The following is a 45922-nucleotide window of genomic DNA, read 5'->3' as shown; positions in this document are numbered from 1 at the left end:
AGAACTGTACTAAAACTTTGCCAGATGACAAATGCGGTCTTTTCCAACAAAAACACTATGGCTCCAATGGGCTCGTTTGGGTCATCCGAGTCTTTTCATCAGATGACCGGAAAGCTGCCGTCAGTGGCCACTCATGACTGGCTCGCGCCGCGGCAACGTCCGCTTTTGATTTGCACCGAGCGCTGCTACCAACACCAGCCATCCGCTGCGGCAGCATCCGATGTCTCACAAGCGGACGAAGCGGACTCAACCGAGTCTCTTGGGTTCTTGCCGAAAGACCTCATGTCGCTCAAGGTGCGGTAAGCATCAGGAGGCATCGCGATCAGAAAATTGACCACAATACTGGCTGCAGACCTCGCGGCCTACTCTCGACTTATGGCAGCCGATGAAGAGGGTGTGGTTTCCCGCCTTCGCGCGATCTGGTCCGAGGTCGTGAAGCCGATGGTGCGCCAATCAGGTGGGCGTGTGGTAAAAACCATGGGAGACGGGTTCCTTGCTGAGTTTCAGTCTCCAGTCGAAGCACTCCGTACGGCCTTGGCCATTCAGGAGGCAATGGAAAGCCGGGACACAGATCGGCCAGAGCAGGAAAGGCTGCGCTTTCGGATTGGGATGCATGTCGGTGACGTTGTCGCTCTGGACAACGATATCTTCGGTGATGCGGTGAATGTCTCGGCCCGGCTTGAGGCGATTGCACCTGTTGGTGGGATTTGCCTGTCACGGGCCGCGAGAGATCAGGTCAAGGGACGGATAGACGTTGTGCTGAGACCCATCGGCGAGGTTTCGGTGAAGAACATTCCGGACCCGATCGAGGCCTGGGTGATTGGGTCAGACCCATGCGATGTTTATGGTGCCGCAGCGACGCTGCCCGCTGTTGTTGTCATGCCTTTCGAAGAAATCGGCAGCGAGGACGAGTTCTTTGCTGACGGTGTCGTGGACGAGATTACCTCGGCGCTCTCCAGTGTCGGCGACATCTCGGTGATAGCAAGGCAGTCAGCGTTCAGCTTCAAGGGACGCATCGTGGAGGTTCGCAAGGTCGGGCGGGAGCTTGGCGCCCGATACGTCGTCACGGGGGCAATACGTCGGTCGGGTGCGCGGGTGCGCATTTCCGTGCAGCTCAACTCGGCGCTTACTGGCGCAAACCTGTGGTCGCAGCGCTATGATGATGAGCTGAAAGATCTTTTCGATCTGCAGGATCGGATAGCTTCACATGTTGCGGGCGCAATTTCCCCCTCGATCCGTGCATCGGAAATAGCTGCCGCACGAGCCGTGGCGCCGATGGAGCGAAGAGCCTACGAGCTCTACATGAGCGCATTTCCGCATTTCTGGGCCCACAGAAGTGAGGAAAACGAGAGGGCCATCGAACTTCTGACGTCGGCCAATAAGCGAGACCCGGATGACTTTCGCGCACTAGCGCTACGTGCCTGGGCCTATGCGCAGCAGGCAACCTATATGTGGAGCGAAACGCCCCTGAAGTCGCGCGAGAATGCACAGTCGGATGCGGAAGCTGCTGTTCTATCTGCCGGGGAGCATGCGCCATCGCTCGTCGCGATAGCTGCTGCATTGGGCATGACCGGGCTTGACCACGAGCGCGCCGGAGGGTTGCTAGAGCGTGCGCTGTTTCTCGATCCAAACTCAGCATGGGGCTGGATGCGGATGGGGTGGAACCATGTGTATCTTCGGGAAGTTCCCGAAGGTCTGGCCGCGTTCGACAGGGCCGAAGCCCTGAGCCCGCGCGATCCATTCCTCTTCAACATCCAATTCGGTCGAGGTTACGCCAAGGGCTTAGTCGGCGAATACGACGAAGCAATCAAGCTGGTGAAGCTTGGATTGACAGCTGGCCCCGGCGTGACGTGGGCCTATCGCGATCTCGCTAGTTTCTGTGCCAATGCCGGTCGGCGAGAAGAAGCAGACGAGGCGGTCGAAGCGCTGATGCAAAGCTATCCAGGCCTGACGATCCGGCGCGTTGTCGACAGCATGCCGCCCGCAACCCATTCTCGGCATCAGGGATTTCTGGAGGGTCTTCGGCGTGCCGGTGTCCCAGAGGGCTAGTTTGGAAGTCGTCCACCTCGGGCTCGTTTGGGTCATCCGAGTCTTTTCATCAGATGACCGGAAGGCTGCCGTCAGCGGCCACTCATGACTGGCTCGCGCTGTGGCCGCGTCCGCTTTTGCGCCTCAACGACTGCTCATACCACCACCGGCCCTCCGCTGCGGTTGCACTCGATGTCTCAGAAGCGGACAGGGCTGCCGTTCGCGAAGTCCGGCAAGCAATTCATTCACGTTATTGTTCGGAGAGGAAGGCTCTCGCTTGCGGGACTCCTGTCTTCGGTTCGACGGATGCGGCTCTCCACTTCGAAAAGCGTCACGCTCGTCCTCCGCCCGTCCTTTGGGCCTTGGAAGTCGGCGCATGATCTCTGCACCTCGCATCCCTGACCCTGTGCGCCGCGCGACTGAAGGCATTCGACCCTAGATCCGGTAAAGCCCCGGCACGAGCCCTTCAGCGAGTGCCTTCAGCGCGAGTGGGGCTGTCCCAGCAGGCACCATCGGGCCATAGTGTACGTCATAGGTTCCACCAAGCTTGGCGATCAGTTCAGAAACATACCTCAGCGACGCCACCCTGCGCCCGAATTCATCGTTTCCACCGCTCACGAGCGCGGCAAGCCTTCGCGTCCGGTAGTAGTGGTGCGAATTGCGCATGTCGGTCGATGCCGGAATGATCGGGGCACCTGTTTCGGCAGAGGTCCGCGTCACCCCCGTGCGCCAGGGCGGCTCGACCAGCAGCCCGTTCTCCATGCGGGGAACGCGTCCAGAGCCGAAAACCAAAAGCGCCCCCCCGTCTTTCAAATGAGCAAGCATGCCCGCGCGGGTCTGACGGGCGGTCATCACCCTGTCATTCCTGTCCAGATCGACCGCGATAATCAATTCGCGCCCCAGGAACCGCTCGGCCTCGCGCCCGGCGACGACCTTGAGATCCGGACGGTGCTCCAGAAGCGCCCCGGCATGGGCGACGAAATCGAATGTCCCGATCGGATGCGTTGAACCGATGACGACAGGGCCTTGCGCGGGCACGTTCTCAAGCCCATGCGACCGGATGCGCGTGCCGCCGTTCATCTCCAGCAAGGTACTCAAGAGCTCATGGCCCGTTCGCCCGCCAAGGTCGACCAGTATCTTTTCGGTTTCGCGCAGGGCAAAGAAAGGCTTGCCAAAGGCCGCCCGATTGACGAGGTCGACGCCTTCAAGGGTCCGACGCAGCAGTGCCAGGCGCATGTCGGCACCTTCGGGAATCCGCAAGCGCGCGCGCAGCAGCTCGTCGAGCGGATTGTGATCGTTGTTCCTGTACAAGGGCTGTCCGGGGTCTGTGTGTCGCTGCTTCATCGGTATCACAATTTGTCAAAGCTGCACCACAGGGCGAAAAAAGCCCGGTTTGTGTGGACCAGGTGCCCAAGCTGCGCCAATCTTGATCCGCAAGGGAACGCCATGTCGTCGCAGCAAAGCTGTCTTGGCGCTCATTTGGAACGGGGGGAGACAATGGATCCGACAAGCGCGGCCGAGATAGACGCGGTCATACTGAATTTCTCACCTGCCAGCCTTCAGGTGCTGAACCTTGTGCTGTCTGTCGTCATGTTCTCCATCGCGCTAGAGCTCAAGCCAGAGGATTTCAAGCGACTGTTGAAGACCCCAAAGGCCTTAATGACCGGTCTCTTTTCCCAGTTCATCCTCTTGCCGCTGTTGACGTTCCTGCTTGTTCTGGCGACGCGCCCGCAGCCCTCGATTGCCCTTGGCCTGATCCTGGTCGCCGCCTGTCCCGGCGGCAATATCTCAAACTTCATCACCCATCGGGCCAGGGGCAATGCGGCCTTGTCGGTATCGCTTACAGCATTCAGCACAGTGGCCGCTATCCTGCTGACACCTGCGAATATCGCCTTCTGGGGCAATCTCTACCCGCCAACCCGTGAAATTCTGCAAAGAACCGCCATTGATCCACTTTCGGTCGCCATCACCGTGGGCCTGCTGCTGGTTCTGCCCCTGTGTCTTGGCATGATGCTCAACGCTCGGCGTCCGGATCTGGCCGGACGTCTGCGGACCCCGATGCAATATCTTTCCATGGGGATCTTCATTGCCTTCGTCGTGTTGGCGCTCGCGGCGAACTGGTCGCTTTTTTTGCAATACGCGCATGTTGTTGCGGCGCTGGTCCTTATGCACAATGCGCTTGCCCTTGGCGGGGGCTATGCCGTCGCATCCCTGGCGCGACTGCCCACCGTGGACCGCAGGGCCATCACCATCGAGACCGGAATCCAGAACTCGGGCCTGGGATTGATCTTGATCTTCGGTTTCTTCAACGGCCTTGGCGGCATGGCCGTGGTCGCGGCCTTCTGGGGCATGTGGCACATCATTTCCGGCATCGGGTTGGCAAGCGTCATGGCCAGAAGACCTCTGCCGGCCCTAGGGTCGGGGCCCGTCTGAGCGGCTGCAGGTCTCGAGAGGTCCTGGTCCCGGCTATCGTCTGTTGACAGGGCTGCCGGGCATTTGCTTGCAAAGCCGGCGGTCTTGACGAATGTAGCAACCCGGCGCGACGGTAGTTGGCACTCTCTTGAAGTTATGGAGAGACAGAGCGGGTAGGGGCTGCGTTGCGGACGAAGATACCGTTGGTATTTGACCCGAAGAACCGTGGTTCACCACGGTCCCGGGTTCGGCATTTATGCAGTTTGGTTGGCGGTTTCCGGGCCAAAAATGTTCGTGATCTCCGAAACAAGATCTGCGGGAAATCCGCCGTCTTTAGCGTGACGGTAGATATCATCTGCACTATCGGCCTCATGCACGCAATAGAGCTTGTCGCCCGCGGCATAGGTGTGGTGCCAGACATAGGGCACTCCAAGACCGTCAACGACGGCATTTGACTTGGCCGCGATGTCGCACAGGTCCGCCGAAGTCAGTTTGTCGGCACCGGGAATATTTCTTTCGACGATAAATTTGGGCATTTTAACCTCCTTGAATACTGGGTGACCCATATTCACGCTCAGGCCCGGTCCGGCAAAGTTCAGATAGTGAAGCGCGCCCGCTTCACAAAGTGAACTGGCGACAAAAGTCCATCTTATGTAGGCTTCTTCAAGAGGAGGAACTCCCATGGGAACCAAACCGTACGGATTGATTTGCCCGATCATACATGCCTGCAATATTCTGGAACCACGCTGGACAATTCCAATCCTGTCCGAAATGTGGGGAGTTGCGACCCGCTTCAACGACATTCGTCGCGGTGTCGGGAATATCTCGACAGCACTTCTGTCGCGTCGTCTGAAAGACCTGACAGCTCAAGGGCTGATCGAAAGGATTGAAGACCCGTCGACCGGGCAAGTCGACTATACCAGAACACAGCGGGCCATAGAGCTTGAACCCGCACTTGAGGCACTGGGTAGTTGGGCACAGTGCAACATCGAGGCTCAGGTGGCCCTGGAAGACATGGATGTGTCCACGCTGATGTGGAAAATGCGCGGGTATATTTACCCCGATAAGCTTCCCAACCGGCAGGTGGTCATGCAGTTTCGGTTCAGTGATCCCGGATTGGAATACGATACGTATTGGGTCATTGCCCGTCCCGGCGATCCCGTCGAAATCTGTTCAGAAACGCACGGTTTTGAAATCGATCTGTTCGTCGAAACAAATTGCCTGTCTCTGTCTTCGATCATCATCAGCCGCACAACCATTGCGCGCGAAATCGAAGAAGGGCGGCTGTTCCTCAGCGGCGATGCCATGCTGTCGCGGACCATGGATCGCTGGCTTTACAATCGCAAAGTCGAAGAGCCAGGAAAAGTCTTGCAATGGGACGGGGGTTTCCCAGCAACGGTCGGGGCGTCGCAAGCTGCAGCGAAGTAACTTTCAGGTCAGCTTCCTGCCCTGGGAAAGGCAAGACCACGCAAGAAAAGTTTTCCTCCAGGCCTAACCAGGGCTCTTGGCCATGAAGCGCTGCGCGGCAACGGTCAAGAAGCGTTCGAACTTCTGCTTCGGGCTCGACTCGGTCATCTGACCATTTTTGTAGAATGTCCGCTTTTTGGTGGTGAGCTTACTTGGGCTGTTGGTGCGAATTCTTGCCGGTCAGGCAAATTTATTATAACATAACAAAAATGTTATGAGGCCCGCCATGCCACGTAAAAACGAGCAAACAACGTATACCGATGTGCGTGGCAAGTTTGCCAAAGGTAATCCCGGACGGCCGAAAGGGAGCCGTAACAAGACTACGCAAGTGGTCGAAGCACTGCTGGACGGTGAAGCCGAGGCTATCACCCGCTGCGCGGTGGATAAGGCCCTCGAAGGCGACACCACGGCCTTGCGCCTGTGCCTTGAGCGGATTGCCCCGCCGAGAAAGGAAGCGCCGGTCCAGTTCACTTTGCCGAAGATGGAAACTGCCCGGGACGCGGCCACGGCGGCCAGCGCCGTCCTGCAGGCGGTCTCGGAAGGCGAACTGACGCCCTCCGAAGGCGCGCATGTGATGCAGCTGGTGGAAACCTATAGGCGAACGCTGGAACTGTCGGACTTGGAAGAGCGCATCCTCGCGCTGGAGGAGGCGACATGAGTAGGCTGCGCCAGCGCTTGAAGAAGTTGGAAGCGCATACCGCGGATGCCGATGAGACTGTCTTCATCTGCACGGGCGTTCCGCGGCACGACAAGGTTGGCCATCTGGAGGTAGCCATCACGCCTTATGGCTGGATCGCCAAGAAGTCCCAAGAGGCGGATGCACAGTTCAAGGCACGGGTGCAGGGGAGTAAGTCATGCGGGCGTTGAAAAAGCGGCTGGCAAAGGTCGAAAAGCTAAGAAGGCCACGTGAGGCAGAACCCCTCGTAATCCTGCGCCCTATCGTTAAACCGGATGGAACGGTGAGCGAGGTTATTCGGAAGGTTGTATGGTTTTAGCACCCTTACCCTCACTCGCAGCAAGTTCGCCCTCACCGCCGATACCGTTGAAGCCATTCTAAAGCCCGGCAAGCATCGCCAAAAATTTCATGGCGGGGTCCTCGCTTCTTTCCATATGTGAAACAGACTGTTTCTTGGACACACGTAGATGAAACAGGGAAATTTTGAGACCATGGTGACCGTGGAGAGGCCGACCTCGCCAGCTGCCATTTTTTAGCACCAAGTTTTTTTCGGGGTCCTAGGCCCTCCACACCAAAACCAAACTGGCAACAGCAAGATCAGGTGTAGGCCAAGCGTGAGGCCTATGTTTCAGATGCCTGCGCGACCTAACTGAATTTGGGCAAGGGTGTTAGGCGCTCTGCGGGCCTCTCAGCGCTTCTGAAGTGGCATTTACAAATTTAGACAGGCTTACCTACCCCATCGCCCGTCGGTTCTGTTTGCCGCTCCCACTTTTCCCAAGGATCAATCTTCTTCAACTTCCAGTGTTCGACATATGATTTGAAACGGTCCCAAGTCCCCTCGACACGTAACTCAACTACCCAACCCCGGTCAGCGGACTTCTCCCAAAGAGCCTCAACCATCGCTTTAGAAGCTATTGCACTAGCCCTTGGGTCGAGCCGTCGGTCCTCATAAGAATCGGTTTTAAACTCAAGCGCATGCTCAACAAGGCCAGTCAAAAGGTCATGAACGTAGCCACCTGGGAGAAGGTTGATTGGGTACTTCAGCCGCACCCTAAGATCGGCCCATTCAAGGGGGGGGCCAAAATAATTGGGTACGACTGAAACCTCACCAACCATAGCGGAACCAAAAGATACTTCGAAAGTACGCCCATCGTCCGGTCCATCAATCGTTCCCAAGATTACATAGGGTGTATCGACTTCGTGAAAGCGAAATCCTTCACCACCCAATGTTGAATTAAAAACAGGCTGCATCCACTCAGTTTCGGCATAGAACCTCATGAGGTTTTCATCAGCTTTCGGAGGTGGCTGCACCGGTTCTATTGTTTTTTGGGGAAGCATCGGTCCCCAAAGTAGGTCGTCCCACTCCCAAGCGCTCAATACCCGGTCCGCGGGCGCTTTCCGCTTTCTTAACCAGCTAAACATGTCGAAGTCCTTCTTCGTTAGGTGCCTAAATGTTGGAACAAGTAAATGCCTTTTTTATAGACGGTAAAAAAACTTAACCGATAACCTTTTTGGGGTCCTAGGAAAGAGCGTTAGGCGCTCTTCGGGCTTCTCAGCGCTTCTGAGGCGGCGCCTTTCCTCTTTGACCTTCCTCAAAGGTAGACCGGTGGCGCAATGCCAGTATGGTTAAACGCGGGGAGGACAACTCATGAGCAGATTACTGTGCAGTTTGGCGATTGCTTTTGCTTCGGTCGCGGGGGCGGCTGGGGCTGTAAGCATAACGATTTTTCAGGAGAGCGACCCGGTTGTCGGAACTGTCGATTATGCGGCCTACTTTGACGCTCCTGATTTTGAAATGGTCAACTATCAAGAGGGTGGTCTGACCATCACTCCGATTGCTTCCGAGTTAGGCACGTTGGCTGGCAAGCAATCGGGCAGCTACACGTCGGGTTGTGAGTTTACGTGTACCGACCCGTGGCTGTCACGCATGGGCGAGGGCATATACTACTCCACCGATGATGGTGCGGTGATTACTGGAACATCCGACCAGACATTTGGCGGTCTGCAGTTAACGCTGGGAGACGGCAGGGGGGTCCTAATAGACGGGTCCTATTTGATGTGGGTTGTGTATGAGGTCTATAATGATGGCGCGCTGCTGGATAGCGGCACATTCACCGCAGCTTCTGGCGATACAATACTGTTCTCGTCGCTCCTTGGCTTTGACGAACTGTGGATTGGATCTGACCAGAATTATGGCGCAACTTCTATGCTGGAGTTGTTTAATGACGGAGGTACCGGTGCGACGGCGCTGGACAACATTTTCGCCCGCGACATCACTACGCCACCCCCTTCTGCTATACCCCTCCCAGCATCTTTTCCCCTTTTGCTCGCGGGTCTTGTTGGCCTTGGGTGGGTGGCTAGGCGCAGGAAACAGGCATGATGCGCTGGCGCCTAAATGCTGCAGCACGCAAATGCTTTTTTTTATAGTCGGAAAAAAACTTAACCGATAATCTTTGGGGTCCTAGGAAAGGGCGTTAACCAGCTAAACATGTCGAAGTCCTTCTTCGTTGACCGCTTAACATCGAGACCATGAGAAACGCTGTCGTCTCAGCACTATTACTCTTTCTGGCGCTGAACCTTTTGTGGTTTGTGGCCCACGCTTTGCAGCTTGGCTCGAATGGGTTGTTCGCCGATCGACCAGAAGATTTCTCTCGTGTGTTCATTGATGGTGCCTCGCTGGCAAATGCAGGCATTGCAGTTCACATGATGGCAGGTGCTTTGCTCACGTTGGGCGCACCTCTTCAGGCATTGCCTATTGTTCGGAACCGCTGGCCAAACCTGCACAGGAAGAATGGATACGTCCTGTTCGTGCTTGCGATGATGACCGGGATCGGAGGGTTGTCATACATCATCCTTCAGGGCACGATTGGCGGCTGGTGGATGTCGTTCTGGTTCGCAACATATGGGAGCCTCTTGATGTGGTCTGCCGTGAACACTGTGCGCTTTGCGATTGCTCGCGATCTTGACCGTCATTTTGCCTGGGCCACTCGCCTCATTGTGTTGGCGGTCGGCTCATGGATTTTCCGGATGCACTATGTCCTCTGGTTCATCTTGACCGATGGCTTGGGGTCGAATGAGGGGCTTACTGGCGTCTTCGACCGGGTCCAGGTCGTTGCATTCTTCCTGCCGTATCTGCTGATTGCAGAACTTCTCCTTCGACGGAGAGCCGCTGCATCAACTGAGGCTGAAGTGAAAGGCTAGTTGAACGCTGTCAGAACCTCTCAACAAGAGGCGTATACTGCCAAGCGACTGCTTTCTACTTTCGTAACATGGCCGATGCCGAAGCGTTTCTCGACGCCTTTCCCCAGCTTGAACTGGCGGACGGCGTTACGGCTCGGCGGTACGGTCATCTATAAGCTTGCTAGGGTAAGAAAAATTCATGGTGGATGGAATGGGGGATATTTCTCCAGAAGGAGCAAATTTACGTATAATAAACAGTAATTTACATAAATATAGTGGCGGAGAGACAGGGATTCGAACCCTGGGTGGGCTTGCACCCACAACGGTTTTCGAGACCGCCCCGTTCGACCACTCCGGCACCTCTCCGCGGGGGTCACGGGCGCTCAGTAGCCAAAGGCGGGGGCAGGGGCAAGAGGGTTTGCGCCGATGCAGGTTCAGGACCGGAAAATGATTGCCCCCCGGCTTGGATGGCTTACTCTTCGATCTTAAGTTGAGGCTCACCAACAAGGACAGCCCATGCAGACCCTCATCCGCACCCCGTTTCTGGCATTTGTCACGCTCTGCCTTCTCGCGCTGCAGCTTCAGTCGCAGCCGGCGCGGGCCGCGAACCTGGAGCGTCTGGAAGCCTTTCTGGAAGTGACCGGCTTTGACGTGGCGCTCGAAAGCATCAGGCTGTCGGCGGATACCGCGCCCCGGATGTTGGGCATGCGGGCCGACGACTTCGGCTCGGAATGGTCGCGGCTGGTGCAGGAGGTGTTCGATACAGAGGTCATGCATGACATGGCCATCGACATTCTGGGCCGCGCGCTTGAAGACCATCTGCTGACCCACGCGGCGGACTTCTATGCCTCCGATCTGGGCCAGCGGCTGGTCATGGCCGAGAACGAGTCGCACATGATGGTAGATGACGCGCTCAAGACCGAGAGCGGCGAGGCCATTGTGGCGGGGCTGGTGCGGATCGGGTCTCCGCGTGTCGGTCTGCTAAGAAAGCTCAACGATGCCAGCGGGTCCGAGGACAGCGCGATCCGGGCCATTCAGGAGGTGCAGGTGCGTTTTCTGATGGCGGCGGCGGCTGCGGGCGTGATCGAGTTGCAGATGGACGAGCCCGACCTGCGCGAGGCGCTGCGCAGTCAGGAACCTGATTTGCGCACCTCTATCAAGGCCAATGCGCTAGCCAATGCGGCCTATACCTATCAGGCCTTTTCGGACGATGAGGTGGCCGCCTATGCCGAGGCACTGGAACATCCGAAGATGCAAAAGGTCTACGAGTTGATGAACGCGGTGCAATACGAGATCATGGCAAACCGGTTCGAGCGCGTCGCGCAGCGGCTGTCGGACATGCAGCCGAGCCAGGACCTGTGATGCTGCGGGCGCTTCTTTTCTGGCCGATTGTGCTGACCTTTACCGCCATGGGGGCGCTCGCCGATGCGCGGATGAGCGTGCTTGTCGATGTGCTGCGCCTGCCCGAGGCCGCTCAGATTCTCAGCGACGAGGGGTTGACCCACACGCAGGAGCTGAACACCGAAATGCTCAATGGGCAGGGCGGCGCCGGTTTCCAGCTTCAGGTCGAGCGGATTTACGATCCTTCCCTGATGGTTGAGATGGTCCGGTCGGAGCTGGAGCGGGAACTGGAGGGCGCGTTGCTGGAAGAGGTGATCGCGTTTTACGCCAGCGATCTTGGTACGCAGATCATCACGCTGGAGAACGAGGCGCGCAGGGCCATTCAGGACCCCGATGTCGAAGAGGCGGCACGGGCGCGCCATGCTGAGCTGGAGGGCAACGACGATGAACGTCTGGCCCTGATCGGTGCCTATATAGAGAGCGGCGACATGATCAGCAGGAATGTCACCAGTGCGATGAACTCGAACTTTCAGTTTCTCAAGGGGCTCGCCGAGGGCGGCGCCATCGAGATGACCGAGGAGGACATGCTGAAGGACGTGACCAGCGATATCGACGAGAGCACGCAGGATACGACCTCCTGGCTTTACGGGTACCTGCTGCTGGCTTATTCGCCGCTGAGCGCGCAGGATCTGCAGGAGTACGTCGCCTTTTCGCGCAGTGCGGCAGGGCAGGCGCTGAACACGGCGTTATTCGCCGGTTTCGGCAAGGCATATGAGGATATTTCCTATGCTCTCGGCAGGGCCGTCGCCCTGAACATGACTGCCGAGGAGCTTTGACAGGCCGGACGGCTGCGGTTGCGAAAAAAATCAGCGGGAAATCCGCCCGAAGGCGCTTGACTTGCCCCCTCATTCTAACGATAAGCCCGCATCCCGGCAGGATGCACCTGCATCGGGACCATTATCAATGACGCCCACGGGGCGCGCTGTTCGAGGTGAAAGAGGCGAGGACGCCCTTTCGAAACGCCCGAAAAGGGGACCGAAGGACGCGGCATATGAAGGAAGATACGATGTTCGCAGTCATCAAGACTGGCGGGAAGCAATACAAGGTCGCCTCGGGTGACATGCTCCGGGTGGAGCGGATTGCAGCAAACGCCGGTGACAAGGTTCTTTTCAACGAAGTGCTGATGCTGGGTGGTGACAAGCCGCAGGTCGGCGCGCCGCTGATTGCTGACGCCGGTGTCGAGGCTGAGGTCGTCGACCAGATAAAGGGTGAGAAGGTCATCCACTTCGTCAAGCGTCGCCGCAAGCACAGCTCCAAGCGCACCAAGGGCCACCGCCAGAAGCTCACACTGGTCAAGATCACCGACATCATGGCATCGGGCGCGGGCAAGTCGAAGGCGATGACCGCCGTGGGCACCGGTTCGGTTCCGGCCGCTCAGAAGGCGGCGATCGCGGGTGCATCCGTGGCCGTGGCTGAAAAGCCCGCCAAGGCGAAAAAGGCCGAGGCGCCCAAGGCGAAGGCCGAGGCACCGAAGGCAGAGAAAAAAGCTGCTCCGAAGAAGGCCGCCAAGGCCGACGCCGGTGCGGATGACCTCAAGGAGCTGTCGGGCGTGGGCCCCGCCCTTGAGAAGAAGCTGCACGAGGCTGGCGTGACCAGCTTTGCGCAGATCGCGGCATGGACCGACGAGGACATTGCTGCTATGGACGAGAAACTGTCTTTCAAAGGCCGGATCGAGCGTGAAGGCTGGGTCGAACAGGCCAAAGAGAAGACGAAGGGCTAAGGAGAGACGAGATGGCACATAAAAAAGCAGGCGGCTCATCCCGTAACGGGCGCGACTCAGCCGGTCGTCGCCTTGGCGTAAAGAAATACGGCGGCGAAGCCGTGGTTCCGGGCAACATCATCGTGCGCCAGCGCGGCACGAAGTACTGGCCGGGCAATGGTGTTGGCATGGGCAAGGATCACACGATCTTTGCGACCGTTGACGGTGCCGTTCAGTTCCACAAGGGTCTGAAGAACCGCACGTTCATTTCCGTTATGCCAGTGGCCGAGGCCGCAGAATAAGCCGTACCCGAAAGGTTGGATAAACATTCAGAGGGATCGGCGGAAACGCCGGTCCCTTTCTCTTTCCAGCCGAGCTTCGTTTGCACCCGTTACGGGAGACCGACAATGCAGAAGATACTGAACCGCCCCACCTTGACGAATGGTCCGGTGTCTTTGCGCGCGCCAAGGGCTGAGGATGCGCAAGCCCGGTACAAGCTGGGCAATGTCCCTGAAATCCACCACATGTTCGGTGCCGACCCCGCAAAAGTGCAGCCGATTACCAAGGCACAGGCAACTGCATGGCTGCATGCGCAGGAGGTCGAGCCTTTGGCTTGGGTTATCGAGTACCGCAAACGCATGACCGGCGCATTGCGGCTGCATTCTCTGAACGAGCACGACCAGCGGGCAAGCCTCGCGATAGGCATACTGAACCCGAAGCATTTGGGAAAGGGAATCGGTACGCGTGCCATCCGACTTATCGCGGAGTATGCGTTTAATGTAATCGGTTTGAACCGTCTGACTGTACGGGTGGTGGATTACAACAAACGTGCGATCGCTGCCTATGAGAAGGTGGGCTTCGTTATCGAAGGGCGCGAGCGGCAGGCAGCGCGGGTTGGCGAAGACTGGTTCGACGACGTGATCATGGGACTGATCGCGGCTGACTTTCGCGCCGGAAAGGCCGCCTGATGTCGATCGCTATTGTCCCACTTGCGGTGTTTGCCGCTAGCCAGATCGGCACGCCGGGGCCTGCAAACATGGCACTCATGGCGACTGGCGCGCGCTTTGGTTTTCGTGCAGCACTTCCTTTTGTCGCGGGTGTGGCCCTTGGCAAGCAGCTGATAATCTGGCCCATCGGTTTTGGCCTGATGGAGCTTGCCGCGCGTGCGCCCTGGGTCTTTGAGACGCTCAAGTACCTGTCGGCCGCCTATATCATCTGGCTGGCGTGGAAGGTCGCGAACCTGCGGCTGGGGGCGGGCAGGGGCGTGGGCGAGGCCCCGGGTTTCATGGCGGGGTTGATCGTGCACCCGCTGAACCCCAAGGCATGGGCGATGATCGTGGGCGGGTTTACCGCCTTCGTGGCGCCGGACACCTCCGCATTGGAGGCCACCGCCACCATCGCGGCGGTGCTGCTGAGCTGCCAGATCATCATGCACCCGCTCTGGACACTTGCCGGTGATGGGATCGCGAGAACCCTCGCAGGAACACCGGCCGAACCTTATCTGATGTGGACCTTGGCGGCATTGACCGTCGCTTCGGTCCTGTTCGTCCTGTTTGCCGGTCAGGCAGGATGAAAGGCGTATTCGAGGAGGAATAGCCATGCAAATGGAAGCCATCATCAACCAGCCGGTGATCGAGACCGCTCGGTTCGACCTGCGCCCGGTGCGCCGGTCCGACCTGGGGCTGATCGAGATGTACGCGGGCGATGCCCGGGTCGCCATGACGACAACCTCCATTCCGCATCCGTTGCCCCCCGGCACGATCGAGGCCTTCATAAACCGCGCCATGGCTGCGCAGCGCGACGAGGACGTCTGGATCATGGACGGGATGAAATCGGGCTGGTCCGAGGTGATGGGGGTGATCTCGCTTTTGCGGCTGGACCGCAACCAGTCCGAGGTAGGTTATTGGGTGGCGCCTGCATTCTGGAACACGCATGTGGCCTCGGACGCGGTGCAGGCGCTGGTCGAAGCGAACCCGCAGGGCAACCAGGCGATCTCTGCCTCGGTTTTCCATGACAATCCGGCCTCGGCCAAGGTTCTCACGAATGCAGGCTTTGTCTATCTGGGCGACGCCGAAACCTATTGTGTGGCGCGCGCGGCTGCCGTACCCACATGGACCTATAGCCGCAAGCTCTGACGCCCCCGAAAGGCACACCATGAAGTTTCTCGACCTTTGCAAAGTCTACGTCCGATCCGGTGCGGGCGGCGGCGGCTGCGTGTCCTTCCGGCGCGAGAAATTCGTGGAGTTCGGCGGGCCCGACGGCGGCGACGGCGGCAAGGGCGGGTCTGTCTGGGCCGAAGCGGTCGAGGGGCTGAACACGCTGATCGACTTTCGCTATCAGCAGCATTTCTTTGCCAAGAACGGACAGCCCGGCATGGGCCGCCAGCGTACCGGCAAGGATGGTGACGATATCGTGCTGCGGGTGCCGGTGGGGACCGAAATCCTCGACGAGGATCAGGAGACGGTCATCGCGGACCTTACCGAGGTGGGCCAGCGGGTGGAACTGGCGCGCGGAGGGAATGGCGGCTGGGGCAACCTGCATTTCAAGAGCGCCACCAACCAGGCACCGCGCCGGTCGAACCCGGGGCAGGATGGCGTGGAGCGTACCCTTTGGTTGCGGCTGAAGCTGATCGCGGATGTGGGGCTGCTCGGTCTGCCCAACGCGGGCAAGTCCACTTTCCTGGCGGCGACGTCGAACGCGCGGCCCAAGATCGCGGATTATCCTTTCACCACCTTGCATCCGAACCTTGGTGTCGTGGGCGTGGACAACGTCGAATTTGTCGTGGCGGATATTCCTGGGCTCATCGAGGGAGCCTCGGAAGGCAGAGGGCTGGGCGATCTGTTCCTTGGCCATGTGGAGCGGTGTTCGGTGCTTTTGCACCTTGTGGATGGCACGTCTGAGACCATCGCAGAAGATTATCGCGTGATCATCGGAGAGCTGGAGGCCTACGGCGGTGATCTGGCTGAAAAACCCCGCGTGACGGTGCTGAACAAGATTGATGCACTGGATGAAGAAGAGCGTGCAGAGGCCCGGAAAAAATTGGAAAAGGCCTGTGGTGGCCCGGTGATGATGATGTCCGGCGTGGCGCGCGAGGGCGTTACCGAGGTCTTGCGCGCGCTGCGGGCGGAGATTGACGCGGACCGTTTGCGCCATCAGCCCGAGACGGAAGACGCGCCATGGCAACCCTGACGGCGGCGAAGCGGCTGGTCGTGAAGATCGGTTCGGCCCTGCTTGTCGATCGCAAGACCGGTGATCTGAGGGCCGACTGGCTGCGCGGGCTGGCCGAGGATGTCAAATGGCTCAAGGGTTTGGGCTGTAACGTTGTGCTGGTTTCCTCCGGTTCGATTGCGCTGGGGCGGGGGGTTCTGGGACTGCCTGCAACCTCACTGGCGCTGGAGCAGTCGCAGGCGGCGGCGGCGGTTGGGCAAATCCGCCTGGCCCGCGCCTACGAGGAGGTGCTTGCGCCCCATGGCATCACCACCGCGCAGGTGCTTGTGACGCTGGAGGACAGCGCGGACCGGCGGCGTTACCTGAACAGCCGCGCGACGATGGAGCAGCTTCTGAGCCTTGGCGTCGTGCCCATCGTGAACGAGAACGACACGGTTGCCACCGATGAAATCCGGTTCGGCGACAACGACCGGCTTGCCGCGCAGATCAGCGTGACGGTCGGGGCGGATCAGCTGATCCTGCTGTCCGATGTGGACGGCTTCTATTCCGCCAATCCCGTTGATGATCCAGATGCACGGCGTTTCGACGTGATCGACGCGATCACGCCCGAGATCGAGGCGATGGCGGGGGATGCGGGTTCGGGTCTGAGCAAGGGTGGCATGAAGACCAAACTGATGGCGGCCAAGACGGCCACGGCGGCGGGCTGTGCCATGGCTATTACCGAAGGATCGCGGCTGCGCCCCCTGAAGGCGCTGCACGAGGGGGCGCCGGTCACCTGGTTCACCGCGCACACCGATCCGCAGGCGGCGCGCAAGAGGTGGATCGCGGCGATGAAACCGCGCGGGTCAGTCACGCTGGACGCGGGCGCTGTCACCGCACTGGGGAAGGGGAAATCGCTGTTGCCAGCAGGTGTGACGGAGGTGACCGGCCCGTTTGACCGGGGTGACAGTATTGCGGTGCTCGATCCCTCGGGTAGGGTTATCGGCAGCGGGCTTACGCGCTATGCTTCGGACGAAGCGCTCAGGATCAAGGGGCACAAGAGCGCCGAGATCGAGCAGCTCTTGGGGTATCCGGGACGGGCGGCCTTGATTCACCGGGACGATATGGCACTCTGAACCCCCTCGGCGAGATTTGGGATGAGTTAAGAATTCACCTTCAGAGAAGGGCGCAAGATAATGAAAGACCAAGAAAATATTTCCGCAATGATGGCCGAGATCGGTGCGCGCGCCAGGGCGGCGGCGACGGTGCTTGCCAGTGCCTCGGCCGAGCGGAAGCACGCTGCGCTGATCGGCGCCGCCGAGGCCATCTGGAAGAACCGGCAGGAGATTCTTGACGCCAACAAGAAGGACCTCGAATACGGTCGCGACAAGGGTCTTTCGGACGCGATGATGGACCGGCTGATGCTGGACGAGGCGCGCATTCAGGGCATGGTGGACGGGCTGCGCAGCGTGGCCGAGCAGAAGGACCCGGTGGGTGAAGTCATGGACGCCTGGGACCGTCCCTCTGGTCTGCATATCGAGCGTGTACGCACGCCTCTGGGTGTGATCGGCGTCATTTACGAGAGCCGTCCGAATGTGACGGCGGACGCGGGCGCGCTTTGCCTGAAGGCCGGGAACGCGGTGATCCTGCGCGGGGGATCGGAGGGCTTTCATTCGTCGCGGGCGATTCATGCCTGCCTGCAAAAAGGTTTGCGAGACGCGAACCTGCCCGAGGACGCGGTGCAACTGGTGCCCACCCGTGACCGTGCGGCAGTGAGCGAGATGCTGACGATGACCGACACCATCGACGTGATCGTGCCGCGCGGCGGCAAGGGTCTTGTCGGTCTGGTGCAGCGCGAGGCGCGGGTGCCCGTCTTTGCCCATCTTGAGGGGATTGTGCACATCTACATCGACGCGCATGCCGATCCGGAAAAGGCGCTCAGGATCGCGCTGAACGCCAAGACGCGGCGGACGGGGATCTGCGGCGCGGCGGAATGCCTGCTGATCCACGAGAAAATCGTCAAGACCGTGGGGCAGGGGGTGCTGCGCGCGCTGATGGATGCCGGTGTAGAGGTACGGGGAGATGAGACGCTGCGCGGGATCGACGGCGTGACGCCCGCGACGGACGACGATTGGGGCCGGGAATACCTCGACATGATCATCGCCGCCCGGACGGTGTCCGGCGTGGACGAGGCCATCGCGCATATCCGCACCTATGGTTCCAACCACACCGAGTGCGTGATCACCGAAGACGCCGAGGTTGCGCGGACCTTCATGACCCAACTCGACTCGGCCATCCTGATGCACAATGCCTCCACCCAGTTCGCCGATGGTGGCGAGTTCGGGATGGGGGCCGAGATCGGGATTGCGACGGGCAAGATGCATGCCCGGGGTCCGGTGGGGGCAGCACAGCTGACCAGTTTCAAGTACCTCGTGACGGGTGACGGGACGGTGCGCGCCTAGAAGCAGATGCTCAGTGCGCTTTTGTCGCTCTGAAGTCTAACCTGGCGGTCCTCGTCACGGGCGATGAGGGGCAGAAGGGCGAATTGCACCTGCGAGGGTTGAAGGGCTTCGGTCGGCTTTTGTCCCGCAAGTAAAGCGCTCATCGCATCGTCGAGGTTGATCCGGTCCGCCGTGCCTTCGAGCTGCCAGTCACTGTGCCGCTTCGTAATCCGCACGCGACCGCCGTAAGGCATCGCGCTTTCGGCGCACATCAGGGCGAGGAAGGCCAGTCGCACGGCGGTGCGATGCACCGGCTCGGTGACCTGCCATTCGATTGTCAGCCGGCTGTTGCCGTAGAGGTCGCGCAGGATCGACTGAACTTCGGCCGGCCCAACCTTCTGATCGCCTGCCGCCCCGAAAGCGATGCGAAAGAAGCGGATGCGGGCGCTGGCATTATCGACACTCTCCCCGATGAGACCGATTTCCGGCCCTGACGGGCCGCCCGACATGTTCAGCAATTCCAGCCCGTTGTTGATCGCCCCGATGGGAGATATCAAATCGTGGCAAATCCGGCTGCCGATGAGTGCCGTCAATTGGGTTTCCGTGTTACGCATGATGATGCCCGACGCCGAAAGGATGCCGAATGGAAGACCTTAATGCGATCTTGACCCCCGGAATGCTGGTGGAGCATCCCGGCCGGCCCGATTGGGGTGTCGGACAGGTCCAGAGCAATATCGGCGGCAAGGTGACCGTCAACTTCCGGGATGAGGGAAAGGTTGTCATCGACAGTTTCCGGATCGGGCTTGTTCCCGTCTTTGGTGACCAGAATTAGTTTCCAAGTGGTTAACACACCTTAAAGGAGAGTTAATACAACCTGAGGTGTTGCGCTTGGGCAACGGCTTGCGCTGTTGCGCTTGTCACGGGTTTTGCCTATGACCGCCGGACCGGTGAATAAAGGGTTCGCGGCGCCCCATGACCCAGGCGGTTTCAGCAGATTTCGAGGTTAGGCTGTCCCGATCGGAGGCGGACCTTCGCGCGGCTCAGCGCCTTCGCTACGAGGTCTTCGTGGAAGAACTGGGCGGCGGCGGTGCATTGGTCGATCACGAGGCGCGGCTGGAGAAGGACGCGCTCGACCCCTATTTCGACCATCTACTTCTGATCGACCAGCGATCCGGCGCGGTGGTCGGCGTCTACCGCCTGATGCGGCCGGAGCAGGCCGAAAGGGCGGGACGGTTCTATTCGTCGGCGGAATACGATCTGACGCCGCTGACCGGTTCCGGGCGACGCATTCTGGAACTTGGCCGGTCTTGCCTGCGGCGCGACTATCGCGGCGGGATCGGAATGCATCACCTCTGGTCGGCGCTGGCTGGCTATGTGGCCGAGCATGAGATCGAGGTTCTGTTCGGTGTCGCGAGCTTTCACGGCACGGACATTTCGCAGTTGGCGCAGCCGCTGTCGCTGCTGCATCATCGACATCTGGCACCACCCGAACTCCGCGTGCGGGCCCTGAAAAAGTCTTTCCAACGCATGGACCTGATTGATGAAGCTCAACTGGATCGCAAGGCCGCGATGATGCAGATCCCGAGCCTGATCAAGGCCTACCTGCGGCTGGGCGGCTGTGTTGGCGAGGGGGCATTCGTGGATCATGCCTTCAACACGACCGACGTCTGCCTGATCATGGACACCGCGAACCTGTCCGAGCGGCAGGCGCGCATCTACGCAGGCCGGACCGCATGACGACATCCTGGGAAAGCGAGACGCCTCCGACAGAGGTAAAGATCACGCCCCTTGGCTGGCTGCGGGCCTTTCTGCGGGCGGTGCCCCTGGTCATTCTTGTGTTCGGCGGGCTTCTCATCCTGATCCTGACCCGGCTGGTCGAGCAACCGATCCATGGCCTTCACCGGCCCTATACGCCGCACATCACGCAGTTTGTATGCCGCTGGTCGCTGCGTATTCTCGGGATACGCCACAGGGTGACCGGCGCGCCGATGGAGGGGCGGGGCGCCGTGGTGGCCAACCATTCCTCGTGGCTTGATATCTTCGCGCTCAACGTGGCCAAGCGCATCTACTTCGTGTCGAAGTCAGAGGTCGCTCGCTGGCCCGGTATCGGCTGGCTGGCCAAGGCGACCGGCACGGTATTCATCGAGCGTAACCCGGCGCGGGCGCGGGAGCAGACCGCGTTGTTCCAGCAGCGCCTTCTGGCGGGGCACAAGCTGCTGTTCTTCCCCGAAGGCACCAGCACCGACGGCCTGCGGGTGTTGCCGTTCAAGACAACGCTCTTTCAATCGTTCTATGCGCCGGAGCTGCGGGACATGATTGCGGTGCAGCCCGTCACGGTGGTCTATCACGCCCCTCCGGGAAAGGAGACGCGCTTCTTCGGATGGTGGGGCGACATGGATTTCGGCTCCCATTGTCTTGCGACACTTGCCGAAGGGAGCGGTGGGCAGGTGGACGTGATCTACCATGCCCCGCTTGCGGTTGCGGATTTTCCGAACCGCAAGGCACTTGCGAAGACCTGTGAGGACATCGTCAGGAAAGGGCACACAGAGGCCCTGCCAGAGCTTCAGTCGATGTAGGCGAAGGCGCTGTCGGGGACGGGCGCCATGCTGCCGCCCACGTTCCAGTCCATCATCAGGCAGGCCGTGCCCTTGCGCTGGAAATAGATCGCCTCGAGTTCGTACCACCCGGCCTCGGGCACGATGACCTCCTGAACGCCGGCGGGTTCGCAGGCGTGGATTTCGTCGTAAAGCGCTATGCGCTGACCACCGATGCTGGCCATGATGCCGTCGTTGCTGAAGACGTTGATCTGGTAGGTGCCGGGGGCGTCAAAACGGATGAAGCCGCTGATCTCGGCGGCGACCTTCTGGCTCTTGCGGGAGGTGAGGGTCAGGTCGCCCTCGTTGTTGTCCTCGTAGGACAGACCCTTGAGAGGGGGCCCACGACGGGCCTTTTTCAGACCGGCCTGCGCATCCTTGAGCGTCCGCACCTCGCCGGGATATCCGTATGAGACCGCCAGACCCGGCGAAAGGTCACTCGCCGAGGGTTGAGGGTTGGCGGGCGTCAAGGTCACCGGTGCCGCGAAGGCCGGGAGAGCCAGAAGAAGAGCTGCGAAAACGGCTGCGGGTCTGAACATGGGGGATCCTCGTCAGTAAGCTTTACGGGTCAAGTTTCGTTAATTTGGGCGTACATGTCTATGGGAAAACGCGGGCAGGGGGCTCAGGCTCTTTCAGCGCTGCTTTTTCCCTTGTGCCCCCGGGCACTCTGGCCTATACGCCGCCCATTCAAACCCGCAGTCGGGGTTGGGCCTTTGGGGGAGAAATCCCCAAGTGTCCGCCGGTTGGTCCAAAAGGATCATACCCCCGACGAGGCTAAACCGGAAAGGAAACGGACATGGCTCTTCCCGAGTTCACCATGCGCCAGCTGCTTGAAGCAGGCGTTCACTTCGGCCACCAGACGCAGCGTTGGAACCCCCGGATGGGTCCCTACATCTATGGCGCGCGCAACGGCATTCACATCATGGATCTGACGCAGACTGTTCCCATGCTGGACCAGGCGCTGAGCGTCATCCGCGACACCGTCGCCAAGGGCGGCAGCATCCTTTTTGTCGGCACCAAGCGCCAGGCCTCGGGCCCGATCGCGGAAGCGGCGGAGAAATGCGCGCAGTACTACATGAACCACCGCTGGCTGGGCGGCACGCTGACCAACTGGCAGACCGTATCCCAGTCGATCAACCGCCTGAAGTCCATCGACGAGCAGGCCGAGCGCGGCTTTGAGGGTCTGACCAAGAAAGAGCGTCTGGGCATGGAGCGTGACCAGGGCAAGCTTCAGGCGTCCCTTGGCGGTATCCGCGAGATGGGCGGTCGTCCCGACTTGCTCTTCGTGATCGACGTCAAGAAGGAAGCGCTGGCGGTGGCCGAGGCCAACAAGCTGGGCATTCCCGTTGTGGCGGTGGTTGACACCAACTGCTCGCCCGACGGCATCGACTACATCATCCCCGGCAACGACGACGCGGCACGCGCCATTGCACTCTACTGCGATCTCGCGGCACGTGCGGCGCTGGACGGCATGTCGGCACAGCTGGGTGCCGCAGGTGTCGATATCGGTGCGATGGAAGAAGCCCCGGCCGAGGAAGCGCTGGAAAGCTCCGGCGTCGAGGTTGGCGATGCGTCCTCCGAGACCGTGTCGAACGACGCGATGTCCAAGGACGCGCCGCTGGATATCGAATCCAAGCAGGAAACCGTCGAGAAAGCCGAAGGCTGACCGGCAGATAGACGCGATTGACTTGAGGGGCAGGGCGACCTGTCCCTCTCTGACCTTATCGAGAACAGGAGAACCAAGAGATGGCAATTACAGCATCCATGGTGAAGGAACTGCGCGACAGCACCGGCGCAGGCATGATGGACGCCAAGAAGGCGTTGACCGAGAACAACGGCGACATGGAAGCAGCGGTCGACTGGCTGCGCACCAAGGGTCTGGCCAAGGCCGCGAAGAAGTCGGGCCGCACGGCAGCCGAGGGGCTGGTGGCCGTGAAGGTCGACGGCGGCCACGCTGTGGCGGTCGAGGTGAACTCCGAGACAGACTTCGTCGCCAAGAACGCGGACTTCCAGAAGATGGTCTCGTCCATCGCCGATGCCGCGCTGACCGTGTCCGACGTCGATGCCCTGAAGGGCGTCGAGATCGGTGGCAAATCGGTCGAAACGATGATCACCGACGCCATCGCCACCATTGGTGAGAACATGTCGGTCCGCCGCATGGCCTCTGTCGATGGTGAGACCGTCGTCTCTTACGTCCACAACGCCGTGTCGCCCGGTATGGGCAATATCGGTGTGCTTGTTGCCATGACCGGTGGCGACGAGGCCTTCGGCAAGCAGGTTGCGATGCACATCGCAGCGACCAATCCTGCATCCCTGTCCGAGGATGACCTCGACCCGGCGGTTGTGGAAAAGGAGAAGCAGGTTCAGATGGACATCGCTCGTGAGTCCGGCAAGCCCGAAGCGGTGATCGAGAAGATGATCGTCGGACGCATGAAGAAATTCATGTCCGAGATCACGCTGGTGAACCAGCAGTTCGTTGTGAACCCCGACGTGACCGTCGGCGAGGCCGCGAAGGAAGCGGGTGCCACGATCACCGGTTTCGTACGCCTTGAAGTGGGCGAGGGCATTGAAGTTGTGAAGGAAGACTTCGCTGCCGAGGTGGCTAAGGCCGCGCAGGGCTGATCCAGAGCCGATAGAATGCGAAAGGCGGTGCCGGGAACGGTGCCGCCTTTTTCGTTACAAATGAAGAAAGCGGATCACGCTGCCACGTGATCCGCCCGACACCCGGGGCCGAGATCCCCGGGTTCTGTCTGACCCGGATGGCCCGGGTGGATCAATACACCCAAGCCTGATCCAGAACCCATAAGAGCCTTGCAATCACAAGGGTTTATGAGCGGTTGTTCCCTTGGTCTAACCAATCAGTGGCAACGTCTTAACCTTGCGTCATCCGTTGATTCCGCGCCAGTAAGGGATTCCTTACCTCCCGCTCTTCGCAAGGGGAAAGATCGGGCAGAAACGTCAGATCTGAGTTGTTTCAGGCGTCGAGAACAAACATCTGGTTGGCAAAAGCCGCCTTGAGCACCGCCTGCGCCGTCGTTTCGACCGCGAGTGCCTCGCGTGCGAGGCGCAGGTGCTTTTCGACCGTGGCCGAGGTCAGCCCCATCAGCAGGGCAATGTCCTGCGTCGTCTTGCCGTCGCCGACCCATTCAAGTGCCTCGCGCTGGCGTGGCGTCAGCGTGCGGTTGGGCGCGGTATAGGGCAGGGTGAGGATCTTGAGATGGGCGATGTCGTTCATCAGCGTGATGTCGTCACCGTGTTCGGCCCACATGGCGTCGACCTCTTCCTGGCTCACCCCGGCGCGCGCGGTCAGCGCGATAGCCCCCTTGGACCGGGCCGAGATCGATTTGAAGCTGACGGTGTAACCCGCGTGGATGCCCATGCGCTTGTTGAACTCCATCACGCGTTCCTCGGCCGGTGTCATCGCACGTTCCTGCGCCATCTCGTGCAGCACGGTCCAACTGCAGGCGCCGTCGTGGGTGAGGGCCCAACGCACCATGGGCGCGTGGTAATAGAGCCCATTGCCCAGGAATTCATCGGTGTAGGCACGGCTGTGATTGGTGAGAATGACGAAATCCTCGGGATCGCCGAGGGATGTGGGCGTCCGGTAGCGGGTGAACCCGTAGATCAAGCGGTCAAAGCCGTATTCCGCCATCTTCCCGGTGTGGGCCTCCCAAAGCTCCTCGATCGAGGGGCAGCGCGCCACCGTATGGAGATAGTTCCTTAGACTCATGTGCTTACCAGACGTTCTGCAAGTACTTCGAGAGCCAGCACATAGCCTTTGGCCCCAAATCCGCAAATCTGGCCAAGCGCCACGGGCGCGATATAGGACCTGTGGCGGAACGTCTCGCGCGCGTGGATGTTGCTGAGGTGCACTTCGACCACGGGCAATTCGACCGAGGCAATCGCATCCATCAACGCGATGGAGGTATGGGTATAGGCACCTGCGTTCAGCACGATCCCGCCGTGTGAGGATTTCGCCGCATGTATATGATCTATCAGCGTTCCTTCGTGGTTACTCTGTTCGAAGGCGATGCTGAGCCCCAGGACTTCGGCAGCGGCCGCGCACATGTTTTCGACGTCTGCCAGCGTGGTTGCGCCATAAACGTCGGGCTGGCGGGTGCCAAGCAGGTTCAGGTTGGGACCGTTGAGAATCAGAACAGAGGGCATGACGGGGCTCTTGCTGGGATTAGGTACAGTTAAACCGGGCGAAGCCATGGCTGTCCAGCGCGTAGGAAAACGAAACGCAGGGGATGCCATTTGGACACGGTGGAATGTGAACTCACGTTGAAGTGCAGTTCCTGATATGTCGTTTTAGTCCAATCGGTTCTGAATCTCCATGAGCTTGGTTTCGAAGATCTCGGCAGGCGTGTGATAGCCGAGGCACTTGCGGGGCGTTGAATTGAGGCGGTGGCAAATTGACCTCAAATTTCGATTTGTCAGCGCCGTCGGTTCGGTCGAGCGAGGAAGGTACTTCCGCAGCCTGTTGTTCGTGTTCTCAACCGTGCCTTTCTGATAGGGCGCTTGCGGGTCACAGAACCACGCGTCCGCGCCGATCCCGGCCTTGAGATGCCGCCAGGCTGAGAACTCGGTGCCGCGATCAAAGGTGATCGATTGGCGGGCATCGGCGGGTAGGGGAGCCAACCCTTGGATCAATGCCTCCATGATAGGTTTGGACTGGCGATCCTCGTTGCGCATGACGACGGCGTATCGGCTCAGGCGTTCAACGAGGGACGTCACGTTTACCTTTCCATGCTCCTTGCGGAACATCATCAGATCGCATTCCCAGTGGCCGAATTCAGCGCGTTCTGAGATGCGGTCAGGCCTGTGTGACAAGCTTTGGACATCAAAGATGTGGGTTCGGTTTTGCCTGCGATATCCACGCGGCCTGCGGCGTCTTCGGTGTTCCGGCAGGTGGCGATAGAACTGCTCATCGCGGCCATCTTTAGAATAGGCGAAGCGATAGATCGTCTCGTGGCTCACGCGGATCGGATGGCGTTCCAGCCGCATCCTGCCTGCAATCTGTTCGGGTGACCAGCCAGCCTTCAACCGATCTTCTATGGCGGCCCTCAGTTCAGGGTAAACGATCATCTTTCGATGGATCGCGCGGCGCGCCTCGTATTTGTCCTGAGCGACGACAGCGTGATAGCCGTTCAGCTCCGGCAGTTCATCGTCGGTGTATCTGTTCCGCTTGATGTCTCGGTAGATCGTGGAAGGGGCGCGGCCCAGCCGATCCGCGATCTCTGACACAGGCATTTTGGCTTGAAGCCACTTTGCAAGCTTGCGTCGTTCGTCCAGCTTCAGGTGACAGTAGTGGCTTCCCATTCTTCATACTCCATGCAACTCTCTGTATTCGTACAGAATTTGCACTTCGTTTGTGAATCCACCGAAGGTTGTGCCTAATAGTTATAATCAGTATTATGTAACTATAAATGACGCTGTGGGCCCTTATTTTCTTGGTTCATACGGTCATTGGTCAGAAACATCACTCACCAGGCCACGACACGCCCTCTCGCGACGACCCTTCCGGTCCCGTTGCCCGTTGAAGCCCCGCGGTCTTTGATCCAGTCTGACTGTACCTAAACAGGTGCGGTTTACGATGAAAGCTCTCGGTCTCTTGCTCTTTGGTCTGGCGCTCGCGTTGCCCGTGGCGGCGCAGGATTTGCCGACGCCACCAACCGACGACGACTACGTCCCTGTTCGCATCGAAGAAGCCCTGCTTGGCCGGAACCTGTTCTACGACCCGATCCTGTCTGGCAATCGGACCGTCGCCTGCGCCACCTGTCATCACCCCGATTTCGGCACCTCTGATGGTCTGTCGCTGTCCTTCGGTGACGGTGGGATTGGCATGGGTCCGGCGAGGAAGGCCGATCCGGCGAACCGGCCCGAGAAGCGTATCCCGCGTAATGCGCCCGCGCTCTTCAATCTTGGAGCGCGGGAGTTCACGGTGATGTTCCACGATGGACGGCTCGAGGCCGCACCGGAGCATCCCGGCGGAATACGCACCCCGATGGATGCGGATATGCTGACGGGTTTTGCTTCGGTGCTGTCGGCGCAGACCATGTTTCCGGTGCTGAGCCGCGACGAGATGGCCGGGTCATACAAGGAAAACGACGTTGCGCGTGCGGTACGTCAGGGCCGGATCACAGGCCCGCAGGGCGCCTGGGACCTGCTGTCGCGGCGTGTGGCGGACATCCCGGCCTATGCGGCCCAGTTCGAGGCCGTTTATGCGCATATCGAAAGGCCGGAACAGATTGCCTTTACGGATGTATCCAACGCCATCGCGGCCTTCATGGTCCATGAGTGGCGCTCGGACAGATCACCGTTCGATGCCTATCTGCGCGGCGAGGCAACACTAACCGAAGACGCCGCGAATGGCATGGCTTTGTTTTACGGCGCCGCCGGGTGTTCGGGCTGCCACAGCGGAAAGTTCCAGACAGACCACGGGTTTCATGCCATGGCCGCACCGCAGATCGGACCCGGCAAGGCCGCCGATTTCGAGGATCACCAGCGCGACGAAGGCCGTTTTCGGGTGACGGGCGATGCGGCGGACCTTTATGCTTTCCGGACGCCGTCCCTGCGCAACGTCACGCTGACCGCCCCTTATGGGCATGCGGGCAGTCATCGCGACCTCGCTGCTTTCATCGCGGACCATGCGGATCCCGCGGCGGCGCTCGCCCGATACGATCGCACCCAGGCGCTGTTGCCCGCGTTCGAGGCGGCGGATTTCGCGGTACTGGACGATCCTCAGCAGTTGGAAGCGATTGCCGCCGCGGTCACTGCGGAACCAGTTGCGCTCGCGCCGCAAGAGATCACTGCCATCGTCGCATTTTTGCAGGCGCTGACCGACCCCGTGGCCAAGACCGGGCGGCTTGGCGTGCCCGCGACGGTGCCAAGCGGCTTGCCCGTGCCCTAAGGTCTTTCAATCAAATGAATTTCTCCCGCCGCAAGGTCATAAACGCCGGTTGATCCGTCAGGCCATGCGACCGTCACCCTTGCCCGCGTCGCGTTCCCCAAACCAAAGTGACGCGGAAGGAGTTGCCCACCCGCGTGGCCGCCGCCAATAACCTGCTGAACGGATTGCGGGACACCCTCCGTTTCGACCGTGATCCGCGCCCCGACAGCATCTCGGTTCGGACCTTTCTGGCGGAGGGTGATCGCCAGCCGCTTGCCCGTGTCCGGGGTGATGTTGCGGTAAAGCTCCATGGGCGCGCGGCGGTTGACCACCACCAGATCAAGCCGCCCATCCCCGTCGAAATCGGCCAGCGCGGCACCGCGCGCGCGGTGCATCGTGGCGATCCCGGCCTCGGCGGCCGCTTCACTGAAACGACCGTCGTGCCCCAGCATCAACAGGTTGTTCGGATCGCGCGTGGCCATCCCGGGCATCTGGTCCACGTTACCTTTTGCGATGAAGAGATCGGCGCGCCCGTCGTTGTCGACATCGGCGAATTCCGCGTGCCAGCCGGTCGAGGGGCGACCATCCCCACCCGTATGGGGCCGTTGCGCGTAGGTGCCGATGTCGAAGGGTGCCGCGCGGTAGCTACCCCCCTCCTCCGCGATCTGCAGAACCTGATCGCCCATCGAGGTCAGCATGACCTCGTCGCGCCCGTCGCCGGTCAAATCTCGACTGGCGATGCCCATGCCCCAGAGCGCGACCGTCGGCCAGCCGTCGGCCTCCGTCAGGAAGCGGCGTTCCGCGATATCCCACATTTGTTCGTAGCCGCCCTTGACGTAGTAATGCCGGTCGTTCGACAGGCGCAGGCCCAGTTGCCCGCGTGCGTCCTGCGCGGCGAGGATGGACAGCGGGCAAAAACCGGGGGTAAGCGCCTCGGCGCGGTAGCCCTTGGCGGAGGGCCAGAGGATCTGGTTGTCATCGCAGGCCTCGAAAGGGCCATCCGGGTCATCACGGTCGACGTAGTTTCCCACGGCCATGGTGGGCCTCTGCGCCCCCTCCTCCCACCAGGCGGTGAAGGCGGTGCTCCAGCTGTCGTCTTGCGGAATGCCCCAGGCCTCGGTGGCGTCCTCGAAAGTGCAGTTCGGCCCGCCGCGCAGCACCATGTTCGGCCCAACGCGGAGCACGAAGAGATCGACGTGGGCATCCCCGTCGATGTCGATGGGATAGGCGCCGGTCACTCCGGCGATCTCGGGCACCGCCGCGTCACGAAAGGCAAAGCCGCCCTGATTGACAATGAGCCTCGACGGATTTGCGCCACCGGCGGCGTAGATATCGGGAAGGCCGTCGGCGTTGCAGTCGAAGACCGCGACGCCGCCGCCCACGAAATGTTCCCATCCGCCTGCGTATTGATGCGCGGGCAGCGCATCCGAACGGTCCTCGAAGAGCGGGCCTGCCGCGCCCCCCTGCCCCAACAGGATTAGCGCCATCGCCAGATGTTTCACGCCGCCCGCGCCTCGCCCCCGATCAGGTTCGCCGTCATCGTCGAAAGGGCGAGTGCCGAGGCACCGCGCGCCCAGACCAGATCGTCCCAGGCGTTGATGACGACCCGGCAGGGTCTGCGCCCTTCATTCAGCGTCATCTTGCGCATCGCGTCGAATACCTCGTCCGCGTAGAACTGAGCGTATTGCATCCTTTCACCCGACAGGATGATCAGCGCCGGGTCAAAGAGCTGCACCACATTGGACAACCCCAGCGACAGGAAACGTCCCGCGCGGCGAAAGATCGTATCCGCCGCCGGATGACCCGATTTGGCCTTCTCGAAGAGCGTGGCAAGGATTTGCTCAGGCGTCTCGCTGCGGTCGAAGCTGTGGCCGAGTGCCGTCGAGGCCTCGCGTGTCAGCGCGTAGTCGGCGAGATAGGCCTCCAGACAGCCGCGTTGGCCGCATTGGCAAAGCGCGCCGTCCAGTTGCACCTTGGTATGGCCCAGCTCCAGCCCCATGCCATGGGCACCTCGGTACAGCTGGTTGCCAAGGACGAGTCCCATCCCCACGCCGCTTTCGACGGTCACGACGGCGAAATCCGATATCGCCCGCCCCTCCCCGAACCACAATTCGGCGAGTGTCAGCATGTTGGCGTCGTTGTCGAGCGATACCGGAATGCCGAACCGGTCCGAGAAGGCAGCCGAAAGCGCCTCTTCCCGCGTCTCAAGCATGGAGGACCAGACAACGGTCCCGGTCGCATGGTCGATGATACCCGGCATCCCGATCCCGACCGCGCCGATATCCTGGCGGGATTTGCCGCATTTTTCCAACAGCTTGTTGAGCAATGCTTCGGTTTCGCCCAAGAGCCGTACAACCGGCCTGCGCCGCTCGGGCGATGTGACCGCGGCATCGGCGATGACATTGCCCGCAAAATCCGACAACACCGCCGTATGCCTTCCGAAGGCCAGTTTGATGCCCACAACATGCGCCGCTTCCGGCACGATCTCGAGCGCCACCTTAGGCCGACCGCGTCCCGTACCGCGCGGCTGCCGCTCGAATTCGCGCAGGTATCCGCCGGCAATCAAATCCGCCGTAAGCGTGGTCGTGGAACCGGCGCTGATGCCAAGTGCGTGGGTAATGTCGGCACGGGCCGCATTGCCCTGCGCACGCACGTATTCAAAGACTTGCTGACGCAGGGGGCGCGGCGTATCCTGACCATCACGAAGCAACGGACCGCATCCGTCACTTTGTCCGCGTGCCTCTCTGCCCCTTATTAATTCAACTACCAAATTAAAAATCCCCGAGAATAGGCCAAAGAGGCCGATTGCCTCTGATCCTAAGGCCGATTCTCCCCATTTGCGAGAGAAATTTCGTGAACTCTCTATTTTTTATTTTGACAGCTAAAATAAATTAAGGGATTGTAGAGCATGGGTCACGTGACTCGCATCGCCATGCAGAAATGGGCGATACCTTCAGGGAGAGAGATATGAAGAAACTATTTTTGGCAGCCGCGCTGACGGCAACGTCGCTTGGAACTACCGTTTCCGCAGATGGCCATGGCATGACCGTCGGGGTCAGCTGGTCCAACTTCCAGGAAGAGCGCTGGAAAACAGACGAGGCCGCCATCAAGGCCGCCCTCGAAGCCGCTGGCGCCAAGTACATTTCCGCCGATGCGCAATCGTCTTCGGCCAAGCAGCTATCCGACGTGGAAAGCCTGATCGCCCAAGGTGTCGATGCGCTGATCATCCTCGCACAGGACAGCGCGGCCATCGGCCCCGCCGTTGACGCCGCCGCCGCCGAGGGCATCCCGGTCGTGGGGTATGACCGCCTAATCGAGGACAGCCGCGCCTTCTACCTGACCTTCGACAACGTCGAGGTCGGTCGCATGCAGGCCCGCGCGGTGCTCGCGGCGCAGCCCGAAGGCAACTACGTCATGATCAAGGGCTCGCCCACCGATCCCAACGCGGATTTCCTGCGGGGCGGCCAGCAGGAAGTCCTGCAGGAAGCTATTGATGCGGGCAAGATCACCATCGTTGACGAAGCCTATACCGACGGCTGGCTGCCCGCCAACGCACAGCGCAACATGGAGCAGATCCTGACCGCGAACGACAACAATGTCGATGCGGTCGTGGCCTCGAATGACGGCACCGCCGGTGGCGTGGTCGCGGCGCTGACGGCGCAGGGCATGGAAGGTATCCCGGTTTCCGGCCAGGACGGCGATCATGCCGCTCTGAACCGGGTGGCCAAGGGCACGCAGACCGTCTCCGTCTGGAAGGACGCGCGTGATCTGGGCAAGGCCGCTGGCGAGATCGCCGTGGAAATGGCCAAGAACGGCGGCGATATGAAAGCCGTGGGCGACGCCATCGAATGGGAAAGCCCGGCGGGCACCAAGATGACCGCGCGGTTCCTCGCACCGGTGCCGATCACCGCGGACAACCTGAGCGTCGTGGTCGACGCGGGCTGGATCACCAAGGAAGCGCTGTGCCAGGGCGTCTCCGGCGGTCCTGCCCCCTGTAACTGATCTCCCTGCTCTGGTCCGTCCCCGGACGGGCCAGAGACCTTCGCAAATCCTGAACTTCCCGTTACAGTCTAACCGGGCGGTCTGACCGTCGGCCCGGGAGGAGAACGATTATGTCCGCTGAATCGGCCAACACCCCGCAGACCCGGCGCAAGCGCAGCTTTTTCGAAGAGCTTGAGCTCGACACGCGCCTCCTCGGCATGATCGGGGCATTCGTCCTTGTGGCGCTGGTCTTCAATTTCCTGACCGAGGGGCGATTTCTGACCCCGCGCAACATCTTTAACCTGACGATTCAGACCGTCAGCGTCGCCATAATGGCGACGGGCATGGTTTTCGTGATAGTCACCCGCCACATCGATCTGAGTGTCGGCGCGGTACTCGCCTCCTGTTCGGCGCTCATGGCGATCACGCAGGTGCGTATCCTGCCCGGCATGGGCTTTGAGATCGGGCATTGGATCATTCCCTGGGTCGCCATCGCCGTCGGCATCATTCTCGGCGCGCTGATCGGGGCCTTCAACGGATGGCTTGTGGGCTATCACGGCATCCCGGCCTTTATCGTGACACTGGGCGGTTTCCTGGTCTGGCGGAACGTGGGCTGGTACATGACCGACGGGCAGACGATCGGGCCGCTGGATGAAACCTTCATGGTGTTCGGCGGGATCAACGGAACGCTGGGCGGTACGATCAGCTGGGTCATCGGGATCATTGCCATTCTCGCCGCGATCTTTGGCATCTTCAACGCGCGGCGGGTGAAGCTGGCACATGATTTCCAGGTCAAGCCGATGTGGGCCGAGGTGTCTCTTGCGGTCATTGCAGCCGGGGCCATCGCGGGCTTCATCGGCATTCTCACCAGCTACGAAGTGCCCGAGCGTGTGGTCGCACGTGACCCGGCGAAATACGGCTGCGAGGTCGCCGAAGGGTGCAACGCGGTCTATGGCCTGCCGATCTCGGTCCTGCTGCTGATCGCCATTGCCGCGATCATGACCGTCGTCGCGCGGAAAACCCGGTTTGGGCGTTACATCTTCGCGACCGGGGGCAACCCGGACGCAGCGGAGCTTTCGGGGATCAACACGCGGCTTCTGACCGTGAAGATTTTCACGCTGATGGGCGTACTTTGTGCCCTTGCTGCCCTTGTCGCCTCGTCGCGGCTGGCGAACCACTCCAATGACATCGGCACGCTGGATGAGCTGCGCGTGATCGCCGCTGCGGTGATCGGAGGCACGGCGCTCTCTGGCGGAATCGGGACGATCTATGGTGCCATCCTTGGCGCGCTGATCATGCAATCGCTGCAGTCCGGCATGGCCATGGTGGGCGTCGACGCGCCGCTGCAGAACATCGTCGTGGGCGCGGTCCTTGTCGTCGCTGTCTTCATCGACATCCAGTACCGCAAGCGTTTGGGGAGGAAGTGACCATGACACCGCTGGTCGAAATGAAGAACGTCTCCATCGCCTTTGGCGGCGTACAGGCGGTCGATAACGTGAGCATCGACCTTTATCCCGGTGAAGTCGTTGGCCTTTTGGGACACAACGGCGCGGGCAAGTCGACGCTGATCAAGATGCTGTCGGGGGCCTACCGGATGGACAGCGGCGAGATCTGGATCAACGGCAAGAAGGCCGCGATCCATTCCCCCCGCGACGCGCGGCATTACAATATCGAAACGATCTACCAGACGCTGGCGCTGGCCGATAACCTTGATGCCGCCTCGAACCTGTTCCTTGGACGGGAGCTGACCACGCCGCTCGGCTTTGTCGATGACGACCGGATGGAGGCGGAAACGCGCAAGATCATGGCGCGGCTCAACCCGAACTTCAAAAAGCTGAAGGAGCCCGTCTCGGCCCTCTCCGGCGGTCAGCGGCAGTCGGTCGCCATCGCCCGGGCGGTGTACTTCAATGCACGCATTCTGATCATGGACGAGCCGACCGCGGCACTTGGCGTTCACGAGACGGCAATGGTCGCAGAACTGATCCAGGAGCTGAAGAAACAGGGCTTGGGCATCTTCCTCATTTCCCACGACACGCGCGAGATGATGGAGCTTTGCGACCGGGTTGCGGTGATGAAGAACGGCCAGATGGTTGGTACCGAACGGGTCGAGGATGTGACCGAGGATGACATCCTGTCGATGATCATCCTGGGCAAGAACCCAAGGGCCGCCGCCTGATGTTCATCGGTCTCGATCTCGGGACGTCATCGCTCAAGGCCATCCTGATCAACGAGGCGCAGGCTATCGTCGCTGAAGAGAGCGTGCCGCTGACGGTGGCACGCCCGCATGACGGCTGGTCCGAACAGGACCCCGAAAGTTGGTGTGACGCTGCAAGAGCGGCCCTCAAGGGACTGACAAAAAAGGCAGACTGCAGCGCGGTACAGGGTATTGGCCTGTCCGGGCACATGCATGGGGCGACGCTTTTGGGGTCTGATGATACCCCGCTGAGGCCCTGTATGCTGTGGAACGATACCCGCAGCCATGCAGAGGCAGCGGAGATGGACGCCGTTCCACGTTTCCGCCAGATCACCGGGAACATTGTTTTTCCCGGATTCACGGCACCAAAGGTCGAATGGGTGCGTCGACATGAAAGCGATACCTTCGAAAAGACCCGCAAGATACTGATTCCGAAGGATTACCTGCGCCTCTTCCTGACCGGCGAACATGTTTCGGAAATGTCAGACGCCGCAGGGACGTCATGGCTCGACACCGCCGCCCGCGACTGGTCGGACGACCTGCTTGCAACCTGCCACCTCTCCCGCGATCACATGCCGCGACTGGTCGAAGGCAACGCCCCCTCCGGCCAGCTCCGCGCGTCGCTCGCGCAGGAGCTTGGCCTGCCCCGCTGCACGGTGGCAGGTGGCGCGGGCGACAATGCGGCCGCCGCCATCGGCGCGGGCGTGGTCGCGCCCGGCACCGCGTTTCTGTCGCTTGGCACTTCTGGCGTGCTCTTTGCCGCCAATGCCTCTTACCACCCTGATGCCGCTTCGGCCGTCCACACCTTCTGCCATGCTGTCCCCGATACATGGCACCAGATGGGTGTGATTCTGGCGGCCACAGATGCGCTCGAATGGCTGGCGCGGCTGACCGGCCAGAGTGCGGCGGCCCTGACCGCTGATCTGGGGCCGGTGCAGGCGCCCATGCGGACGCTCTTTCTGCCCTACCTCGGCGGCGAGCGTACGCCCCATAACGACGCGCGGATGCGTGGCCAGTTCCTGCACCTTGACCATGCAACCGATGCACGGGAGGCGGCGCGCGCGGTGCTACAGGGGGTCAGCTTTGCCTTTGCCGATTGCCGTGATGCACTTGTGCACACGGGCACGACGATCGGCCAGGCGCTGGTCCTCGGCGGCGGGTCCAGGTCACGGCATTGGGTCGAGATGCTCGCCTCGACGCTGGGCATCCCGCTCAACGTGCCACAGGCGGGCGATTTCGGCGCTGCGCTGGGGGCTGCACGTCTTGGCATGATGGCGAGCACGGGCGCGGGCCCGGAAATTGCCACGTCCCCTCCCCTCGCCGCGACCATCGACCCCGACCCGAGGTTCACCGAGGCCATGGCCGAGGGGCACGCCCATTACAGACACGCCTACCAGCTGCTCAAGGATTTCTGACCGATGACCGATTTTTTCAAAGGCATTCCCGCCATCGCCTACGAGGGGCCAGAGACGGAGAACGAATTCGCCTTCCGGCACTACAACCCGAATGAGGTGATCATGGGCAAGCCCCTCAAAGACCACCTGCGGTTCGCCTGCGCCTACTGGCATTCTTTTGCCTGGCCCGGCGGCGACCCATTCGGCGGCCAGACCTTTGAGCGGCCCTGGTTCGGCGACACGATGGCTCTCGCACGGCTCAAGGCCGATGTAGCATTCGAGATGTTCGAGATCCTTGGCGTGCCCTTCTTCTGCTTTCACGACGCGGATGTGCGCCCCGAGGGGTCGACCTTTGCCGAGAATGCGCGCGTGCTCGAGGAGATGACCGACTATTTCGCGGAGAAGATGGCGGCGACGGGCATCAAGTTGTTGTGGGGCACGGCAAACCTTTTTTCCCACCGGCGCTTCATGGCCGGTGCGGCAACGAACCCCGACCCGGAGGTCTTTGCCTTTGCCGCTGCGACCATCAAGTCCTGCATGGACGCGACCCACAAGCTGGGCGGGCAGAACTACGTCCTCTGGGGCGGACGCGAGGGGTATGAGACCCTGCTCAACACGGACCTCGCGCGGGAACGCCAGCAGGCGGGGCGGATGTTGCAGATGGTGGTGGAGTACAAGCACAAGATCGGCTTCGACGGCACCATCCTGATCGAGCCCAAGCCGCAGGAGCCGACCAAGCACCAGTACGACTATGACGTCGCGACGGTCTACGGGTTCCTCAAGGACTTCGGGCTGGAGAAGGAAGTGAAGGTCAACATCGAACAGGGCCATGCGATCCTTGCCGGGCACAGTTTTGAGCATGAGCTGGCGCTGGCGGCGAGCCTTGGCATCTTCGGATCTATCGACATGAACCGGAACGATTACCAGTCCGGCTGGGATACCGATCAGTTTCCCAACAACGCACCCGAGGTGGCGTTGGCCTATTACGAAATCCTTCGGGCGGGCGGCTTCACCACTGGCGGGACCAATTTCGACGCCAAGCTGCGCCGCCAGTCGCTTGATCCCGAGGACCTGATCCTCGCCCATGTGGGCGCGATGGACACCTGTGCGGCGGGGCTGAAGGCGGCTGCGGCGATGCTGGCGGATGGCAAGCTCGAAGCGGCGCGGCACGCGCGATACGCGGGATGGGACAGCGCGGATGGCGCGGCGGTTCTCGGCGCGGACCTCGAAAGCCTCGAAGCGCGGGTGCGGGCGGAGAACATCAATCCCGAACCGCGTTCGGGTCGGCAGGAAAGGCTGGAAAACCTCGTGAACCGCTATCTGTGAGGTCGTCGCCAAAGCGTGATTGGCGCGTGTGGTGCAACCCGTAGTTAAATGGGGCCGCGCCGGGATCGCGCGCTGCCCCCGGTGCGACTAGCCCCTGACGGAGGAAACACGCATGCGATTGACGACCTTAGGCCTGCTGACAGCCATAGCCGCAAGCGCGGCAACGAGCCTGCCCGCCCAAAGCTTCCGCGCCGAGAACGACGTTCTGGTGACCGATCTCGGCGGTGGACTCTTTTCGGCCGAAACCAGAACCCGCTATGGCGCGCGGGGCGCCTGGTGTGCGGCTGCAGATTACGCCATCGACGTGCTGCGCGCTCCGGGAACCGCGCGCATTTACGTCCGCGAACCCAAGGCTTCGAACAGCGCACCGGTTGTCTTTTCGCTGAGCCCCGGCACAACATCGCCCGTTGGCGTCTCAAGCACCTCTGCCGCCCTGCGCACCGCTGGTGCCAATCTCTCGGTCGATCATGCATTTCAGTTTTGTTACGATGCGCGCCTGAAGAACCGACCCTAAGCCTCTGACATAATTGATAACGGCGCGCCCCAATGGGGGCGCGCCGTGATGTTTCCGGCTGAGGTGACGAGCTACTCTGCCGGCATTTCAACAGGTCGTGTCTCTCCGGACAGGTTGTCAGGCAGGACGAAGGCCACAAGCACGAAGATCAGCCCCAGCACGATCCCGAGGATGTCGCCCGACATGGCGAAGATGCCATCGAACTTGTACCCCGGCACGGTGCCAAGTGTCACCTTGCCGCCCGCGATGTCGTTCAGGAGCCCGGAGGCTTTCCACACCGGATAGGTCGCCATATAGGCTGCGGCCCCAAGAAGGCCGCCCGCGATGAAGAAGAGCGCGTCGCGCCGGCCCGTGGCGGCGGCGCAGACGCCGGTGCCGGGACAATAGCCCGAGGCCGCCCAGCCCGCGCCCAGCATCAGGCCACCGATAAAGACCCCGGCGTAGGCCGCCTTGACGCTCATATGCGCCACATTGACGAGGCCGATCATCTGGCCCGCGAACATCAGGACGGAGCCCGTTCCGATCGCCAGCAGGATGGCCTTCATCAGGTGAAGATGCCGCAGGTTCAGCATCCGGGTGATGGTATTCGGATTGGTGGCCCCGATCCGGTCAAGCACCGCACCGAAAGCGGCACCGATTACGATAGCAAGCAGGATTTCCATGGCTCAGCCTTTCTTGTACATCATCATTGCGGTGGGAACGGCGGCGGCAAAGGCGCCGGCGGCGAAGATATAGCCCGAGAGCGAAGTCTGCATCATGCCCGACATCATGTGCCCTGACGTGCAGCCACCTGCGAGCCGCGCCCCGTAAAGGACGATGAAGCCGCCCAGAAAGGCCACGAGGTATCGCTTCCATGGCGTATCGCCGTAGTTTGCCTTCCAGATCGCGGGCAGACGCTTTTCGCCCTGCCCGATGCCCCCGCGACCGAAGGCGGAAAGGGCCGCGCCGCCCATCATGGCCAGCACGAAGAGGAAGCTGTAGTTCAAGGGGTTGGCGGCCGACTTGGCGTATTTGCCGCCGGATTTCGCCATGTAGGCATTGGTCGATGTGAAGCCGTCATCGGTTTGGGTGATGAATGCGGGATTGGCCGCATCTGCCAGGATACCGTCGAGAATGACGAACTGCGTCGAGACGCCGATCGGTTTGACAAGAAGCACGGCCGCAAAGAACACCAGCCCCAGCATCGCGCCTCCGATTTTCCAGTCAAGGGACATTGGACCTCTCCTTCAAGGTGATGAATGATCCAAGTCTATACGGAGCATTGGGATGCGGGTTATGATCCAGATAAAATATATTCGAATATTTGAATTTGAATACTCTGGGACGTCAGCCACAGTTGCTGGTCAAGCAGAAGCCAGGTCTGGCCCAGCTCAATATGCTGCGGCCCGCTTCAGTTTCCCGACACAGAAGACATAGGGCTGCTGTCGTGCGCCTGATCTGGAGTCCCGCCCGCTCTGAGGGCGGTGAGGAACCTGTCTACCTTCTCGACCGAAGAGCTCGAAACCCGCAGGCCAAGCTTGGTGCGCCGCCAGAGGAAGTCTTCCGCGGTCCTTGTGAATTCCTGCTCCGTCGACCAGATGAGCTCCCTTTCGGTGATCGTGTTGCCAAAATCCTTGCCCAGATCGCCCTCTTCCCGCGCCCCCTGAAGCAATTCGAACGCGTCGGTTCCATAGGCCCGGGCAAGGCGGTGCGCCCAGCTCTCGGTGAGGAACGGATGGGACTGCCGAAGTCTGTCCACAAGATCGTCGAACCCATCTTGAGGAAAATCACCACCGGGCAACGGGATGCCGGCCGTCCAGGCCCCCTGCCCGCACCCCAGGCGCGGTGCGATCTTTTCCAACGCAGCCTCGGCCAATTTCCGGTAGGTGGTGATCTTTCCGCCAAACACGTTCAGAAGCGGGGCCCCGGTCTCCTCATCTACGGTGAGCACGTAATCCCGTGTCGCTGCCGTCGCCGAACTGGAGCCATCGTCATAAAGAGGACGGACACCGGAATAGGTCCAGACGATATCCTTCTGGGTTACCGGGGTGGAAAAATACTCCGAGGCGAACCGCAGAAGGTAGTCGCGCTCTTCATCCGTGCAGACGGGCCTCACATTGGGATCGCTATGCTCGGCTTCCGTGGTTCCGATCAGGGTGAGGTCCTGCTCGTAGGGGATAGCAAAGATGATGCGCCCATCGGCACCCTGGAAGAAGTAGCAGCGGCCATGGTCGAAGAGCTTGCGCGTGACAATGTGGCTGCCGCGCACAAGCCGGACATCCTCTGTCGAATTGGACTGGACAACGCCGCGAATGATGTCGCCCACCCAGGGTCCACCGGCATTCACCAGCATCCGCGCACGCACCTCGAGCGTGCCCTCCTCATTCTGAAGGGTAATCCGCCAGTGATCCGGCTCACGCACTGTGCGGAGAACCTTTGTACGCGTCAGGATATCGGCGCCCCGGTCCTGCGCGTCACGCGCGTTGAGGACGACAAGGCGGCTGTCCTCGATCCAGCAATCGGAATACTCGAACGCCTTGCGAAACTTTGCCTGCAACGGGCTACCGGCAGGATCTTTGGCAAGGTTGAGTGTCCGGGTGCCGGGCAGGATCTCGCGGCCGCCCATATGGTCATAGAGGAACAGGCCAAGCCGGATCAGCCAGCTGGGCCTGCGACCTTTCAACCAGGGCATGAAGAGAGTCAGCAGCCTGGACGCGGGTTGACCCCCAGCGAAGGCCAAGTGCTTTTCGATGGGAAGGATGTCACGACGCTTTCCCCCGACAAGCGCAACATCGCGCAGGTTTTCCAGTTTCCGGTGATCTACGACACCATGACTGTCTACGACAACCTGGCCTTCCCGCTGCGCAACCGCGGCGTGGACGAGGCGCGCGTCGATGCCCGGGTGCGGGAAATCGCCGAGATGCTGGAGCTGGAAGACCGCCTGACCACCCGCGCGGCCAACCTGACCCCCGACAACAAGCAGAAGATCTCGATGGGTCGGGGTCTGGTGCGCGACGACGTGAACGTGATCATGTTCGACGAGCCCCTGACGGTGATCGACCCGGAACTGAAATGGAAGCTTCGATCAAAGCTCAAGGAGCTTCATCAGAAGATCGCCGTCACGATGATCTATGTCACCCACGACCAGACCGAGGCGCTGACCTTTGCCGATCAGGTGGTCGTGATGCAGGAAGGTGAAATCGTCCAGATCGGAACGCCGGTGGAGCTTTTCGAGAGGCCCAGGCACACCTTCGTCGGGCATTTCATCGGCTCGCCCGGCATGAATATCCTGCCCTGCGAAGTGTCTGACAAGACCGCGACGTTCCAGGGACACAGGATCGAGCTGGAGGGGGCCATCACCGCCGCCTCTGGCCGAACAGAGATCGGGGTGCGGCCCGAATACGTGCGGCTTGGCGAGGGCGGTGTCCCGGCGGTGGTGCGCAAGGCGGCCGATATCGGGCGGCACACGGTTGTGGAAGCCATGGTGGGTGACGTGACCGTCAGCGCGATTGTGGACGAGGCCCCACCGGAGCAAGGCACCGAGGTCGGGATCATCTTCGAACCCTCGCAAACCCGCCTTTATGCCGACGGGTGGATCGCTACGGAGGAGGCACGGCCATGAAAACCGAAAATCAAAAAGCCTGGTTCTTTGTCCTGCCCGTGCTGGTACTGGTTGCCTTCAACGCGCTCGTGCCGCTGATGACGGTGGTGAATTACTCCGTGCAGGAGACTTTCGGCAACAACCAGTTCTTCTGGGCGGGGCTTCGCTGGTTCGAGGAAATCCTGCGCTCAGAGCGCTTTCATGCGGCCCTTGGACGGCAACTGCTCTTTACCGTCACGATCCTGATCATCGAGGTATCGCTGGGGATCGCCATCGCGCTAGCGATGCCGCGCAAGGGGTTCTGGGTGCCCGTTTGCCTTGTCCTGATGGCCTTGCCGCTCCTTATTCCCTGGAACGTGGTCGGCGCGATGTGGAACATCTTCACCCTGCCGGATATCGGGCTTCTGGGCTGGACGCTGAACAACGTGGTCGGCATCGATTACAACATGACTACAAGCCCGGTCGCGGCCTGGATCACCGTCATCGTGATGGATGTGTGGCACTGGACGTCGCTGGTGGTACTGCTTTGCTACGCGGGGCTGGTCGCAATTCCGGACGCCTACTACCAGGCCGCCAAGATCGATGGCGCCTCCAACTGGGCGGTCTTCCGCTACATCCAACTACCCAAGATGAAGACCGTTCTGACCATCGCGGTCCTGCTGCGGTTCATGGACAGCTTCAACATCTACACGGAACCCTTCACGCTGACGGGCGGCGGGCCGGGCAATTCGACCACGCTGCTGTCCATTGACCTTGTCAAGATCGCGCTGGGGCAGTTCGACCTCGGCCCGGCGGCAGCGATGAGCCTGATCTACTTTGCCATCACGCTGGCCGTTTCCTGGGTCTTCTACACCTTGATGACGAAGGACGACCAATGAGACCGCGCAGCGTCGTCCCCCTGATCTACGTCCTTTTCCTTCTGCTGCCGATTTACTGGCTGCTGGCGATGTCCTTCAAGACGACCAACGAGATTCTTGGCGGCTTCAGCCTCTTTCCGCAGGAATGGACCCTTGACAACTACAGGGCGATCTTCTCCGACCCGACATGGTATTGGGGGTACATCAACTCGATCATCTATGTTTCGTTGAACACGGTCATATCGCTGGCCGCCGCCCTGCCCGCGGCCTATGCCTTTAGCCGCTACCGGTTCATGGGCGACAAGCATCTCTTTTTCTGGCTGCTGACGAACAGGATGGCGCCGGCGGCGGTTTTTGCCCTGCCTTTCTTCCAGCTCTATTCTGCCGTTGGCCTCTTCGACACGCACCTCGCGGTGGCGCTGGCGCATTGCCTCTTCAACATTCCCCTCGCGGTCTGGATTCTCGAAGGGTTCATGTCGGGCGTGCCCAAGGAGCTAGACGAGACCGCCTATGTCGACGGCTATTCCTTCCCGCGCTTCTTCGCGACCATTTTCATCCCGACGATCAAGGCCGGCGTGGGTGTGGCCGCGTTCTTCTGTTTCATGTTCTCCTGGGTCGAGTTGCTCTTGGCCAAAACGCTGACGGCGGTCGAGGCGAAACCGATTGCCGCGACCATGACCCGAACCGCCTCAAGCGCGGGCTACGAGCTGGGCCTGCTTGCGGCGGCTGGGGTTCTGACCATTATCCCCGGTGCCATCGTGATCTACTTTGTCCGCAACTACATCGCCAAGGGCTTTGCCCTGGGGAGGGTATGATGCGCAGGCTAATCTACCTTATCGCCACTCTTCCCGCTGTTGCGATGGCGCAGGGCTGGGGCAATGTCGGCAAGCCGCAGGAAGAGGTGTTTTCCTGGGCGAAGTGGTGGACCGAGCCGATGTTCGGCGGGACCTGGATGGCCTGGACACGGGCCTCGCTGGGGTTCTTCCTGTTCATCTTCGGGGCCATCGCATTGATGGCGATACTCGAGTGGCGGCAACCGGGTGGAAACGAGAGAGACGGCGTTCTCGGCCTGACCACCACCCGCGGCGACCGCCTGTTCATCGGCCTTCTGGGATCGGCCTACATCATGCTGGCGTGGCTTGGCCTGATCGGGGCCCCGATCTGGGCGCCGGCTGTCATCGCATCAGCGTGGATCGCCTTTTGCTTCTGGAAGGTCTGACCCAGTCTGCCCAACGGTACGTGCCGCGCGTTTTTTTTATCTTACCCCGATCTGGTTTAGCAGAACAATCGCACGCAATTGCGCCTCGCTCTATGGCCAACCAGCGACTCCCTCCACGATAGGGTCGCTGGAAACTGCCGGGCCAACGCAGATATCTAGGCAAAGCGGCCCCTTGTCCGGTTGGCAAAGGCCACCAGCGACAGCATGACCGGCACTTCGACCAGGACACCGACAACCGTGGCCAGTGCCGCGCCCGAGTTCAGGCCGAATAAACTGATCGCGACAGCGACCGCGAGCTCGAAAAAGTTCGACGTTCCGATCAGGGCGCAGGGCGCTGCGACCCGATGTGGTACGCGCAAAGCATAGGCTGCAGCATAGGCCAGTGCGAAGATGCCGTAGGACTGGATGAGAATGGGTATGGCGATTAGGGCAATGACCTCGGGTCGGTCCAGGATGACCTGCCCCTGGAGGCCAAAAAGGATCACGACCGTCGCGATCAGCCCGACAACGGACCATGGCTTGATCCGCTCCCGGAACGCCTCGATCTTGCTCGAAGTCCCCAACCGCCGCCGCGTCCAAACACCGGCGAGAAGCGGCAAGGCGACGAAAAGGATCACGGAAAGCACAAGCGTCGACCAGGGCACCGCGATGTCCGTCACGCCAAGAAGAAAGGCGACGATAGGCGCAAAAGCGAAGACCATGACCACGTCATTCACGGATACCTGCAGCAGCGTATAGCTTTCATCCCCGCGGGTGAGCTGCGACCAGACAAAGACCATCGCCGTGCAAGGTGCCGCGCCGAGCAGAATGAGCCCTGCGATGTATTGCTGGGCATCAGCCGGTGAGACGAAATCCGCGAACACCGTCTCGAAAAACAAAACGCCAAGCGCTGCCATGGTGAAGGGCTTGATCAGCCAGTTCACGACAAGTGTGATGGCCAAGCCCTTTGGCTGCTTCAACACGTCCCGCAGCCGCCCCGGATCGACGCCAACCATCATCGGGTAGACCATCGCCCATATCAGGAGCGCGACGATCAGGTTGACGCGGGCGACTTCCGCGGCGGCGATCGCCTCGACCAGGGAAGGAGCCGCATTTCCAATGATGATCCCGCCAGCCATGGCCAATGCGATCCAAAGGGAGAGGTACCGTTCAAAGATGCTCATGAACAGACGGATACGGGTGGGACGACAGGGAGTCGAGAGGCTCGGTGAGTCTCAACGCACCCTGCGTCGGCTGTGACAGCGACTTGGCGGTAGTGACGTGTAGCATAGACCCTTGGAGACGAGCGACATCCCCATCAGGGCCAGAATATCACCCATATCTCAACGTCGTTGATCAGGGAGGTGGCGGACCATAGAGCCGCCAAGCCTAGTTCCAGTGTGATCCGTCATATTCCCTAGATATAGATAAAATTGGGACATTGTGCCCTTCACTTGTGTGTCTAGTTCCGGCATGATCCGTAACAATCCACGGCAATGTGGGGGATGATACGGGGGACTAAGCTTGCCACGCAAAAACATCAGGAGACCGGAAAAGGCCCTCTCAGCACGGTTCGTTGAGACCGTAACCGAGCCAGGCAAATACTTCGATGGTCAGGGCTTGTTCCTTCGTGTCGCCAAGAACGGTGCGCGTCAGTGGGTGCAACGCATCACCATTCGCGGCAAACGCTGTGAGTTGGGTCTTGGAAGCCCTCCCGCCGTTCCGCTCGCAACTGCCCGTAAGTTGGCCTTGGAAAACCGCGGGACGGCAATGCTTGGCGGTGACCCTCTGGCTGCTAAGCGCAAAGCCCGTGAAGGCAAGACTTTCGCGGCGGCAGTGGATGAATACCTTGCATCAAAGCTTTCAGAGTTTCGCAACGAGAAGCATCAGAAACAATGGCGCTCAACGCTCGATAACTATGCGACACCTGTTCTGGGGCGCATGTTGGTGTCTGAAATCACCGTCCAAGACCTTCTCCGCGTCCTACAACCCATCTGGAACGAAAAGACGGAAACAGCGTCTCGGCTTCGCGGAAGAATAGAAAACGTACTGTCATGGGCCACGGTTGCGGGCCATCGAACCGGTGACAATCCGGCACGCTGGAAGGGCAACCTGTCCGAGATGCTTCCAAAGCCCACGAAAGTGAAAACGGTACGCCATCAGCCCGCTCTGGCGCTCTCAGACGTTGCTCGCTGGTGGGTTGACCTTGGAGAGCGCGAAGGTATGGCAGCGGAAGCTTTGAGGTTCCTTACGCTGACCGCCGCGCGCTCGGGCGAGGTCCGTGGCGCAACATGGGATGAATTCGACCTTGGTGACGCCGCGACATCCGCGACAACTGCGACACGGAGGGCAGTTTGGACCATCCCGGCTTCGCGTATGAAAAATGGCCGTGAGCATCGCGTCCCTTTGACGACTGAAGCAATCGAACTCCTTCACGCGCTGCCACGATTGAACGCCAGTCCTTATGTGTTTTTCGCACCTAACGGCGGAATGCTTTCGGATATGAGCATCTCTGCAGTCATGCGCCGTATGCAAGAGGCGGAGTTGAAAGCAGGTCGGGAGGGGTATCTGGACCCTGCTAGCAAGCGTCCTGCCGTGCCACATGGGCTGCGTTCAACCTTCCGACAGTGGGCAGCAGAGCGAGGTTATCCGCGCGACATGGCCGAAATTGCGCTTGCGCACTTCATAGGCTCCGAAGTTGAGCGCGCCTACCAGCGTTCCGATATGCTCGACAGACGGCGCGAGATGATGGCGGACTGGGCGGGCTTTCTTCATGCAAAAGAGAAGGACGATAATAAAGTGGTCCGGCTGCCATGAGCGAAGATATAAGACGCCTTCGGGCTAGACTATTTCCAGTACTGACGGGCTTTGTTGCACAAATCCCGCTAGGGATTCATCTCGCGAATCCAGCATGATAGCTGGAGGGCATGAGCAGTTGGGC

The 45922-nt window shown here is 60.6% G+C and carries 49 protein-coding genes and 1 tRNA gene; 35 read left to right on the top strand and 15 right to left on the bottom strand.

Features of this window, described 5'->3' with window-relative positions; genetic code table 11:
* A partial coding sequence (locus tag AB2B41_RS19570) for a hypothetical protein (RefSeq protein ID WP_367879512.1) occupies positions 1-303 on the top strand: 303 nt, incomplete at its 5' end.
* Between the two features lie 27 nt (positions 304-330).
* Positions 331-2049, top strand: coding sequence for an adenylate/guanylate cyclase domain-containing protein (locus AB2B41_RS19565; protein WP_367879511.1), 1719 nt, complete (start codon positions 331-333; stop codon positions 2047-2049).
* Between the two features lie 414 nt (positions 2050-2463).
* Here AB2B41_RS19565 and AB2B41_RS19560 read toward each other — a convergent pair whose 3' ends face one another.
* Positions 2464-3372, bottom strand: coding sequence for a 1-acyl-sn-glycerol-3-phosphate acyltransferase (locus AB2B41_RS19560; protein WP_367879510.1), 909 nt, complete (start codon positions 3370-3372; stop codon positions 2464-2466).
* Positions 3373-3525: 153 nt separating this feature from the next.
* Between AB2B41_RS19560 and AB2B41_RS19555 the strand changes: the two genes are divergently transcribed.
* Entirely contained in the window at positions 3526-4461 is a 936-nt protein-coding gene (locus tag AB2B41_RS19555) for a bile acid:sodium symporter family protein (protein ID WP_367879509.1), read from the top strand.
* A gap of 233 nt (positions 4462-4694) precedes the next feature.
* Here AB2B41_RS19555 and AB2B41_RS19550 read toward each other — a convergent pair whose 3' ends face one another.
* Positions 4695-5159: a DUF4242 domain-containing protein gene (locus AB2B41_RS19550; protein ID WP_367879508.1), complete on the bottom strand. Its 465-nt coding sequence runs from the start codon at positions 5157-5159 to the stop codon at positions 4695-4697.
* Between AB2B41_RS19550 and AB2B41_RS19545 the strand changes: the two genes are divergently transcribed.
* From AB2B41_RS19545 to AB2B41_RS19535, 3 genes are all read left to right on the top strand, one after another.
* Positions 5122-5868: a winged helix-turn-helix transcriptional regulator gene (locus AB2B41_RS19545; protein WP_367879507.1), complete on the top strand. Its 747-nt coding sequence runs from the start codon at positions 5122-5124 to the stop codon at positions 5866-5868. The genes AB2B41_RS19550 and AB2B41_RS19545 overlap by 38 nt on opposite strands.
* 265 nt (positions 5869-6133) lie before the next feature.
* On the top strand, positions 6134-6565 hold the full coding sequence (locus AB2B41_RS19540) for a DUF5681 domain-containing protein (RefSeq protein ID WP_367879506.1): 432 nt from the start codon (positions 6134-6136) through the stop codon (positions 6563-6565).
* Positions 6562-6774, top strand: coding sequence for a hypothetical protein (locus tag AB2B41_RS19535; RefSeq protein WP_367879505.1), 213 nt, complete (start codon positions 6562-6564; stop codon positions 6772-6774). Before AB2B41_RS19540 ends, AB2B41_RS19535 begins: the two co-directional genes overlap by 4 nt.
* 526 nt (positions 6775-7300) lie before the next feature.
* Here the strand turns inward: AB2B41_RS19535 and AB2B41_RS19530 are convergent.
* Positions 7301-8005: a hypothetical protein gene (locus AB2B41_RS19530; protein WP_367879504.1), complete on the bottom strand. Its 705-nt coding sequence runs from the start codon at positions 8003-8005 to the stop codon at positions 7301-7303.
* A gap of 226 nt (positions 8006-8231) precedes the next feature.
* Here AB2B41_RS19530 and AB2B41_RS19525 point away from each other — a divergent pair, with 226 nt between their 5' ends.
* Together AB2B41_RS19525 and AB2B41_RS19520 are read left to right on the top strand one after the other, a co-directional pair.
* A complete protein-coding gene (locus tag AB2B41_RS19525; RefSeq protein WP_367879503.1) occupies positions 8232-8963 on the top strand; it encodes a VPLPA-CTERM sorting domain-containing protein in 732 nt (243 codons plus the stop codon).
* Between the two features lie 149 nt (positions 8964-9112).
* Complete coding sequence (locus tag AB2B41_RS19520; RefSeq protein WP_367879502.1) at positions 9113-9784, top strand: DUF2306 domain-containing protein; 672 nt, start codon at positions 9113-9115, stop codon at positions 9782-9784.
* Positions 9785-10039: 255 nt separating this feature from the next.
* On the opposite strand, the gene AB2B41_RS19515 is transcribed toward AB2B41_RS19520, so the two are convergent.
* Positions 10040-10129: transfer RNA gene (locus AB2B41_RS19515), tRNA-Ser, on the bottom strand.
* Positions 10130-10279: 150 nt separating this feature from the next.
* Here AB2B41_RS19515 and AB2B41_RS19510 point away from each other — a divergent pair.
* The 10 genes from AB2B41_RS19510 to AB2B41_RS19465 all read left to right on the top strand — a co-directional run bounded on the left by AB2B41_RS19510 (position 10280) and on the right by AB2B41_RS19465 (position 18472).
* Entirely contained in the window at positions 10280-11125 is an 846-nt protein-coding gene (locus AB2B41_RS19510) for a DUF2059 domain-containing protein (RefSeq protein ID WP_367879501.1), read from the top strand.
* Positions 11125-11940, top strand: coding sequence for a DUF2059 domain-containing protein (locus AB2B41_RS19505; RefSeq protein ID WP_367879500.1), 816 nt, complete (start codon positions 11125-11127; stop codon positions 11938-11940). Before AB2B41_RS19510 ends, AB2B41_RS19505 begins: the two co-directional genes overlap by 1 nt.
* A 230-nt stretch (positions 11941-12170) precedes the next feature.
* Complete coding sequence (locus AB2B41_RS19500; RefSeq protein WP_367879514.1) at positions 12171-12884, top strand: 50S ribosomal protein L21; 714 nt, start codon at positions 12171-12173, stop codon at positions 12882-12884.
* Between the two features lie 11 nt (positions 12885-12895).
* A complete protein-coding gene (rpmA, locus tag AB2B41_RS19495) occupies positions 12896-13165 on the top strand; it encodes a 50S ribosomal protein L27 (RefSeq protein ID WP_367879499.1) in 270 nt (89 codons plus the stop codon).
* Between the two features lie 105 nt (positions 13166-13270).
* A complete protein-coding gene (locus tag AB2B41_RS19490; RefSeq protein ID WP_367879498.1) occupies positions 13271-13831 on the top strand; it encodes a GNAT family N-acetyltransferase in 561 nt (186 codons plus the stop codon).
* Positions 13831-14436, top strand: a complete 606-nt coding sequence (locus AB2B41_RS19485; protein ID WP_367879497.1) for a LysE family translocator — start codon at positions 13831-13833, stop codon at positions 14434-14436. Before AB2B41_RS19490 ends, AB2B41_RS19485 begins: the two co-directional genes overlap by 1 nt.
* Positions 14437-14461: 25 nt before the next feature.
* A complete protein-coding gene (locus AB2B41_RS19480; protein ID WP_367879496.1) occupies positions 14462-14998 on the top strand; it encodes a GNAT family N-acetyltransferase in 537 nt (178 codons plus the stop codon).
* 19 nt (positions 14999-15017) lie between these two features.
* Positions 15018-16052 (top strand): GTPase ObgE, encoded by a 1035-nt coding sequence (gene obgE / locus AB2B41_RS19475; RefSeq protein WP_367879495.1) that lies wholly within the window; start codon positions 15018-15020, stop codon positions 16050-16052.
* Positions 16040-17146 (top strand): glutamate 5-kinase, encoded by a 1107-nt coding sequence (proB, locus tag AB2B41_RS19470; protein ID WP_367879494.1) that lies wholly within the window; start codon positions 16040-16042, stop codon positions 17144-17146. Before obgE ends, proB begins: the two co-directional genes overlap by 13 nt.
* A gap of 60 nt (positions 17147-17206) precedes the next feature.
* Entirely contained in the window at positions 17207-18472 is a 1266-nt protein-coding gene (locus AB2B41_RS19465) for a glutamate-5-semialdehyde dehydrogenase (protein ID WP_367879493.1), read from the top strand.
* On the opposite strand, the gene AB2B41_RS19460 is transcribed toward AB2B41_RS19465, so the two are convergent.
* Positions 18469-19065: a histidine phosphotransferase family protein gene (locus AB2B41_RS19460; protein WP_367879492.1), complete on the bottom strand. Its 597-nt coding sequence runs from the start codon at positions 19063-19065 to the stop codon at positions 18469-18471. The genes AB2B41_RS19465 and AB2B41_RS19460 overlap by 4 nt on opposite strands.
* Before the next feature lie 29 nt (positions 19066-19094).
* Between AB2B41_RS19460 and AB2B41_RS19455 the strand changes: the two genes are divergently transcribed.
* From AB2B41_RS19455 to olsA, 3 genes are all read left to right on the top strand, one after another.
* Positions 19095-19283 carry a DUF3553 domain-containing protein gene (locus AB2B41_RS19455; protein ID WP_367879491.1) on the top strand — a complete coding sequence of 63 codons (189 nt, stop codon included), beginning with the start codon at positions 19095-19097 and terminating at the stop codon, positions 19281-19283.
* A gap of 140 nt (positions 19284-19423) precedes the next feature.
* The gene (gene olsB / locus AB2B41_RS19450; RefSeq protein ID WP_367879490.1) at positions 19424-20188 is read left to right on the top strand and encodes an L-ornithine N(alpha)-acyltransferase; all 765 of its coding nucleotides are present in this window, start codon (positions 19424-19426) and stop codon (positions 20186-20188) included.
* On the top strand, positions 20185-21027 hold the full coding sequence (gene olsA, locus AB2B41_RS19445) for a lyso-ornithine lipid O-acyltransferase (RefSeq protein ID WP_367879489.1): 843 nt from the start codon (positions 20185-20187) through the stop codon (positions 21025-21027). The genes olsB and olsA overlap by 4 nt, the downstream gene beginning before the upstream one ends.
* Here olsA and AB2B41_RS19440 read toward each other — a convergent pair.
* Entirely contained in the window at positions 21015-21584 is a 570-nt protein-coding gene (locus tag AB2B41_RS19440) for a PA14 domain-containing protein (RefSeq protein WP_367879488.1), read from the bottom strand. The genes olsA and AB2B41_RS19440 overlap by 13 nt on opposite strands.
* Positions 21585-21841: 257 nt before the next feature.
* On the opposite strand from AB2B41_RS19440, the gene rpsB reads away from it, so the two are divergent.
* Complete coding sequence (gene rpsB, locus AB2B41_RS19435) at positions 21842-22711, top strand: 30S ribosomal protein S2 (protein WP_367879487.1); 870 nt, start codon at positions 21842-21844, stop codon at positions 22709-22711.
* Between the two features lie 80 nt (positions 22712-22791).
* On the top strand, positions 22792-23667 hold the full coding sequence (gene tsf / locus AB2B41_RS19430) for a translation elongation factor Ts (RefSeq protein WP_367879486.1): 876 nt from the start codon (positions 22792-22794) through the stop codon (positions 23665-23667).
* A gap of 352 nt (positions 23668-24019) precedes the next feature.
* Here tsf and AB2B41_RS19425 read toward each other — a convergent pair whose 3' ends face one another.
* The 3 genes from AB2B41_RS19425 to AB2B41_RS19415 form a co-directional block, all read right to left on the bottom strand.
* Positions 24020-24775: a helix-turn-helix transcriptional regulator gene (locus AB2B41_RS19425; protein WP_367879485.1), complete on the bottom strand. Its 756-nt coding sequence runs from the start codon at positions 24773-24775 to the stop codon at positions 24020-24022.
* Positions 24772-25212 (bottom strand): type II 3-dehydroquinate dehydratase, encoded by a 441-nt coding sequence (aroQ, locus tag AB2B41_RS19420; RefSeq protein ID WP_367879484.1) that lies wholly within the window; start codon positions 25210-25212, stop codon positions 24772-24774. The genes AB2B41_RS19425 and aroQ overlap by 4 nt, the downstream gene beginning before the upstream one ends.
* 144 nt (positions 25213-25356) lie before the next feature.
* Positions 25357-26367 (bottom strand): IS30 family transposase, encoded by a 1011-nt coding sequence (locus AB2B41_RS19415; protein ID WP_367879483.1) that lies wholly within the window; start codon positions 26365-26367, stop codon positions 25357-25359.
* A 274-nt stretch (positions 26368-26641) separates the two neighbouring features.
* Between AB2B41_RS19415 and AB2B41_RS19410 the strand changes: the two genes are divergently transcribed.
* Positions 26642-27958 carry a cytochrome-c peroxidase gene (locus AB2B41_RS19410; RefSeq protein WP_367879482.1) on the top strand — a complete coding sequence of 439 codons (1317 nt, stop codon included), beginning with the start codon at positions 26642-26644 and terminating at the stop codon, positions 27956-27958.
* Here AB2B41_RS19410 and AB2B41_RS19405 read toward each other — a convergent pair.
* A complete protein-coding gene (locus AB2B41_RS19405; RefSeq protein WP_367879513.1) occupies positions 27955-29424 on the bottom strand; it encodes a CRTAC1 family protein in 1470 nt (489 codons plus the stop codon). The genes AB2B41_RS19410 and AB2B41_RS19405 overlap by 4 nt on opposite strands.
* Positions 29425-29435: 11 nt before the next feature.
* Entirely contained in the window at positions 29436-30647 is a 1212-nt protein-coding gene (locus tag AB2B41_RS19400; protein WP_367879481.1) for an ROK family protein, read from the bottom strand.
* 257 nt (positions 30648-30904) lie between these two features.
* Between AB2B41_RS19400 and xylF the strand changes: the two genes are divergently transcribed.
* From xylF to AB2B41_RS19370, 6 genes are all read left to right on the top strand, one after another.
* Positions 30905-31939, top strand: coding sequence for a D-xylose ABC transporter substrate-binding protein (gene xylF / locus AB2B41_RS19395; protein WP_367879480.1), 1035 nt, complete (start codon positions 30905-30907; stop codon positions 31937-31939).
* 110 nt (positions 31940-32049) lie between these two features.
* Entirely contained in the window at positions 32050-33345 is a 1296-nt protein-coding gene (locus tag AB2B41_RS19390) for a sugar ABC transporter permease (protein WP_367879479.1), read from the top strand.
* Positions 33346-33347: 2 nt separating this feature from the next.
* On the top strand, positions 33348-34094 hold the full coding sequence (locus AB2B41_RS19385) for an ATP-binding cassette domain-containing protein (RefSeq protein WP_367879478.1): 747 nt from the start codon (positions 33348-33350) through the stop codon (positions 34092-34094).
* Positions 34094-35527 carry a xylulokinase gene (gene xylB, locus AB2B41_RS19380; RefSeq protein ID WP_367879477.1) on the top strand — a complete coding sequence of 478 codons (1434 nt, stop codon included), beginning with the start codon at positions 34094-34096 and terminating at the stop codon, positions 35525-35527. Before AB2B41_RS19385 ends, xylB begins: the two co-directional genes overlap by 1 nt.
* 3 nt (positions 35528-35530) lie before the next feature.
* Positions 35531-36832 carry a xylose isomerase gene (xylA, locus tag AB2B41_RS19375; RefSeq protein ID WP_367879476.1) on the top strand — a complete coding sequence of 434 codons (1302 nt, stop codon included), beginning with the start codon at positions 35531-35533 and terminating at the stop codon, positions 36830-36832.
* A gap of 112 nt (positions 36833-36944) precedes the next feature.
* Complete coding sequence (locus AB2B41_RS19370) at positions 36945-37346, top strand: hypothetical protein (protein ID WP_367879475.1); 402 nt, start codon at positions 36945-36947, stop codon at positions 37344-37346.
* A 71-nt stretch (positions 37347-37417) separates the two neighbouring features.
* On the opposite strand, the gene AB2B41_RS19365 is transcribed toward AB2B41_RS19370, so the two are convergent.
* From AB2B41_RS19365 to glpD, 3 genes are all read right to left on the bottom strand, one after another.
* A complete protein-coding gene (locus AB2B41_RS19365) occupies positions 37418-38008 on the bottom strand; it encodes a DUF6691 family protein (protein WP_367879474.1) in 591 nt (196 codons plus the stop codon).
* A 3-nt stretch (positions 38009-38011) separates the two neighbouring features.
* Complete coding sequence (locus tag AB2B41_RS19360) at positions 38012-38560, bottom strand: YeeE/YedE thiosulfate transporter family protein (RefSeq protein WP_367879473.1); 549 nt, start codon at positions 38558-38560, stop codon at positions 38012-38014.
* A 176-nt stretch (positions 38561-38736) separates the two neighbouring features.
* The gene (gene glpD / locus AB2B41_RS19355) at positions 38737-40017 is read right to left on the bottom strand and encodes a glycerol-3-phosphate dehydrogenase (protein WP_420014314.1); all 1281 of its coding nucleotides are present in this window, start codon (positions 40015-40017) and stop codon (positions 38737-38739) included.
* A gap of 27 nt (positions 40018-40044) precedes the next feature.
* Between glpD and AB2B41_RS19350 the strand changes: the two genes are divergently transcribed.
* The 4 genes from AB2B41_RS19350 to AB2B41_RS19335 are packed head-to-tail and all read left to right on the top strand — an operon-like array spanning position 40045 to position 43002.
* The gene (locus AB2B41_RS19350) at positions 40045-40947 is read left to right on the top strand and encodes an ABC transporter ATP-binding protein (RefSeq protein ID WP_367879472.1); all 903 of its coding nucleotides are present in this window, start codon (positions 40045-40047) and stop codon (positions 40945-40947) included.
* The gene (locus AB2B41_RS19345; protein ID WP_367879471.1) at positions 40944-41804 is read left to right on the top strand and encodes a carbohydrate ABC transporter permease; all 861 of its coding nucleotides are present in this window, start codon (positions 40944-40946) and stop codon (positions 41802-41804) included. The genes AB2B41_RS19350 and AB2B41_RS19345 overlap by 4 nt, the downstream gene beginning before the upstream one ends.
* Positions 41801-42598, top strand: a complete 798-nt coding sequence (locus tag AB2B41_RS19340; protein ID WP_367879470.1) for a carbohydrate ABC transporter permease — start codon at positions 41801-41803, stop codon at positions 42596-42598. The genes AB2B41_RS19345 and AB2B41_RS19340 overlap by 4 nt, the downstream gene beginning before the upstream one ends.
* On the top strand, positions 42598-43002 hold the full coding sequence (locus tag AB2B41_RS19335) for a DUF2160 domain-containing protein (protein WP_367879469.1): 405 nt from the start codon (positions 42598-42600) through the stop codon (positions 43000-43002). The genes AB2B41_RS19340 and AB2B41_RS19335 overlap by 1 nt, the downstream gene beginning before the upstream one ends.
* 155 nt (positions 43003-43157) lie before the next feature.
* On the opposite strand, the gene arsB is transcribed toward AB2B41_RS19335, so the two are convergent.
* Positions 43158-44165, bottom strand: coding sequence for an ACR3 family arsenite efflux transporter (gene arsB / locus AB2B41_RS19330; RefSeq protein WP_367879468.1), 1008 nt, complete (start codon positions 44163-44165; stop codon positions 43158-43160).
* Positions 44166-44505: 340 nt separating this feature from the next.
* Here arsB and AB2B41_RS19325 point away from each other — a divergent pair, with 340 nt between their 5' ends.
* Positions 44506-45798 (top strand): tyrosine-type recombinase/integrase, encoded by a 1293-nt coding sequence (locus AB2B41_RS19325; RefSeq protein ID WP_367879467.1) that lies wholly within the window; start codon positions 44506-44508, stop codon positions 45796-45798.
* Positions 45799-45922 lie beyond the last annotated feature (124 nt).

The sequence above is a fragment of the Sulfitobacter sediminis genome (assembly GCF_040811725.1).
GTDB lineage: Bacteria > Pseudomonadota > Alphaproteobacteria > Rhodobacterales > Rhodobacteraceae > Sulfitobacter > Sulfitobacter sediminis.
Note: the sequence above shows the minus strand (reverse complement) of the source record. Positions and strands in the feature narration are given on the sequence as shown.

Coding starts and splice junctions, on each gene's coding strand:
- AB2B41_RS19560 (WP_367879510.1), bottom strand. CDS start 3,372: ATGAAGCAGCGACACACAGACCCCGGACAGCCCTTGTACAGGAACAAC.
- AB2B41_RS19555 (WP_367879509.1), top strand. CDS start 3,526: ATGGATCCGACAAGCGCGGCCGAGATAGACGCGGTCATACTGAATTTC.
- AB2B41_RS19545 (WP_367879507.1), top strand. CDS start 5,122: ATGGGAACCAAACCGTACGGATTGATTTGCCCGATCATACATGCCTGC.
- AB2B41_RS19550 (WP_367879508.1), bottom strand. CDS start 5,159: ATGATCGGGCAAATCAATCCGTACGGTTTGGTTCCCATGGGAGTTCCT.
- AB2B41_RS19540 (WP_367879506.1), top strand. CDS start 6,134: ATGCCACGTAAAAACGAGCAAACAACGTATACCGATGTGCGTGGCAAG.
- AB2B41_RS19535 (WP_367879505.1), top strand. CDS start 6,562: ATGAGTAGGCTGCGCCAGCGCTTGAAGAAGTTGGAAGCGCATACCGCG.
- AB2B41_RS19530 (WP_367879504.1), bottom strand. CDS start 8,005: ATGTTTAGCTGGTTAAGAAAGCGGAAAGCGCCCGCGGACCGGGTATTG.
- AB2B41_RS19525 (WP_367879503.1), top strand. CDS start 8,232: ATGAGCAGATTACTGTGCAGTTTGGCGATTGCTTTTGCTTCGGTCGCG.
- AB2B41_RS19520 (WP_367879502.1), top strand. CDS start 9,113: ATGAGAAACGCTGTCGTCTCAGCACTATTACTCTTTCTGGCGCTGAAC.
- AB2B41_RS19510 (WP_367879501.1), top strand. CDS start 10,280: ATGCAGACCCTCATCCGCACCCCGTTTCTGGCATTTGTCACGCTCTGC.
- AB2B41_RS19505 (WP_367879500.1), top strand. CDS start 11,125: ATGCTGCGGGCGCTTCTTTTCTGGCCGATTGTGCTGACCTTTACCGCC.
- AB2B41_RS19500 (WP_367879514.1), top strand. CDS start 12,171: ATGTTCGCAGTCATCAAGACTGGCGGGAAGCAATACAAGGTCGCCTCG.
- rpmA (WP_367879499.1), top strand. CDS start 12,896: ATGGCACATAAAAAAGCAGGCGGCTCATCCCGTAACGGGCGCGACTCA.
- AB2B41_RS19490 (WP_367879498.1), top strand. CDS start 13,271: ATGCAGAAGATACTGAACCGCCCCACCTTGACGAATGGTCCGGTGTCT.
- AB2B41_RS19485 (WP_367879497.1), top strand. CDS start 13,831: ATGTCGATCGCTATTGTCCCACTTGCGGTGTTTGCCGCTAGCCAGATC.
- AB2B41_RS19480 (WP_367879496.1), top strand. CDS start 14,462: ATGCAAATGGAAGCCATCATCAACCAGCCGGTGATCGAGACCGCTCGG.
- obgE (WP_367879495.1), top strand. CDS start 15,018: ATGAAGTTTCTCGACCTTTGCAAAGTCTACGTCCGATCCGGTGCGGGC.
- proB (WP_367879494.1), top strand. CDS start 16,040: ATGGCAACCCTGACGGCGGCGAAGCGGCTGGTCGTGAAGATCGGTTCG.
- AB2B41_RS19465 (WP_367879493.1), top strand. CDS start 17,207: ATGAAAGACCAAGAAAATATTTCCGCAATGATGGCCGAGATCGGTGCG.
- AB2B41_RS19460 (WP_367879492.1), bottom strand. CDS start 19,065: ATGCGTAACACGGAAACCCAATTGACGGCACTCATCGGCAGCCGGATT.
- AB2B41_RS19455 (WP_367879491.1), top strand. CDS start 19,095: ATGGAAGACCTTAATGCGATCTTGACCCCCGGAATGCTGGTGGAGCAT.
- olsB (WP_367879490.1), top strand. CDS start 19,424: ATGACCCAGGCGGTTTCAGCAGATTTCGAGGTTAGGCTGTCCCGATCG.
- olsA (WP_367879489.1), top strand. CDS start 20,185: ATGACGACATCCTGGGAAAGCGAGACGCCTCCGACAGAGGTAAAGATC.
- AB2B41_RS19440 (WP_367879488.1), bottom strand. CDS start 21,584: ATGTTCAGACCCGCAGCCGTTTTCGCAGCTCTTCTTCTGGCTCTCCCG.
- rpsB (WP_367879487.1), top strand. CDS start 21,842: ATGGCTCTTCCCGAGTTCACCATGCGCCAGCTGCTTGAAGCAGGCGTT.
- tsf (WP_367879486.1), top strand. CDS start 22,792: ATGGCAATTACAGCATCCATGGTGAAGGAACTGCGCGACAGCACCGGC.
- AB2B41_RS19425 (WP_367879485.1), bottom strand. CDS start 24,775: ATGAGTCTAAGGAACTATCTCCATACGGTGGCGCGCTGCCCCTCGATC.
- aroQ (WP_367879484.1), bottom strand. CDS start 25,212: ATGCCCTCTGTTCTGATTCTCAACGGTCCCAACCTGAACCTGCTTGGC.
- AB2B41_RS19415 (WP_367879483.1), bottom strand. CDS start 26,367: ATGGGAAGCCACTACTGTCACCTGAAGCTGGACGAACGACGCAAGCTT.
- AB2B41_RS19410 (WP_367879482.1), top strand. CDS start 26,642: ATGAAAGCTCTCGGTCTCTTGCTCTTTGGTCTGGCGCTCGCGTTGCCC.
- AB2B41_RS19405 (WP_367879513.1), bottom strand. CDS start 29,424: ATGGCGCTAATCCTGTTGGGGCAGGGGGGCGCGGCAGGCCCGCTCTTC.
- xylF (WP_367879480.1), top strand. CDS start 30,905: ATGAAGAAACTATTTTTGGCAGCCGCGCTGACGGCAACGTCGCTTGGA.
- AB2B41_RS19390 (WP_367879479.1), top strand. CDS start 32,050: ATGTCCGCTGAATCGGCCAACACCCCGCAGACCCGGCGCAAGCGCAGC.
- AB2B41_RS19385 (WP_367879478.1), top strand. CDS start 33,348: ATGACACCGCTGGTCGAAATGAAGAACGTCTCCATCGCCTTTGGCGGC.
- xylB (WP_367879477.1), top strand. CDS start 34,094: ATGTTCATCGGTCTCGATCTCGGGACGTCATCGCTCAAGGCCATCCTG.
- xylA (WP_367879476.1), top strand. CDS start 35,531: ATGACCGATTTTTTCAAAGGCATTCCCGCCATCGCCTACGAGGGGCCA.
- AB2B41_RS19370 (WP_367879475.1), top strand. CDS start 36,945: ATGCGATTGACGACCTTAGGCCTGCTGACAGCCATAGCCGCAAGCGCG.
- AB2B41_RS19365 (WP_367879474.1), bottom strand. CDS start 38,008: ATGGAAATCCTGCTTGCTATCGTAATCGGTGCCGCTTTCGGTGCGGTG.
- AB2B41_RS19360 (WP_367879473.1), bottom strand. CDS start 38,560: ATGTCCCTTGACTGGAAAATCGGAGGCGCGATGCTGGGGCTGGTGTTC.
- glpD (WP_420014314.1), bottom strand. CDS start 40,017: ATGCCCTGGTTGAAAGGTCGCAGGCCCAGCTGGCTGATCCGGCTTGGC.
- AB2B41_RS19345 (WP_367879471.1), top strand. CDS start 40,944: ATGAAAACCGAAAATCAAAAAGCCTGGTTCTTTGTCCTGCCCGTGCTG.
- AB2B41_RS19340 (WP_367879470.1), top strand. CDS start 41,801: ATGAGACCGCGCAGCGTCGTCCCCCTGATCTACGTCCTTTTCCTTCTG.
- AB2B41_RS19335 (WP_367879469.1), top strand. CDS start 42,598: ATGCGCAGGCTAATCTACCTTATCGCCACTCTTCCCGCTGTTGCGATG.
- arsB (WP_367879468.1), bottom strand. CDS start 44,165: ATGAGCATCTTTGAACGGTACCTCTCCCTTTGGATCGCATTGGCCATG.